This is a genomic window from Pseudomonas sp. EpS/L25, assembly GCF_001512295.1.
Taxonomy (GTDB): domain Bacteria; phylum Pseudomonadota; class Gammaproteobacteria; order Pseudomonadales; family Pseudomonadaceae; genus Chryseomonas.
The window spans coordinates 1,487,739-1,543,079 of the sequence record NZ_LNUP01000002.1 but is presented as its reverse complement, the minus strand read 5'-3'; the positions used below and the strand labels follow the sequence as shown (position 1 = coordinate 1,543,079).

Below are 55,341 nucleotides of genomic sequence, written 5' to 3'. Positions count from 1 at the left end.
CAGGGTGATGCGCAGCCAGAGGTCCTCGCGCTCGCCCAGCGGCATGCCCAGGGCGAGATCCGAGCGGCCCAGGGTCAGGACGCTCAGCAACTGCGGAGTCTCGTCGAAGTAGCCGATGCCGGCGCGCAACCAGTGTTGTCCGTCGAGGTGGACCATGAGACCGGCGTGGTCGCCCTGGTTCTTGCAGCGCGCCACCACGCGCACCTGGGCGGTGAAGCCGCTGGTGACCCGCGCGCCGAAGAAATGCCCGCTGTGTCGCTCGGCGCCGTCGTGGGTATGGCGCCAGAAGTCACTGTGCCGATCGGTGATGACCCTTAGCCGGTCGGCTTCGGCCAGCCAGGTCTCCGGCTCGTTGGTCCAGTGGCAGATGTCGAACATGGGGCTCTCCTTCCGTGCTGGCGCTTGGAGTGTCGCGGGCCCTGCAAGTTCGTCTAGTACCCGGCTTTGAGAATGGCCGCCGCTATCTGCCCGAGGCCGATTTCCTGTTCCACCGCGCCGAGCTTCATGGCTTCCTTGGGCATGCCGTAGACCACGCAGCTGTCCTCGTCCTGGCCGAGGGTACGACCGCCGGCCTCGCGCAGCTCCTTGAGTCCCCGGGCGCCGTCGTCGCCCATCCCGGTCATGATGATGCCCAGGGCGTTGCTGCCGGCAGCCCGGGCCACCGAGCGGAACAGCACGTCCACCGAAGGCCGGTGCCGACTCACCGGCGGGCCGTCGATGACGTCCACCAGATACTGGGCACCGCTGCGCTTGAGCAGCATGTGGCGACCACCCGGGGCGATGAGTACCCGTCCGGGCAGCACCCGATCGCCATGGCGGGCTTCCCGCACCTCCAGCTCGCAGAGACGGTCCAGACGCTCGGCGAAGGCAGCGGTGAAGCGTTCGGGCATGTGCTGGACCACCACGATGCCAGGGCAGACCCGCGGCAGGGTGGTGAGCACCGCTTCCAGCGCCTGGGTACCGCCGGTGGAGGTACCCAGGGCGACGATGCGTTCGGTGGTACGCGCCATGGCCACGGCGCCGGCGGCCGGCAGGATGGCGTCGGCACTGAGCTTGGGCGGCGGCGCCACCGGTGCGGCGCGTGGTGCGAGTCGCTTGAGGTTGGCCCGCGCGGCGGCCTTAACCGCGCTGACCAGGTCGTCCGAGGCATCCTTGAGGAACTGCTTGAGGTTGGCCTGGGGCTTGGTGACGATGCTCACCGCGCCGGCCGCCATGGCCTGCAGGGTAGTGGCGGCGCCCTTTTCGGTGAGGGTCGAGCAGATCACCACCGGCGTGGGGCGCTCGGCCATGATCTTCTTGAGGAAGGTGATGCCGTCCATGCGCGGCATCTCCACGTCCAGCACCAGGACGTCGGGCCACTGCTTGCGCATCTTGTCCTGGGCGAACACCGGATCGGCGGCGACACCTATGACCTCGATGGCAGGGTCCTCGGCGAGACTCTGGGCGAGCACCTGACGCACCACCGCGGAGTCGTCGACGATGAGGACCTTGATCTTGTTCATGGAGTGATTCTCGTGAGCGGCGGAGTGTAGGTCACCTCCACCTGTTGTATGAGTACCCGGCCATCGACGAGGCTGAGGGACAGTTTGCGATGGCCGTCGCCCCTGACGTGCGTACGGACGGAGCGCAGGCCCAGGCGGGCGAGCTGGGCCAGCGCGGCGTCGACGTTGAGGTCACCGATGTTCTTGACCCGCCCGCGCAGGATCTGCGGAAACATGTTGCCACCGCCGTACAGGTGCACCTGATACCCCTGCAGATCACCGCCATGACGGGCGATGGCGGCCAGTATCAGGTCCAGCGACTCGTCGACGTAGTGACCGTCGGGCGCCACGCCCGGTACGGGACGCTGGCGAGAGGGTAGCAGCGAATGAGTCATGCCACCCAGGCGACGCCCCGGATGCCAGAACACGAAGGACACGCAGGAGCCCAGGATGGTACGCACCAGCCTGTCGCCCTGGCCGAAATACCATTCGCCAGGGCGGAGGAACAGCTCCGGCGGGCTCGACATCGCCTCAGACCGGTCGCTGGTAGATGGAAGGACTGACCATTTTCAAGGCATCGGTTACACCATTCAGACTTTCCGAATGGCTGATGAAGAAGTATCCCCCGGGTCGCAGCGTCCGTACCAGCCGCTCCACCACCTGGCGCTTGGTGGGGATGTCGAAATAGATCATGACGTTGCGCAGGAAGATGATGTCGAAGGTGCCCAGCTCGGGTAGCGAGTTGTTGAGGTTGATCTGCCGGAAGGAAATTCGCGAGGCAAGGCGCGGGTCCACGAGGAAGGTTCCTTCGTTTTCCCCAACGCCCTTGAAGCAATGGCGACGGAGCAGCGCCGGTGGAATGCCTTCGGCTTCCGTCAGCGGATACTGCCCCTTGCGTGCCGTGGCCAGCACCCGGGTGCTGAGGTCGGACGCGAGAATTTCCCAGGGCCGCTCGCCCAGTCCTTCGGCCAGGGTCATGGCCAGCGTATAGGGCTCCTCGCCCGAGGAACAGGCACCGCTCCAGAGCCGCAGCGGTTGCCGGCGGTCCCAGTTCGGCAGCACCTTCTCACGCAGGAAGTCGAAGTGCTTGGGTTCGCGAAAGAAGTAGGTCTCGTTGGTTGTCAGCAGGTCCACGGCCATCTGGCATTCCGCCTGGTCGCGCTGGATCAGCTGGAAGTAGGCGTCGTAGCTCGGCGTGCCTCGCTGGCGCACCCGCTTGGCGAGACGACCGCTCACCAGCGGGCGCTTGGCATCGGACATGCTGATGCCGGCGACCTTGAAGATGAAGCTGCGGAATTGCCGGAATTCGCTGTCACTGAGGGCGGGAAGGTCCATCTCGTCCTCGCTCAGGCGGCGGACATGTCGGCGAGCCGGGCGAGGTCGTCTTCACCCAGGACACGATCCATGTCGAGCAGGATGATGAAGCCCGCATCCTGCTTGGCCATACCCAGGATGAAGTCGGTACGGATCGTGGCGCCGAAGCGGGGCGCCGGCTCAACGACCTCGGCGGCCAGTTCGAGCACCTCGCACACGGCGTCGACCACGATACCGAACACCTGGGAGCGCTCGCCGACCTGGATCTCCAGGACCACGATGCAGCTGCGACGGGAGGTCTCGGTCAATCGCTGGTGGAAGCGCATGCCAAGGTCCACCACCGGGACGGCGGCGCCGCGCAGGTTGATGACGCCGCGCATCGCCGGCGGCAGCATGGGCACCGCCGTGACGGCGCCGTACTCGATGATCTCCCGGACGCAACCGGTGGGTACGCCATAGAGATCGCCAGCCAGCTGGAAGGTCAGGAATTGCCGGGACAGCTCAAGAGTGGTCATCAGGCATGCTCCTCGAAACGAACGAAGCCGTCCGGTGCGGTCGCACCGCGCGACGCCTTGCGCGGGCGCGACGAGGTATGCTCGACCGCCGCCAGCGCGGCTTTCTTGAGGGTACGACGAGGTCCCGCCGAGCTGGTCGTGGCGGCGTCGCTCAGGGTGAAGTATTCCATCAGCTGCTGCAGCTGCTCGGCCTGGCCGCTCATCTCCTCGGAGGTAGCCGCCAGCTCTTCGGAAGCCGAGGCGTTCTGCTGGGTGATCTGGCTCAGCTGCATCATGGCGCTGTTGATCTGCTCCACCCCGGCGGTCTGCTCTTCGGAGGCCGCGGTGATTTCCTGGACCAGGTCAGAGGTCTTGTTGATGGAGGGGACCATCTCGTCGAGCAGGGACCCGGCGCGCTCGGCCAGCGCCACGCTGCTCTTGGCCACCGTGCCGATCTCCTGGGCCGCCACCTGGCTGCGCTCGGCCAGCTTGCGCACCTCGGCAGCCACCACCGCGAAGCCCTTGCCGTGCTCGCCGGCGCGGGCCGCCTCGATGGCCGCGTTCAGCGCCAGCAGGTTGGTCTGGTAGGCGATGTCGTCGACGATGCCGATCTTGTCGGCGATGGTCTTCATGGCCACCAGGGTGTCCCGCACCGACTGACCACCCTCGACCGCCTCGCGGGCGGCCTTGCCGGCCATGCCGTCGGTGACCTTGGCGTTCTCGGTGTTCTGGGCGATGGAGGCCGACATCTGCTCGATGCTGGCGCTGGTTTCCTCGACCGACGCCGCCTGCTCGGTGCTGGCCTGGCTCATGCTCTGGGCGGTGGCGGAGACTTCCTCGGAAGCGCTGGCCAGGCCGTCGGCCGAGCTGCGTACGTCGCTGATGATCTGCGCCAGGGTCGTGGTCATGGTGCGGACCGAGGCCAGCATGCTGGTGGTGTCGCCTTCGCGGGTAATCACTTCGACGGTCAGGTCGCCCTTGGCGACGCGCTGCACCACCTCGGCGGCGTAGGCCGGCTCGCCACCCAGCTGGCGAATCAGGCTGCGGGTGATCAGGTAGCCGAGCAGGATGGAAACGAGCACGGCGACGGCGCCAATGACGATCATCATGTTGCGGGCGGACAGGTAGGCGGCGGTGGCGGCATCGCCCGCCTCGTCCATGCGCTGGGCCTGGAGGTCGTTCAGCGCATTGAGTGCAGTCACCAACTCGTTGTTGTTGGGCGCGAACACGTTCAGCAGGTAGTCCCGCGCGGCACCGCGATCGACGTCCAGCAGGCGGAAGAGCTCGGCATATTTACCCTGTAAACGCTCGCGTGCATCGGTGGCCGCGGCCAACTTCTGCTTGCCTTCATCGCTGGCGATCTTCTTCTGCAGATCGGCCAGGATGTCGGCGTTGGCTGCGCGCAGCTTGGCGATGTCGCCCATCGTCTTGACCTTGAACGGCTCGTCTTCCACCAGCAGCAGGTTACGTACGAGACGGCCAGCATCCAGGGTATTGCGCACCAGGGTGTTGGCCTGGACCGTCATGGGGAAGCGAAATTCGGCCATGTTGTCGGCCGAATCCTTCATCGTGATCATGTTCAGGAGCGCGACCCCCATGACCAGCAGCAGCATGAAGATGGCTACGCCGAAACCGACTGCCAGCTTGGTAGAGACGCGAAGATTGTTGAGCATAGGTTAAGCGCCTCCGGCGCCGGGTCCAACTGAATCGAGAGGCACCACGGCGGGCGCCCATTGTTATTTTAGGGGATGAGACCAGGGGTCAAGCCCTGGGCAACAGTCGCCAACTCCGTGACATCCAGTACCCGTTGTACATCGAGCACGATCAGGAAGCCCTCGCCCAGCTTGACCATGCCGGCGATGAAGTGGGGTTCCAGACGGCTGCCGAAGGCCGGCGCCGGACGGATCTGCGTCGGCTCGATTTCCAAGACCTCGCTCACCGCGTCCACCACCACACCCAGCACCTGGGTGTCTTCGGCATCGACCACCTCGAGGATGACGATGCAGGTCCGGGGACCGACACGGGTCGGCGTCCCGCCGAAGCGTGCCTCCAGGTCGATGACGGGCACCACGGCGCCACGCAGGTTGATCACGCCGCGGATGCACGGCGGCATCAGCGGCACCTGGGTCAGTTGGCCGAATTCGAGGATCTCGCGTACCACCAGGGTGTCCACGGCGTAGGTTTCACCGGCCACCACGAAGGTCAGGTGCTGGTGCCCCAGGGTATCCTGGGCGATGTCTTCAAGGGTCAAGGCGGTCATGCTCTATTACTCCGGGAAGCGGACGTAACCGTCCGGCGTAGCGCCAGCGGCAACCTTGGGACGCCGCACCGGCTGGGCGGCCCGGGCCGGACGTACCTGTTCGATGGCGCGCTCGAGGTCCTGGACGGCACGGCCCTCTCCGGTATGGAAGAAGCCCATCAGGCGTTGCAGTTGTTCGGCCTGGCCGCTCATTTCCTCGGCGGTGGCTGCCAGTTCCTCGGAGGCCGAGGCGTTCTGCTGGGTGATCTGGCTCAGTTGCATCATGGCGCTGTTGATCTGCTCTACTCCGCTACTCTGTTCTTCGGACGCGGAGGCGATTTCTTGCACCAGATCAGAGGTCTTGCTGATGGACGGTACGATTTCGTCGAGCAGTGACCCGGCGCGCTCGGCCAGCGCCACGCTGCTCTTGGCCACGGTGCCGATCTCCTGGGCCGCCACCTGGCTGCGCTCGGCCAGTTTGCGCACCTCGGCGGCCACCACCGCGAAGCCCTTGCCATGCTCGCCGGCACGCGCGGCTTCGATGGCCGCGTTCAGCGCCAGCAGGTTGGTCTGGTAGGCGATGTCGTCGACGATGCCGATCTTGTCGGCGATGGTCTTCATGGCCACCAGGGTATCGCTCACTGCCTGGCCACCCTCGCCCGCCTCGCGCGCGGCCTTGCCGGCCATGCCATCGGTCACCTTGGCGTTCTCGGTGTTCTGGGCGATGGACGCCGACATCTGCTCGACACTGGCGCTGGTCTCTTCGACCGACGCCGCCTGCTCGGTGCTGGCCTGGCTCATGCTCTGGGCGGTGGCGGAAATCTCTTCCGAGGCACTGGCCAGGGCATCCGCCGACAGGCGCACATCGCCGATGATCTGGCTCAGCTTGCCGACGGTGCCATTGACGGAGTTCTTCAGCTCCAGCAGTTGGCCCTGGTAGTCGCCGTTCACGGTGCGGCTCAGGTCGCCCTGGGCCAGGCCGGACATGACGCCCATGGCCTCGTTGACCGGTGCCACGATAGCGTCGAGGGTGCCGTTGATGCCGGCGACGATGCGGCGGAAATCGCCCTGGTGGGCGCTGGCATCGGCGCGGGTGTCCAGGCGACCGGCCATGGCGGCCTGGCTCAGCTGGTTGGCGTCCTCGACCAGGCGCTGGATGTTGCTGCGCACCTGTTCGAGGTTGTCGTTGATCACCGCCTTCTGGCCGGGGAAACGCTCCAGGGTGACCGACAGATCGCCCTCGCCAAAGCTCTTCACGCAGGCCATGGCCTTGCGCGAGTCGTCCAGGTGGCCGGCGACCATGGCGTTGACGCCTTCGGCCATGCTGCGGAAGGTGCCCTGGAAGCGCTCCGCCGGAATACGGACATCGGTGTCACCGCGGTCATGGGCGTTGGCCACCGTGGTCATTTCCGCCACCAGCCCGCGCAGGGTATCGACCATGTTCTGCATGGCCGCCATCAGGCTGGTCCTGTCGCCGGCGCGCAGCTTGAGGTCATCCGGTAGATCGCCCGCGGACACGCGAGCGGCGACCGCTGCCACCGTGGCCGGCTCGCCGCCCAGTTGGCGCAGCAGGTTGCGGGTAATGAAGAAGCCCAGCAGACCAATTGCCAGCAGGGTGGCCGCGGCAATGATCATCGCCAGCCAGGTCGCCTGGCTCTTGGTCTTCACCGCCAGTTGCACCCCTTGCTGGGCGAGGCCCTGGTTGTAGGCGACATGGGCGTCGATGGCGCTGTTGACGGCATTGAGCACCTGCATCTGGCTACGTATCAGCGCCTGGGCCTCGTCGTTGCGATTCTGCCGCGACAGGGCCACCACCTGCTGGCCGAGCGTAAAGAGGGCGTTGACGGCGGTGCGGTCGGTCGCCAGCAAGGCGCGATCGCGATCGTCCGAAAGCAAGGTTTCGTACTTGGTCAGGCTCTGCTCCAGGCGCTGCTTGGCGTCGGCGATGTCCTGCTCGACCTCGGTCATCCGCTGCTCATCGGTCGAGAGCACGTGGCGGTAGATGCCAGCGACATAGTCGGAGCGGCTGTCATTGATCTCGCCAAGTGCCTTCAGGCTGGGCACCGTGTTGTCGTTGCCATAGTTGGCCGCGTCGAAGACCTGCTCGATCTCGTATTGTCCGACCCCCGCCAGCAGCAGGACGCCCAACAGCGCGGAAAGGACCAACAACAGCATTTTCTTGATTACAGTCATGTGGCGATCTCGAGGAGGCCGCGCGGGCGCAGCCGGAGGTCAAAAATTCAGGAGCTGAACGCGGTGTAGCCGTCCGGGATATGGGTTTGGGCGCCATTGCGCCGCATCTGGCCCGCCGACAAGGTCGGTTTGGACCGGGCAGCCCCGAGGGCACGATCCAGGTCCTGTCCCACACGGCTCTCGCCGGCATGGAAGAAGCCCATCAGCCGTTGCAGTTGTTCGGCCTGGCCGCTCATTTCCTCGGCGGTGGCCGCCAGTTCCTCGGAGGCCGAGGCGTTCTGCTGGGTGATCTGATTCAGTTGCAGCATGGCCTGGTTGATCTGGCTGGCGCCGCTGCTCTGCTCTTCGCTGGCCGCGGCAATTTCCTGCACCAGCTCCGAGGTCTTGCCGATGGAGGGCACGATCTGGTCCAGCAGGGTGCCGGCGCGCTCGGCCAGGGCCACACTGCCCTTGGCCACGGTGCCGATCTCCTGGGCCGCCACCTGGCTGCGTTCGGCCAGTTTGCGCACCTCGGCGGCCACCACCGCGAAGCCCTTGCCGTGCTCGCCGGCACGCGCCGCTTCGATGGCCGCGTTCAGCGCCAGCAGGTTGGTCTGGTAGGCGATGTCGTCGACGATGCCGATCTTGTCGGCGATGGTCTTCATGGCCACCAGGGTATCGCCCACTGCCTGGCCACCCTCGCCCGCCTCGCGCGCGGCCTTGCCGGCCATGCCATCGGTCACCTTGGCGTTCTCGGTGTTCTGGGCGATGGAGGCCGACATCTGCTCGATGCTGGAGGAGGTCTCCTCCACCGACGCCGCCTGCTCGGTGGTGGCCTGGCTCATGCTCTGGGCCGTGGCGGAGATTTGCTCGGCGGCACTGGCCAGGGCATCGGCCGACAGCCGCACGTCACCGATGATCTGGTTCAGCTTGCCGACGGTGCCATTGACGGAGTTCTTCAGCTCCAGCAGTTGACCCTGGTAGTCGCCGTCCACGGTACGGCTCAGGTCACCCTGGGCCAGGCCGGACATGACACCCATGGCCTCGTTGACCGGTGCCACGATGGCGTCCAGGGTGCCATTGATACCGATGACGATCCGGCGGAAGTCGCCCTGGTGGGCGCTGGCATCGGCGCGGGTGTCCAGGCGGCCGGCAATGGCCGCTTCGCTCAGGTGCTGAGCATCGTCGATCAGCCGTTGGATGTTGATCCGCACCTGCTCGATGTTGTCGTTGATGAAGGCCTTCTTGCCGGGGAAGCGCTCCAGCGGCGCCGAAAGATCACCCTCGCCGAAGCTCTTCACGCAGGCCATGGCCTTGGCCGAATCGCTCAGGTGGCCGGCGACCATGGCGTTGACGCCTTCGGCCATGCTGCGGAAGGTGCCCTGGAAGCGCTCCACCGGAATGCGGGCATCGGTCTCGCCGCGGTCGTGGGCCTCGGAGAGCAGAGTCATCTCCACCACCAGGGTCTGGATGTTGCCCCGTACCTGCTCGAGGTTGTCGTTGATCACCGCCTTCTGGCCGGGGAAACGCTCCAGGGTGACCGACAGATCGCCCTCGCCGAAGCTCTTCACGCAGGCCATGGCCTTGGCCGAATCGCTCAGGTGGCCGGCGACCATGGCGTTGACGCCCTCGGCCATGTTGCGGAAGGTGCCCTGGAAGTTCTCCACCTGGATGCGCGCATCGGTTTCGCCACGATCATGCTCGGTGGACATCCGCGACATCTCTGCCACCAGCCCGCGCAGGGTCACCACCATGCGCTGCATGGCGGCCATCAGGCTGGAATCGTCACCTTGCCGCAGCTTCAGGTCGTCGGGCAGATCGCCCGCCGCCACCCGGGTGGCGACCGCGGCAACGGCGGTCGGTTCGCCACCCAGTTGACGCAGCAGGTTGCGGGTGATGAAGAAACCCAGCAGACCGATACCCAGGAGCGTCGCCAGGGCGATGCCGATGGACAGCAGCGTGGCCTGATCGCGGGTTTTTTCGGCCAGTTGCGCCTGCTCGTTGCCAATCTTCTGGTTGTAGAGACGGTGGGCATCCAGCGCGTTGCCGACCTGATCGACGACGTCGCGCCGCTCGCCAAGAATACGCTTGACCTCCTCGTCCTGGCTGGCTCGAGACAGCGGCAGGATGGTGGCGGCCAGCTTGTTGAGCTCGTCGATGGCCCGCTGATCGTCCTGCAGAAGCGCGCGATCCGTATCATCTGCGATCCACGACGCCTCGTAGGTCTTGAGGCTTTCCGCGGTCAGGTGCTGGGCTTCTGCCAGCTCCTTTTCTGCGGCTGCGGTGGCCGCTTCGCCATCGGCGGCCAGGTGACGATACATGCCGGTGATGATGTCCGCCGAATGAGCGTCGATGGCATCGATGGAGAGGATCGAGGGTACCGCGCTTTCGTTGCCGAAGTTGGCCCGCTCATAGACCGTGCCCAGTTGCAGATAACCCAGTCCGGCCAGCAGGACGATACCCAGCAAGGCCGAAACCACCAGCAACGCCATTTTCTTACTTACGGTCATGGTAGAGGTCCTTTCAGGAAAGTGCGGCCGCTGCGGCGGCGCGGGAGGTACCCTGGGAGACCTGGCCGATCAGCCCGGGAACGCTCAGGATCAGGGCCACGGCACCGCTGCCGAGGATGGTGAAGCCACCGAGGCTCCGGTTGTGGCCGAACAGCGGCCCCAGGGGTTTGATGACGGTCTGGAATTCGCCGAGCAACTGGTCCACCACCAGGCCGGCGCGGCGACCGGCGTAGTTCACCACCACCACATTCTGGCGCCGCGGCGGTGCCTGCTCGACGGCGAACAGCTGGCGCAGGCGCAATACCGGGAGGACCTCGCCACGCAGGTCGAGGTAATCGTTGCCGCGGCCCTGGGCACCCGTGGCGTCGGTGAGTTCGATGCACTCCTCCACCGCATCCAGGGGCACCACGTAGGTGGCATTGCCGACACCGATGAGGAAGCCATCGATGATCGCCAGGGTCAGCGGCAGGCGGATGGTGACGGTGGTCCCCCGACCTTCCTCGCTGGTGAGATCGACGCTGCCGCGCAGGGCGGTGATGTTGCGCTTGACCACGTCCATGCCAACGCCACGGCCGGACAGGTTGCTGATCTGCTCGGCGGTGGAGAAGCCGGGCTCGAAGATGAGGTTGAAGATATCGCGGTCCGCCAGCACCTGGCCCTCGGCGATCAGGCCACGCTCGGTGGCCTTGCGCAGGATGCGCTCGCGGGACAGACCGCCACCGTCGTCGGTGACTTCGATGACGATGCTGCTCGACTCGTGATAGGCGTTCAGGCCCACGGTGCCCTGGGCCGGTTTGCCGCGCGCCAGGCGCAACTCGGCGGATTCGATGCCGTGGTCCATGGCGTTGCGGATCAGGTGGGTCAGCGGATCGCCGATCTTCTCCACCACGGTCTTGTCCAGTTCGGTGTCGCCGCCGCTGATACGCAGGGCGATGTCCTTACCGATCTCCTTGGAGACGTCGCGCACCACTCGCTGGAAGCGGTTGAAGGTGGTGCCGATCTGGACCATGCGCAGGGTCAGGGCGGTGTCTCGTACCTCCTCGACCAGCCGCGACAGCACGCCGGTGGATTCCACCAGTTCGGCCAGGCCGCTCTGCTGGGCGATGAGCTGGGTGCCGGCACCAGCGATGATGAGCTCGCCGATCAGATCGATGAGCTGGTCGAGCTTGGTCGCATCGATGCGGATCAGTTGGCCATCGCCCGCGGGCGCATTGCGCTGTTCCTTGACCTTGCGCTGCTTGTCCAGCGCTGCGTCCACCACCGGGGGGTTGACCAGATTGGCCTCCACCAGCACCTCGCCGATGGGCTGCCGGGGCAGCGCCGGATCGGCCTGGCGGCGCAGCACCTCGTCCAGCTCGTGGGCGGTCAGGGTGCCGCAACGCACCAGGATCTCGCCCAGGCGCAGGTCTTCCTCGGGCAGCTCTTCGATCAGCTTGCAATAATCGCTGCTGCGGCTGTGCGGCGGCAGGATGCGAATGTCACTGTCTTCGCGGACGAACTCGAAGGCGCCTTCGATGGTTTCCTTGTCGGCGTCGCTGTCGAAGGCCACTTCGAAGCCCAGGTAGCAGGTCTCCGGGTCCATCTCGGCGGCGGCCGGGATGGCGTCGGTCAGGGTGACGATGTTGACGATGCGCCCGAAGCTGTTGAGGTAGCGGACGAAGGCCAGGGGGTCCATGCCGTTACGCAGCATGTCCGGCCCGAAGCGCAGCGACAGGTGCCAGTGGCCGGCGGCGACACCGTCGGTGGCGAGGATGGGCGCGCGGGTCGCAACGGCCGGGCCGCTGGCCTTAGCGCTCGGGGTGAGGTAGTGCTCCAGCCGCTGCACCAGGGCCGCGCCCGCAGCCTGGAAGTCGGCTTCGGGAGCGCTGCCGGAGTCCACCAGGGCGATCAGGCCGTTGAGGTGATCGCAGACTTCCAGGAACAGGGCGGACAGGGTTTCGTCGAAGGCCAGCTCGCCACCGCGGATGCGGTCGAGCACGCTCTCGGCGACATGGGTGAAGGCGACGACATGGTCCAGGCCGAACAGCCCCGCCGAGCCCTTGATGGTGTGGGCCGCGCGGAAGATGGCATTGATCAGCTCCATGTCTTCCGGCGCCTGCTCGATCTGCAGCAGGGCCGCCTCCATCTGCACCAGCAGTTCCTCGCTCTCGGCGATGAAGGTCTTGAGAATCTCGTCCATGTTCATGCGGCCACCTCCTGGGTCGGGATGGGCATGAAGAATTCGGTGAGACCCGCCAACTCCAGCAATTCGGTGATCGCCGGGCTGGGGTCGACCAGTTCCAGAGCGCCGCCCAGGCTGCGTGCTTCGCGCTGGGCCAGCAGGAGCAGCTGCAAGCCAGCCGAATCGAACTCGTCGACCTCGGCCAGCTCAAGTGCCAGGGTAACGCCGGCCGCCAGGGGCTCCATCAGCAGCGGCTTGCTGTCCGCCGCGGTGTAGATGGTCAGGGGCCCGGAGAGGGGTAAGCGAGTGCGAACGACGTCGTTCATGGGCAGCCTCCGCGGGCTATCAGGGCATGATCAGTTTGGAGACCGCCGCCAGCATCTGTGCTGGCTGGAACGGCTTGACCATCCAAGCCTTGGCCCCGGCGGCCTGGCCGGCGGCCTTCTTGGTGGCGTCGGATTCGGTGGTCAGCATGATCACCGGGGTGAACTTGTAGGCCGGCAGCTTCTTGGCCGCGGTGACGAAGGTGATGCCATCCATGTTGGGCATGTTCACGTCGCTGATGATCAGGTGGATCTTGCGGCCATCCAGCTTGGTGAGGGCGTCGCGGCCGTCACAGCCTTCGATGACGTCATAACCGGCGCCCTTGAGGGTCATGGCGACCACCTGGCGGATGGAGATGGAGTCGTCGACGATCAGAATGGTTTTGTTGCTCATGGCAGAACGTCCTGTCAGAAGAAGGTGATATCGGATTCGGCGGGGGCGGCAGCACGTTTGCCGTGGTGTACGGCGACCTGCTCGGCCATGGTGTAGGTGCGGGCCAGCTCGGCGAGCCAGGCCTTGGTATCCAAGGGGGGCAGCGCCTGACCGCTGGCCGCCAGGGCGCGTCGCTCGGCGACCAAGCGCTCGAGGCGAGCCTGGTCGTCACGCACGTGACCGAGCATCTGGCTGACCCGATCCTGGAACTGCAGGGCGACCAGTACCTCGGCGATGGCGCCGCCGACGGCCGAGGCGTTTTCCGCCAGGGCATCGCTGCGCTCGACCACCTCGCGGGTGGTGCCCCCAAAAGCCCCGATGACCTGCTCGATAGTCTCGCCGGACTGGTTCAGGGTGCCGGTATCGCGTTCAGCGTGGCGCTGCGACAGCTCCAGGGTGCGCGCGATGGCGCCGTTGACGGTTTCCACGGTCTCGCCGATCTTCTGGCCGGTATCGCCGGACAGGGTGGAGAGCTTGCGCACCTCGTCGGCGACCACGGCGAAGCCGCGACCGGCCTCACCGGCGCGCGCCGCTTCGATGGCGGCGTTGAGCGCCAACAGGTTGGTCTGGCGCGCCACGTCGCCGACGTCCTTGGCCATGCTCTTGAGCTGCTCGGTGAGCGAGGCCAGGCCGTTGACCTCGTTGAGCAGTGCGCCTTTGCTGGAGAGCGCTTCGCGCAAGGACTGCAGGATGCCGTCCAGCTGGTTCTGACTGGCGGCCATCAGGTTCACCAGGCGATCGCCGCCGCCCTGGTCGTTGCCCGCCACGTTCTCGATGCGGCCGGCCAGCTCGGCGAAGCGGCTGGTCAGGCTGACGATTTCCTGTTCGGTGTGAGCGCGCGCGGCCTCGATCTGTTCGGACCACACGGGAAGGACGGCGACACACAGATTCTCCAGGGCCTCGTCGCGCGCCAGGCTGAGTTCCTGGCCTGCGGCCTGGGCAGCCTCCAGCTCAGCCTGCAGGGTGGCGGCGCGCCGGTGTTGCCAGACGGCCGCTCCTGCCGCGAGGGCGACCTGGACGCCGCCGAGGGTAAGGGTCGTGGTAGAGAGACCGGCGACGCCGAAAAGCGAGCACACCGACGTTGCACCCAGAATGACTGGCGTCAGTAGGAAGGGAGGAACTATGATGTCTGATCTATGTATGGCCACTGTCAAGTACCGGTCTAGACGCGCAAAAGCGAGGTAGTGTGACCGGGTTATCACGGCTTGACGGCAAAAACTTTAGGACACCACGAAAATAAATTAGCGATATCAAAACGATATTGTTTCTAATTGATTCTAAAACTCATCGCGGCGCCTAGCGCGTGCCAACCGATGAGCCACCGCGCCCGCCTCCACCAGTACTTCCTGCACATAGGCAAGATGCCGATTGGCCGCCTCCCGTGCCGCCTCGGCGCGTCCATCGACGATGGCTGCGTAGAGCGCCCGATGCTGTTCCAGCAACCGCTCGCGGGTTTCGCCACGCTGGGCGTGCATGCCACCGATATTGGTCACCATGTGGTGCCGGAGCAGCTCGAAGAGACTGCGGATACTGTGTAGATAGACGGCATTGTGACTGGCCTCGGCGATGGCCAGGTGAAAGGCCGCATCGGCCTCCCCTTCCTCTTCCCGACTGATGGTCTCGCGTCGGCGATAGCAGTCCTCCAGGCGTTCCCAGGCCAGCTTCAGCCGCGCCAGATCCGGTTCGGTGGCGCGCTGCGCGGCGTAATAGGCGCAGGCACTTTCCAGGGTATGGCGAAACTCCAGCAGATCACGCCGGGTCTCCTCGCGACTTTCCAGCAGCGGCAGCAGCGGATCGGTGAAGGCGCTGTTCAGCGCCTGTGTGACATAGGTGCCCCCGCCCTGCCGACTGATCAGCAGTCCGCGCGCCACCAGTTTCTGGATCGCTTCCCGCAGCGACGGTCGCGATACCCCGAAGCGCTCGGCCAGGGCACGTTCGGCCGGCAGGCGCTCGCCCGGCCGCAGTGATCCTTCGGCGATCAGCGCTTCCAGGTGCTTGACGATGTCGTCCGACAGACGACGTTGCTTGACCGGTTCGAAACCCATGAAAAACCTCGGGAAATCCGCAAAGCGGTAGAGGACGCTCGCCAGCTGGAAAAGCTGGCCGACGAAAGTCGCACGGCAAGTTGTTTGACAGCGGGAAAGACCCCGCTTAACGTGCGTGAAGTCGCCCTTGTAAATTGGTCTTACCAATTTTTGTCACAGGTCGCGATGCCGTGCAACCCCGTCCTGCCGCCTCCCTACAAAAACAATCAAGGAGCACCCGATGGAAACCTGGCAACAGCTCTATCTCCCCCTTGGCAGCCTGGGCCTTTCGGCCTTCGTCGCTGCCCTGCCGATCCTGTTCTTCTTCGTCGCCCTCGCCGCTCTCAGGCTCAAGGGGCACGTAGCAGGCGCCCTGACCCTGGCGATCGCCCTGGTCATCGCCTTGTTCGTCTACCACATGCCGGTGGACAAGGCTCTGGCTGCCGCTGGCTACGGTTTCCTCTATGGCCTCTGGCCCATCGCCTGGATCATCGTCACGGCGGTGTTCCTCTACAAGCTGACGGTCAAGTGCGGCCAGTTCGACATCATCCGCAGCTCGGTGCTGTCCATCACCGATGACCAGCGCCTGCAGGTGCTGCTGATCGGCTTCTGCTTCGGCGCCTTCCTGGAAGGAGCGGCAGGCTTCGGCGCACCGGTGGCCATCACCGCCGCGTTGCTGGTGGGGCTGGGCCACAATCCGTTGAAGGCGGCCGGGCTCTGCCTGATCGCCAACACCGCGCCGGTGGCCTTCGGTGCCCTGGGCATCCCGACCATCGTCGCCGGCCAGGTGACCGGCATCGACGCGTTCAAGATCGGCGCCATGACCGGTCGCCAGCTGCCGTTGCTCTCGCTGCTGGTGCCGCTGTGGCTGATGTTCATGATGGACGGCATGCGTGGCCTGCGGGAAACCTGGAAGCCGGCGCTGATCTGCGGCGGCACCTTCGCCGTATTCCAGTACCTGACTTCCAACTTCATCGGCCCGGAACTGCCCGACATCACCTCGTCGCTGGCCGCCATGATCGCCCTCACCAGCTACCTCAAGCTGCGCCAGCCGCAGCAGGCCACCGCGGGCGCCACTGCCGTGGTCAGTGGCGGCGGTGCCGCCATGCTGGGTGGCGGGACCGGCTTCGGCAGCGGCGGTCGGCTGCCGCCGGAGCATTCCCTGGGTACCGTGATCAAGGCCTGGTCGCCGTTCCTGATCCTGACCGTGGTCGTCACGATCTGGACCACCAAGGCCTTCAAGGCGCTGTTCGCCACCGGCGGTGCCCTCTATGCCCTGGTGATCAACGTACCGGTGCCCTACCTGGACAAGCTGGTGCTCAAGGTGGCGCCCATCGTGGCCACCCCGACGCCCATGCCGGCGGTCTACAAGCTCGACCTGCTGTCCGCCTCAGGCACCGCCATCCTGCTCTCGGCGCTGATTTCCATGGCCATCTTCCGCATCAAGCCGTCGACCGGCTGGGCGGTGTTCAAGGAAACCCTGGTAGAGCTGCGCAAGCCGATCCTCTCCATCGGACTGGTGCTGGCCTTCGCCTTCGTCGTCAACTATTCGGGCATGTCCACCACCCTGGCCCTGCTGCTGGCCGGTACCGGCGCGCTGTTCCCCTTCTTCTCGCCGCTGCTGGGTTGGCTGGGGGTGTTCCTGACCGGTTCGGATACCTCGTCCAACGCCCTGTTCGGCTCGCTGCAGGCCACCACCGCACACCAGATCGGCGTCTCCGACACCCTGCTGGTGGCCGCCAACAGCTCCGGTGGCGTGACCGGCAAGATGATCTCGCCGCAGTCCATCGCCGTGGCCTGCGCCGCCACCGGCATGGTGGGCAAGGAATCCGACCTGTTCCGTTTCACCGTGCGCCACAGCATCGGCTTCGCCGTGCTGGTCGGGTTGATCACCCTGGCGCAGGCCTATGTGTTCACCGGCATGCTGGTGCACTGATCGTGCGATTCCCGGCGGCGGCTCCGGTCGCCGCCGGTTTTCTTCTAACCGGGCCAACCCGGAGTGACGCCTGATGAACGACCTCTTCCACAACGCCGCCCCCAACGCCGCCCCCAACACCACCCGCACCGCGCCACCCCTGGCGCCGCCGCGGATCTATCCGCAGCAGAAGCCGACCCAGGTCTATCTGTTCGGCACCTGCGTGGTGGACCTCTTCTATCCCGAAGCCGGCATGGACAGCATCCGCCTGCTGGAACGCGAAGGCATCCGCGTGCATTTCCCCCAGGCGCAGAGTTGCTGCGGCCAGCCCGCCTACACCTCGGGCTACACCGAGGAAGCCCGCGCCGTGGCCCGTACCCAGCTGGCGCTGTTCGCCGAGCCCTGGCCGGTGGTGGTGCCGTCCGGCTCCTGTGCCGGGATGCTGCGTCATCACTATGCCGAGCTGTTCGCCGACGAACCCGAGACCCTGCGTCAGGTACGGGATCTGGCCGAGCGCACCTACGAACTGGCGGAATTCCTGCTCCACGTCTGCCAGGTGGACTATCAGGATCGCGGCGCCCCGACCAAGGTGGCGCTGCACACCTCCTGCAGCGCCCGCCGCGAGATGCAGACCCACCTGCACGGCCGCGCCCTGCTCGGCCAGCTGCAGGCCGTGGAGCGCGTCGACCATGATCACGAGAGCGAATGCTGCGGTTTCGGCGGCACCTTCTCGGTGCGGATGCCGGACATTTCCGGCGCCATGGTGGCGGACAAGACCCGCGCCCTGCAGGACAGCGGCGCGGCCCAGGTAATCACCGCCGACTGCGGTTGCCTGATGAACATCAACGGCGCCCTGGAAAAGCAGCGCGCCGCCCTACGTGGCGAACACCTGGCGAGCTTTCTCTGGCGCCGTATCGGAGGTGCCGCATGAACGAGAGGCTGAAGATCCCCCTCACCGACGTCAGCGAGGCGCCCCCCTTCAAGACGCGGGCCCGCCAGGCCCTGGGCGACGACCAGCTCAGGCGCAACTTCCGCACCGCCATGGATTCGCTGATGACCAAGCGTCTGGCCAGCATGAGCGATGCCGACGAGCGCGAGCGGCTGCGCGAGCTGGGCAATCGCATCCGCGCCCGGGCGCTGTCCAAGTTGCCCGACCTGCTGGAACGCCTGGAGGCCAACCTGACGCGCAACGGCGTCCAGGTGCACTGGGCCGAGACCACGGCCGAGGCCAATGCCATCGTCCAGGGGATCGCCGAGCGCCATGCGGCCAAACTGCTGATCAAGGGCAAGTCCATGGTCAGCGAAGAGATGGACATGAACCACGTCCTCGGCGCCCAGGGCATCGACTGCCTGGAATCCGACATGGGCGAGTACATCATCCAGCTCGCCGGCGAGAAGCCGTCGCACATCATCATGCCGGCCATCCACCTCAACCGGCAGCAGGTGGGTACCCTCTTCCACGAGCACCTCGCCGAGCCCTACACCACCGACGTCGACGAACTCATCCAGACCGGTCGGCGAGTGCTGCGGCAGAAATTCTTCGAGGCTGACATCGGCATCTCCGGGGTCAACTTCGCGGTGGCCGAGACCGGCACCCTGCTGCTGGTGGAAAACGAGGGCAACGGGCGGATGTCCACCACGGTACCGCCGGTGCACATCGCCGTGACCGGTATCGAAAAGGTGGTGGAGAACCTGCGCGACGTGGTGCCGCTGCTGTCGCTGCTGACCCGTTCGGCCCTGGGCCAGCCGATCACCACCTACGTCAACCTGATCTCCGGGCCGCGCAAGGCCGAGGAGCTGGACGGACCGCGCGAGGTGCACCTGGTGCTGCTGGACAACGGCCGCAGCCAGGCCTTCGCCGACAGCGAATTGCGCCAGACCCTCAATTGCATCCGCTGCGGCGCCTGCATGAACCACTGCCCGGTCTATACCCGCATCGGCGGCCATGCCTATGGCGAGGTCTATCCCGGCCCCATCGGCGCCATCATCACCCCGCATCTGGTCGGCCTGGAGCGGGCGCCCGACCATCCCAGCGCCTCTTCGCTGTGCGGCGCCTGCGGAGAGGTCTGCCCGGTCAAGATCCCGATTCCGGCGCTCTTGCGGCGCCTGCGCGAAGAGAACGTCAAGGCGCCCAATGCCGAGCCGTACCTGCTGCGCGGCCAGGGCAGCAAGTTCTCCGCCCGGGAGCGCTGGACCTGGCATGCCTGGCAGAATCTCTACACCTCGCCGCTGCTCTATCGCGGCTTCAGCTACCTGGCCACCCGCTTCGGCCGCTTCACCCCCGGCCAGCTCGGCCCCTGGACGGAGCACCACAGCGCGCCCAGACCGGCAGCGCGCTCGCTGCATGAACTGGCCCGCGACCACCTGGAGAAACGCCCATGAGCGCCCGCGACAACATCCTCGCCAAGCTGCGCGGCAGTCTGCAGGGCACCCAGCCGCTGGCGGACACCTTCGACGAAGTCCTGGTGACCGAACCCTGGCGCTATCCGCCTGAAGAACGCGTCGCCCGCCTGCGCACCCTGATGGAGACGGTGCATACCGAAATCCACCTGACCACCGCGGCGGAATGGCCGGCGCTGGTCGAGCGCGTCCTCGCCGAACGGGGTCTGGATCAGCTATTGATCGCTCCCGGCACGGCCCACGGTGCGCGCCTGGTGGAGCGCTGGCAGGGCGACGGCCAGCCGCGCTGGAAGGCCTATGATCGCCCCGTAGAGGAGTGGAAGGCCGAACTGTTCAACGACACCCCGGCCAGCCTCACCGGCACCCTCGGCGCCCTGGCCGCCACCGGCAGTCTGGTGCTCTGGCCGGATCGCCAGGAACCGCGCCTGATGAGCCTGGTGCCCCCGCTGCACATCGCCCTGCTGCGGGCCAGCACCGTGGTGGACAACTTCTACGAGTTGCAGCAACAGCACCGCTGGCAGGACGGCATGCCGACCAACGCCCTGCTGATCTCGGGGCCGTCCAAGACCGCCGACATCGAGCAGGTGCTGGCCTATGGCGCCCACGGGCCCAAGGATCTGGTGGTGCTGATCGTCGAGGACGAGTGAAGCATCCGGCCGGGGGAGTCGGGATAGCCTGGCATTACCCTCGCGTGGAAAACGCTGCGCGGTTTTCCACCCTACGCCGTCAGGCTAGGCGTAGGGTGGACAACGGCGCAGCCTTGTCCACGAATTCGCCGATCTTCCGCGCGCAGCCGAGCCCAACGATCTCTACCTCATTCCAGCTGCCCAACCCGCTGCGGATCCGGCCAGAACAGCGCCGCCTGCCCCACGCGCATACCGTCGACATCGACCAGATTCCACACCATCCCCGCATGGATCTGGAATGCCTCCCCCGCCTTGTCCACCCGCCAGCCTTCGTAGCCCGAGGCATAGCCCTGGCGCCCCACCGCTTCCATCAGGCGCTGTCGCTCGTCCCTGTCCTTGGGTGAGGCGCTGAACCTTGAAGGCATGCCAATGAATTCGTCGCGGGGATAGCCGAAACAGCTCAGCGCCTGCCTGTTGGCGTAGCAGAACAGCGGATCGCTTTCGGTACCGTGCGCCAGCAGGGCATAGGGTGCCCACTCATGCAGCCAGACAGGAAGTTCAGGCTCAGGCAGTCCGGCGGGACGCGGCAGCGGCTCGCCGAGCCAGCGGCGGTAGGAGGCTTCCAGCAGTGGAAGCAGGCTGAGATCGGTGGCGGACAAAGCGGCAGCTCCTTGATGGTAGGACCCATGCATTCAAGAGCAAGCCGGTGGGCTTGGGAAGCCCGGGGCCACCGCAGCAGGACGCTGCGGCAGCCAGGGCGGCGCGGTTTACTTCACCGCGGAGAGGTCGATGCGCACCACGCTTTCCGGCGCGGTATTCATGTATTCCTTGTCGAAGGGCGTCTTCACCGTCGCATACAGTGTCTGGCCATCCGGGCTGACCAGCAGGCTGTTGGGATTGGGCTTGAGGTCGTAGGCCTTTTTCTCGGCGTAGGTGGTGGCGTCGAGGATCAACAGCCGACCGGTCTCGCGCTGGGTGATGTACAGCTCATTGCGTTTGGTATTGAGCTTGATGGCCAGGGCATCGCCCACTGGCAGCCGCTTGATCACCTTGCCGCTGCGGATATCGAAGACCAGCACGGTCTTGGCTTCGGAATTGTCGGTGACGAACAGCTGGTGATTGGCGCGATCCTCGGCCAGGTTCAGCAGCAGGTACTTGCCGCCATCGCCCGGGGTCCAGCGCTGCTCGATCTTGCGGGTGCGCGGATTGATCACCAGCACCTCGCCGCTGCCATTGGCCGCATAGAGGCGCCCGGTGTCCTCGGAGTACAGCAGGCCGGTCACCCACTTGCCGGCATTGGGGATGCGCGCCTTGAGGGTCAGGGTCTTGGCGTCCACCACCCAGATCACCCCCGGATCGCCGACGCCGCCGACGTACAGCAGGCCGTCGTGCAGGATGACCTGGCGCGGATTGACCGGATGGCCGTCCCGGCCCATCTCGTTGAATTTCAGGCGCTTCTCCACCTTGCCGGTACGCAGGTCGATGCGCGTCAGGCCGCCATCCAGGGAGTTGGTGACGAACAGGGTTTCGCCAGCGGCATCGGTGGTCAGGGCGAAGTTCTTCAGGTCGGTATGGATCTGCCCGGTGATGGCCAGGGTAGCCGGATCGAGCTGGTAGATCACCCCACCGGTGACGCCCTTGGTCAACTGGGCGGTCGCGGCATAGACCGCTTGCTTGGCCGGGCTGTAGGCCAGTTCGTAGAGGCCATAGCCCAGCTCGACGCGCTTGAGCTCGGCGGGTGCCTGGGGCATGGCCGGCGCGGCAGCGACCGGGACCGGAGCCGGAGGTGGCGGCGGCGCCTCTGCCTGGGTGGAGCAGGCAGCCACTGCCAGCGACAGCAGCGCCAGAGCGCCCAGCGTCGAAACCTTGTTCAAAGACACCACCATTTGCTTCTCCTAGGGACAGGTGCGAAGGGTCGAGGCGACCCTGAAATGATAAACGTTCGCACTATGCCCAAGGAAAACAGGTCGTTCAAGGGCGTGAGCACCCGCTCTGCCAGCTAGTGGTGTTCCCTTCTCCCCTCCCCGCCGCTCTGGTCCAGGGCTTTGAGCCGCCCCTGCCGATCCAGCCGAAACCGCGAAAAATCCTCGGCCAGGTGCAGCTCGCCCGAGTAGTGGGCCGCGGCTTCCTCGCCCAGCTCCTGAATGGACGGCGAACGCGCCGGATCGGCCTGATAGCGCGGACTGAAATGGGTGAGCAGCAGCGCCGGCAGTTGTTGGGCCTGGGCGAAACGGGCGATGCCGGCGGCGCTGCTGTGACCCCAGCTCTCGCCGGTCTTGTCGATATGCGCCTGGGCGTAGGTGGCCTCGTGGACCAGTAGCTGGGCGCCGCGACAGGCTTCGACGAGCAGCTCGGGACGATCGTTGTCGCCCGCCACCACCAGTCGTCGCTCGGCGTAAGCAGCCTGCAGGAAGTCGGCGCTGCGCAGCAGGCGTCCCTCATGCAGTACGTCCTCTCCGGCCTGCAGACGCCCCCACAGCGGCCCGCGGGGCACCCCTGCCGTGGCCAGGGCCGCTGGGTCCAGGCGCTGCGGTCGACGGGTTTCGCGAAAGCGGAAGGCGTGGCTGGGCACACGATGGGAAAGCGCAAAGGCGTCGATGTCCCAGGCGCCCAGAGCCAGGCCGGTAAAGTCCTCCAGGGCATGGAATCGTACCTCGAACGGTAGATGCAGGGCGGTCAGCGCCTGGGTAGCGCCGAGCCAGGCCTGTACCGCCCGGGGGGCAACCAGCGCCAGCGGCTGGCTGCGTCCGGTCATGGCGGCACTGGCCAGCAGCCCCGGCAGGCCATAGCAGTGATCGCCATGGATGTGGGTGATGCAGATGGCGCGCAGATCCGCTGCCGACAGCGGCGTACGCAGGAGTTGATGCTGGGTGGCCTCGCCGCAGTCGATCAGGAACCAGCCCTTGCCCTGGTCCTCGATCAAGGCAACGGCCGAGACGTTGCGCCGCCGGGTCGGCACGCCGGCGGAGGTGCCGAGAAAGAGGATGTCCATGGGCGCTCCGCAAAACCGGCAGTCTAGCGCGACCGGCCAGGTGTCGCCCTACCAACAGCGCCAGTACAGCCGTGCTGTCCCCAGGACAGCACGCGCGTGGAAAAGCCTGTCAGATCAGGCCCTGGAGGGCTGGCAACACTCTTGCAATGGCTCTGGCGTCGTCCTTTCCGTCCGCCGAGGATCATCATGAATCTGCCCGCTCGTCATCTGCCCCCTACCCGCACCGAGGCGCCCGACTACGAACCCCTGGTCGCCCGCTTCCGACCGATCTTCGTCCGTATCGCCGAGGGCGCCCTGGAGCGCGAACGCACTCGCACCCTGCCCTACGCCCCCGTCGCCTGGCTGAAGGAAGCCGGCTTCGGCGCCGTGCGAGTGCCGGTGGAGTTCGGCGGCAGCGGCGCCAGCCTGCCGCAGCTGGTGCGCCTGCTGATCGAACTGGCGGCCGCCGACAGCAACCTGCCCCAGGCCCTGCGCGGCCATTTCGCCTTCGTCGAGGATCGCCTCAACGCCCACGCCAGCACCTCCCAGCAGGCCTGGTTCGAGCGCTTCGTCGCCGGCGAGCTGGTGGGTAATGCCTGGACCGAAATCGGCACGGTCAAGCTCGGCGAAGTCATCACCCGCGTCAGCCAGAAAGACGGTCAGTGGCGCCTCAACGGCACCAAGTACTACAGCACCGGCAGCCTGTTCGCCGACTGGATCGACGTCTATGCGCAGCGTGATGACACCGGCGGCGACGTCATTGCCGCCATCCGCACCGACCAGCCGGGCGTGCGCCAGTCCGACGACTGGGACGGCTTCGGCCAGCGCACCACCGCCAGCGGCACTTCGGTGTTCGAGGACGTGCAGGTGGAGCCGGAAAACCTCATCGACTTCGCCACCCGCTTCAAATACCAGACCGCCTTCTACCAACTGGTGCTGCTCGCCGTGATCACCGGCAGCGGCCAGGCCGCCGTGCGCGACTTCGCCGAGGAGGTGAAGGCACGCAAGCGCGTCTACAGCCATGGCAATGCCGACGCCGCCAGCGCCGATCCCCAGGTACAGCAGGTGGTAGGCAAGGCTTCGGCCTTCGTCTATGCCGCCGAGGCGGCGACCCTGAGCGCGGCCGCGACGGCCCAGGCCGCCTATGAGGCGCGCCATGCCGGCGACGCTGCCGCCGAGCATCAGGCCAATGTAGCGGCCGAGCTGGAATCCGCCCAGGCACAGGCGGCCGTGGCAGATCTGGTACTGCGCGCCACCAGTGACCTGTTCAACGCCCTGGGCGCCTCGGCGACCAGCGTGAGCAAGGGACTGGACCGGCACTGGCGCAATGCCCGCACCGCCGCCTCGCACAATCCGCTGATCTACAAGGAGCGCATCATCGGCGCCTGGGAAATCGAGGGAACCGAGCCGCCCTACGTCTGGCAGATCGGCGGCGGCGGCAAGCAGGGCTGACGCCCAGCCGTCGTCCAAGGCAAACCGGCAACCCGCGGGTTGCCGTTGCCGCGGCCAGCCCCGTGCGGGATCAGCTCGACAGCTGCCGAGCGAACCGTCCCACCGCCCCGACCACCCGCTGGGCGCCATCCTGGATTTCCACGATCACCTGCCCGGCCTGGCCGGCTAGTTCCAGCCCCTGCTCGGCCTGGCGGCGTCCGTTCTCGATCACCGTCACTGCCTCGCTGGCCAGTTGCTGGTTCTGCTGCACCACCCCGACGATCTCCTCGGTGGCCTTGCTGGTGCGCGAGGCCAATTGTCGAACCTCGTCGGCCACCACGGCGAAGCCGCGGCCCTGTTCGCCGGCCCGCGCGGCCTCGATGGCGGCATTGAGCGCCAGCAGGTTGGTCTGCTCGGCGATACCGCTGATGGTCTTGATGATGGTGCCGATCACCTGGGACTGGTTGTCCAGCGCCTCGATGCCCTTCACCGCCTCCTGCATCTGGCTGGCCAGGACGCGCATCACGTCCACCGTCTGCTGTGCCACCACGGCGCCCTTGCGGGCGGTGTCGTCGGTCTGCTGGGACGTCTCGAAGGCCAGGCTGGCCGCCTCGGACACCGCCTGCTCCTGCTCGACCTGCTCGGTGATCACGGTGGCGAACTTGACGATCTTGTACAGCCGGTCGTGGGCATCGATCACCGGGTTGTAGGACGCCTCCAGCCAGACATCCCGGCCGTGGGCGTCCAGCCGCTTGAAGCGGTCGACCACGAACTCGCCACGGCGCAGCCGTGCCCAGAACTGGAGGTAGGCCTCGGAATTGGCCTCCGCCGGATCGCAGAACAGTCGATGGTGCTTGCCCTTGATCTGCACCAGCGAGTAGCCCATGGCCTGCAGGAAGCGGTCGTTGGCATCGAGCACCTCGCCCTCGAGGTTGAACTCGATGACCGCCGTGGAGCGGCGCAGCGCCTTGAGCAGGCTTTCATGCTCGCGGGACGTCTCGATGGTACGGGTCAGGTTGTTGCAGAACAGCCGGAAGCGATTCACCTGGCCCTGGCTGTCGTGGAAGGGATGCAGGATGCCGCGGAGCCAGGCCTCGCGCCCGTCGCCGCGCGTGAGGCGCAGAGCGCCACTGAAATGCTCGCCGCGACTCAGGCTCTGCTGCAGGCGACGGCTGTGCTCTTCGTTCTTGATGTGCGCCGGGATCAGGTCCGTCAGGGGCCGTCCCAACAGGTCGGCGGCCCGTACGCCCATTTCCCTTTCGAAATTGGCGTTCACCGAGGTGATGCAGCCGCGGCCATCCAGTTCGACACCGATCATCTCGGCATTCAGCTCCTCCTTCAGCCGCAAGAAGGAGTTCGACTGCTCGCGCAGGCGCTGCAGTTCCTGCTTTAGTTTCTTATAGAACATCGCGCGCACCTGCTCGGTGGATTGAGTAGCCGTTGTATCGCCTCACCTGGCCGATCCTTTAGTTGACTGAATGCAGTAAGGACCGAGCGGGCGCTTTACACGATGGGTGGCCAGCAGTGGGCAGACTATTACGTAATAACCAAAAAATATTTCATATCCAGGTTTGAGCGGCTTTAAGTTCTAACGCCTGCAGACCTGCCAACCTACAAGAATCGCCATGACCTATCCTGCGCTGGAAATCCTCACGCCGCTGCTATCCACCTTCGCCGCCACCGCCGTCGAGCGGGATCGCCGGGGCGGCACGCCCAAGGTCGAGCGGGACGCCTTGCGCCAGAGCGGCCTGCTGGCCCTGAGCATCCCATCCGAGCTAGGCGGGCTGGGCGCTCCCTGGAACGAAACCCTGGAAGCCGTGCGCCAGCTCGCCCGGGTCGATAGCTCCCTGGCCCATGTCTTCGGCTTCCACCATCTGCTGCTGGCGACTGCCCAACTGTTCGGCCAGCCGGAGCAGTGGCGGCCCTGGCTCGAACGTACCGCCCGAGAGGCGCTGTTCTGGGGTAACGCCCTCAACCCGCTGGACCGCCGCACCCTCGCCCGCCGCCAGGGCGACGCCTGGCAGGTGGACGGGCAGAAGAGCTTCTGCAGTGGCGCCCTGGATTCCGACCTGCTGCTGCTCTCGGCCCTGGAGCACGACGACCAGGGCCGGTTGCTGATCGCCGTGGTACCGACCGGGCGCGCGGGCATCCACCTGTTCGATGATTGGGACAACAACGGCCAGCGCCAGACCGACAGCGGCAGTGCCCGTTTCGACGCCGTACGCATCGAAGACCAGGAATGGCTGCGGGAGCCCGGTCCGCTCAGCACTCCCTTCGCCTGCCTGCGACCGCTGCTGGCCCAACTGATCTTCGCCAACATCTTCCTGGGCCTCGGCGAAGGCGCCTTCGCCGAGGCCCAGCGCTATACCCGCAACCAGGCTCGCCCCTGGTTCAAGTCCGCCGCCGCCAGCGCCAGCGAAGACCCCTATGTCCTGCGCCACTACGGCGAATTCTGGGTCGCCCTGGAGAGCACCCGCCTGCTGGTGGAGCGCGCCAATCTCGGCTTCGAACAGGCCTGGCGCCAGGGTACGGCGCTCACCGCGGAAACCCGGGGCGACCTGGCCATCGCCATTGCCACCGCGAAGGTCGCCGCCAGCCGCCATGGGCTGGATCTTGCCAGCCGGCTGTTCGAGGTCGGCGGCGCCCGCGCCACCGCTGGGGCGCTACGACTGGATCGCTACTGGCGCAACCTGCGCACCCAGACCCTGCACGACCCGCTCGACTACAAATTGCATGAACTGGGCGACTGGGCGCTGAACGAACGCCTGCCCACTCCCAGTTTCTACTCCTGAAGAGGACTCGCCCATGACCCTGCTGACCCTGACGCGCACCCCCGAGGTGCCTCGCTACCGGGCCACCGCTCAGGTCTTCACCGATCCGCGCTCCCGGGAGCTGCTCGCCCACCTGGAAAAGATCGCGCCCAGCGAAGCCAGCGTCCTGGTGATCGGCGAGACGGGCACCGGCAAGGAGCTGATCGCCCGCCACATCCATGCCCTGAGCCACCGCCACGCCGGCCCCTTCGTCGCCGTCAACTGCGGCGCCTTCGCCGAGAGCCTGGTGGAGTCCGAACTCTTCGGCCATGAGAAAGGCGCCTTCACCGGCGCCCTGGGCGCCCGTGCCGGCTGGTTCGAGGAGGCCAATGGGGGCACCCTGTTCCTCGACGAGATCGGCGACCTGCCGCTGTCGGTGCAGGTCAAGCTGCTGCGGGTGCTGCAGGAGCGCGAGGTGGTACGCCTCGGCTCCCGGCGCAGCATCCCGCTGGATGTCCGCATCATCGCCGCTACCAACGTCCCGCTGGAGCGGGCCGTGGCCGAGGGCACCTTCCGCGAGGACCTCTGGTATCGCCTCAACGTGGTCAGCCTGCCGCTGCTGCCGCTACGCCAGCGCCAGGGCGACATCCTGCCGCTGGCCCGGCACTTCCTCCATGTCTATGCCCAGGCCCCGGTAGCCTTGAGCCCGGCGGCGGAGCGGCGCCTGCTGGATCACCCCTGGCCCGGCAACATCCGCGAGCTGGAGAACACCCTGCAGCACGCCCTGCTGCTCAAGCCCCAGGGCGAGCTGCAGGCCGAGGACCTACACTTCGTCCAGCGCCCTACGCGTACGCCGAGCCAGCCCCAGCCGACCGCCCAGGCGCCCACCGAGGCCCTGCTCACCGAGGCCTTCGCGCAACTCTTCGAAGAGCAGCCCGAGGCCCTGCACGAACGCGTCGAGGATGCCCTGGTCCGCGCCGCCTATCGCTTCTGCCACCGCAACCAGGTCCATACGGCGCGGCTGCTGGGGTTGAGTCGCAACGTCACCCGCGCCCATCTGATCCGCATCGGCGAACTGGTGGTCAATCATCGACGCCCGCTGGCGCCCCGGCCGGAGCGTGAGGTGCAATTCTCCATCTGACCACCGCGGCAACGCCACCGGGGTACCCGCCCGGCGAGGGTATCCCTACACTGGCGTTTTAAGCCTGAGAGGTCCGCCATGACCGTCCGTACGCTGCTGCATCGTCATCCCGCCCGCCGCGATGACATCGGCGATCTCCACACCCGCCGTCCCCTGCCGGGGCCCGGCCTGCCCCATCTGGATCCCTTCCTCTTTCTCAACCACCACGGCCCCCAGGTCTATCCGCCGCACAACGCCGGCCTGCCCTTCGGCCCCCACCCGCACCGCGGCTTCGAAACGGTGACCTTCATCCTCGCCGGCTCCCTCGCTCACCGCGACAGCGGTGGCCACGAGAGCGTCATCGACGCGGGCGGCATCCAGTGGATGACGGCCGGCAGTGGCCTGGTGCACGCCGAGCTGTCGCCGGCCAGCTTCAAGCGCGACGGCGGCGAGCTGGAGATCCTGCAACTGTGGATCAACCTACCGGCGCGGCTCAAGTTCACCCGACCGGCCTATCACGGCGTATCGGCCGAAGCCATGCCGCTGATCGAGGCGGACGACGGCCGGGTGCACATCCGCTTGGCCTCCGGTACCTACCAGGGGATTCAGGGCGCCGTGGAGACGCCAACCCCCATCACCTTGATGACCGTGGAAATCGAGCCCGGCGGCACCGTGGTGCTACCCGCGCCGGCGGGTGAGGCGGTGTTCTGCTATGGCGTCCGCGGCGCGGTGCAGATCGCCGGCCACGATGAAGCCCCCTGGCAGCTGTTCGAGTTCGCCGCCGACGGTGATCGCGTGGAGCTGGCCAGCCGTGAAGGCGCCCTGCTGCTCTATGGCCACGCCGCCCCCTTCGCCGAGCCCATCGTCGCCCATGGCCCCTTCGTCATGAACAGCGCCGAGGAAATTCGTCAGGCGATTCGCGACTACCAGGCCGGCCTCTTCGGCGCCGTGCCGGAGTGAGCAGACAAGGCCACGCCGCGCCCGCTGCCGGACAGGCTAGACTCCGCCTTTTGGCTGGAGCGCGACGATGAGCGACGAGGTACGGATCGAGGATCTGGTTGAAGGCGACGGCAGGGCCGTGGTCAAGGGCGCCCTGATCACCACCCACTACGAAGGCTGGCTGGACGACGGCACCCTGTTCGATTCGTCCCGCGCCAAGGGGCGCCCGTTCCAATGCGTCATCGGCACCGGACGGGTGATCAAGGGTTGGGATCTGGGCCTGATGGGAATGCGGGTAGGCGGCAAGCGCCGGCTGGAAGTGCCAGCGCCCCTGGCCTATGGCGAACGCCAGGTCGGTGCGCTGATCAAGCCCAATGCCAATCTCACCTTCGAGATCGAATTGCTGGAAGTGCTGACCCGGGACGATTGAAGGCGGGCCACGGCCGAAGGGACGGCGGAAAGCGCCTCAGCCGGGGGCCTTGACGTTATTGCGCACCAGCTCCAACTGGGCTTCGAGCACGCTGAGCCGGGCGTATTTCTTGGTATAGATGACGAACTGTTCCTGGAAGCTCTGGCGGCTCCGGGCCAGCTCCTGACGGTGGTCGCGAATCTGTTCTTCCAGATTCTGCAGCCGCTGCTGGGTGGATTGCGTCATGGCACCTGCTCCTTGTGCGAGAAATATCGGATTCGACTCTACTCGCGGGTTTATAAGTCAAGCTATAGCCGTTCGTCGTCCGTACGGAGCCTGTTCCAGAGCCTCTGCTGCTGGCGTTCCGCCACCCGCTGACGCAGCCTTCGCTGCGCGGGATGAAGGAACGGCGACGACACCAGAGGTCTCGTCGCCGTCCATTTTCAGAGCGTCATTCTCAACGCGGTCCTATCGCAGTACAGCTGTTGCTCGCATCCACGTACTTCTTCAGCGTCGGCCATTGCGGCCGCTCGGCGCCGTTCACTGGCTCCACCGCCAGCGCATGGTTGCCCCAGCCCGGGCCAGCGGCCCAGTAGGTCAGCGGCATGCAGTTCTGCTGCAGATAGGCCAGCAGATTGTCAGTGGCTGCCAGCCAACGGCTGTCACCCGCCGGTACGCCGAACTCCGCGATCATGCCGCGCTTGCCATTGCGCTTGAGCCACTCGACGAAGGGCTTGACGCGATTGACCCCCACCTGCGGATCGAAGCCGGTCATGTCCTGCGCCGCGTAGTTGCCGCTGCCGTCCTGGTCCAGGTAGACGTTGGCCGCATAGATCAGGTTGTTGGCCGGGTCCTTCAGATTCAGCAAGGCGTTGCTGACGCCCGGCCAGTTGGCCGCGCTACCCCAGGCGTTGCCCTGGACGATCACCGGATGGATGCGATCCATGGTGCGGACGCCGTCGATCCCGGACTGCGCCGTTACCGGCCAGCCGCTGTCGGCGCCATTGGGCTTGCCCATGATGTCGTAGCCGTAGAGCGCGGCATGGTTGCCCCACTGGAAGGCCAGGCGATACATCAGATCCCAGTAATTGAAGTTGGTGACGGTCCCGGTACCGATCAGGGTGCCCTTGTAGCGACCACCATTGTCCAGCGCCAGGATCACCTTCATGTTGTACTTCTTGGCCAGCTCCAGCACCTGGGTGATCTGCTGGCTGTAACCCTGCTCCAGGCTGCCGAAGAAGCGCGTCTGCAGCCGTTCCCAGATCACCGGGAAGCGGATCAGCCGTACGCCCTTGGCGCTCCACTGCTGGAAATTCGCCTCGCCGGGCATGATGTAGCTGACGTTGACCACACCGGGCAGCACCTGGGGCGCGAAGGCGGCCCCCGAGAAGTTCAGGCCCACCAGGCTCAGCTTGCTGGCATTCGTCGCCGGCGTACTGGAACCCGTGGGCGTCGAGGACGATCCGCTGGGCGTCGGTACCGTGGTGGTCGGCGTGGTGCTGCCGGTGCTGGGGGCGGGTGTGGTCACGACCGGCAAGGTCACGGCCGGCGTCGCACTGCCCGCACTGCTGCCCGAGCCGGAACCCGAGGAGCTACCCGAGCTGCCGGTCGATCCCGTCGTACCGCTACTGCTGCCGGTACCCGGCACGCTGACGGCCGAGCCAGAGGTGGTAGCCCCGGTGCGCAGCGTCTTCGGATAGCCGAAGAGATTGCCATCCAGCTGCGGGCTCTCGATGAACACGCTCATGTTGCTGCCCACGACCTGGGCGTAGGTCACCTTGTAGCTCTTGCCATCCGCCGGGGTGATGAGGGCGCCGACCTTGAAGGCGTCCACGTTCACCGCCGATGCCGGAATGGAGAAGCCGGCAGCCTTGCGATAGACGCCGTGCAGCCAGTCTTCGTTGGTGAAGTCGTTGATCGAGGTGGTCACCCCGGTGGTGGTCGCGCCCCCCGCGCTGCCCGTCCCGGCTGCAGCCCCCGCGCCTGCCGTGCCGCCACTGGTGGAGCCGGAGCCGCCGGTGCCGCTGCCCGCACCACTGTTGTTGCTGGAACCGCCAGCCGTACCCGTCCCGCTGGCCGGCGTGGTCGCCGCGCCACTGCCCAGGGGGCCGATGGCGGTGCAGCTGCTGTCATCGATGTATTTGCGCAGGGTCGGCCACTGCGGGCGGTCGACGCCATTGATCGGCTCCACCGACAGGAAATAGTTGCCCCAGCCCGGGCCTGCGGCCCAATAGGTGGCCGGAATGCAGTTCTGCTTGAGGTAGGCCAGCATGCGATCCATCAGCGGCAGCCAACGGGGATCGTTATCCGGCACGCCGAACTCGCCGATCATGCCCTTCTTGTTGTTCTTCTTCAGCCACTCGACGAAGGGCCGCACGCGCTCCACGCCATAATCCTGGCTGAGCTTGCCCACGTCGATCCCGGTGTAGTTGCCGCCGGCGCTTTCGTCGAAATAGGAATGCGCCTGGAAGACCAGGTTGTCCGAAGGATCCTTGAGCGCCAGCAGGGCGTCGTTCCACAGCGGCCAGCGGGTTGCCTCCGACCAGCCATTGCCCTCGATCATGATGATCCGGGTCTTGTCCACCGCGCGCACGCCATTGATGCCGTACTGGGCCGCGATCGGCCACTGCGCCATGGAATCGTGGGGCTCGTTCATGATGTCGTAGGCGTACAGCGACGGCTGATTGCTCCAGCGCTGGGCGATACGGGTCATGATCTCCTGATAGCGGGTGTAGGGGACGGCAGCACTGCCGATCACCGAACCGCGATAGAAGGTGTAGTTGTGCAGGTCGAGGATGATGCGCATGCCGTACTTCTGCGCATTGGCGAAGGTCTCGTCCACCAGGGCGGCATAGGTCGGGTCCAGCGGACCGCCCAGCACCGGCTGCAGCCGCTCCCAGATCACCGGGAAACGGATCAACTTGATGCCCTTGGCGCTCCACTGCTTGAAGTAGGCCTCCACGGGGAAGATGTAGTGGGTACCGTTGACCCCTGGCAGCACCTGGCCGGCGAAGCCGGCGCCGGAAAGATTGAGCCCCACCAGGTTGACCTGTTCGGCCTTGGCGGTGGGCATGATCGCCAGAGCGGCGACGAAGGGCAGCGCACGCGCTGTCCAGCGGGGGAATTTCAGGAAAGATGGTTTCATCATCACCAGCTGCGCTAGATCGACCCGTGAACGCACTCCCTGAACAACGGCCGATATGAAGTGAGAGAAGGACCTCGCTGACACTCTTCAGCGAGACGACGCCTCCAGGCATGTCCACTCATTCAAGCGATATGCCAACTTCCTCTCCCGACTGCTGCGGCCATTATTTAGCCATTACTAAAATCAAATATAAGCAGTTGATTTTAAACAAATTAATAGAAAACCCGTTCGTCGGCACGATGAGCGAAGTAACACAGTAGCCACAATCGAAATGGAACTTTCGGTCGAATCGCCAATTTTTTTCCGGCAATTCAGCGTTAGCGGCCAAAAAGTTCCCTAAGGTGCCAAAAAAAGTAAGTCATCAAATAACGATAACCAGGTCACATATATCCTTACAGGGAACCGACGTCCCGGCCAGCCGGTCATGGCTACATCCCCCGCTCAGGAACCCACCATGGCCGCCCTTACCCTCGCCACCTACAACGTCAACGGTATCCGGGCGCGACTTCCCATCCTCCTCCAGTGGCTGGAGCGGGAGCAGCCGGATATCGTCTGCCTGCAGGAACTCAAGGCCAAGAGCCCCGACTTTCCCGAAGCGGAGCTGGCGGCGGCCGGCTACGGCGCGCTCTGGGAGGGCCAGCCGTCCTGGAACGGCGTCGCCATCCTCGCGCGTGGCGACCAGCCACTGGAGATCCGTCGCGGCCTGCCCGGCCTGGCGGACGATCCCCAGCGGCGCTATCTGGAAGCGGCGGTGAAGGGCATCGTGGTCGGCTGCCTCTATCTCCCCAACGGCAATCCCTGGCCGGGCCCCAAGTTCGAGTACAAGCTGGCCTGGTTCGCGCGCCTGCTCGAGCATGCCCAGGGGCTACTGGACAGCGGCCATCCGGTGGTCATGGCCGGCGACTACAACGTCGTCCCCACCGACCGCGATATCTACGATCCGAAGTCCTGGCGCAAGGACGCCCTGCTGCAGCCGGAGAGCCGCGCCTGTTTCCAGCGCCTGCTCGACCAGGGCTGGCTGGATGCCCTACGCGCCCGGCATCCCGACGAGGCGATCTACACCTACTGGGATTACTTCCGTCAGCGCTGGCAACGCAATGCCGGGCTGCGCATCGACCACCTTCTGCTCAGTCCGTCGCTCGCGCCCGGCCTGCTGGATGCCGGTGTGCATCGCTGGGTGAGGGATCTGGAGAAGACCAGCGACCATGCGCCGACCTGGATCAGCGTCGCAGCGCCGGCCTGACGAGTGTCAGGCGTCGCGGAGCAGGTCGTTGGCGTTGAGCAGGGCGTAGAGGATTTCCGGACGCTGCGTCAGGCCACGGCGAATGGCGGCCGGGATTGACTGATGCAGCTTGCGACACAACCCCGGACGTGGCTGCAGCTTGATCGACAGGCCCCGGGCGCTGCGCACCTCTCCGGGCCCCGGCGCGATCTCCAGGCAAATGCCCAGTTGCTCCTGCAACCGCTGTTGCAGCCGCCGCAGATCGGCCAGGCTGCCGACCGCCTCGAGTCGCTGGAGCAGGCGCTGCTCCTCCTGGCGATTGAGCAGCAAGGGCCGCGCATCGCGAGTCGGGTCGGCCAATACGCCATCCCGATCACAACTACAGACACCGGGCGGGCAGGGAGCACGCAGAGAGATCATCGCAACCTCCGCCGCGCTAGGCGCGGTACGCCCAATGGACCAGGCCGAAGCCCAAGGCCGTCATCGCCAGCGAACCGCTCAGATGGGCCCCGACGGTGGCCAGCGCCCAACCGGGCTTGCCCTCCTGTAGCAGGGTGATGACTTCCGCGGAGAAACTGGAGAAGGTCGTCAGGCCGCCACAGAACCCCGTGGTGATGAGAGTACGCCACACCGGTTCCATGTCTGGCACCTTGGCGAACCAGGCCAGGGCCAGGCCGATGACCAGGCAGCCAATGAGATTGACCGCCAGGGTACCCAGGGGCAGCGAAGGAAAGAGACCATTCAACTTCAAGGCGAACAACCAGCGCAGCACGCACCCCAGGGCGCCACCGATGATCACCGCCAGCAGGGAAAAAGCCAAAGCAGCGCCTCTTAGCCTAAGGATCGATCGGCAGGAACGGGAGCACGAAGCTCCGGCGTTCCTGGTCAGGCCAAGATTCTATACCGCCGCCTGCCGGATGGCCCTCATTTCAAATAGCCAAATACGATAAGCGAATAAAAAATACTTATTTTTAGCTATAAATCAGCACCGCTATCATGGGACTTTGCGTTGCAGTGATACCGGCATGCCTACCACCTCTTCCGACCTGTTGATCGTTCCCGCGGAGCAGCAGAGCAACCTGACCATCCGCGCCAAGGCGCTGGCCTTCGCCGATCCCCGCTCACGGCACCTGCTCACGCAGCTCGATGAGCTGGCCCCCCAGGTGCAGCCCGTGGTGCTGGCCGGCGAATGGGGGACGGGCCGCGAATTGCTGGCCCGCCGACTGCACGAGCGTAGCGGCCGTACCGGCCTGTTCAGCAGCCTGAACTGCGCCTCCCTGAGCCGGCGCCATGGTGCCGCCGAGTTGTTCGGCTATGTTCCGCGCGCCTATGCCGGCACCTCGGGCAGTCGCGTGGGCTGGTTCGGCACCGCCAATGGTGGCAGCCTCTATCTGGATGAAATCGCCGACCTGCCCAGGGAGCTGCAGCAGGAACTGGCGAGGGTTCTGCAGGAAGGCAGCATCCTGCGCCTGGGCAGCAGTCAACGCACCGAGGTCGATGTGCGCCTGATCGCCGGCTCCAGCGTGGAGTTGGCACAAGCGGTCGAGGCCGGGCATTTCGAGGTCCGGCTGTGGGAGTTCATCGGTCCGGGGCTTGTCTCCATCCCGCCGCTGCGTGAGCGACCGGCCGACCTGCTGCCCCTCGCCCGACATTTTCTCGCTCAGCACGCTGAACGTCTTGGCTGCGCGCCCCCTGCCCTGACGTCCGACGACGAAGCCGCCCTGATCGACTATCCCTGGCCGGGAAACATCCGCGAACTTGAACAGGTTCTCCATACCGCTCTGCTGACCACCTCGACGGCAGGGCTGCAGCTTGGCAAGCTGCTCACGCGCCTGCACCGGCGCTGAACTACACCGACGAACGGCAGTCCTAGCCGCATATCCAGTCCACCGGGTGAACCATGACCGCCACGTCCGCCAAATCGATGCCCACTCCGCCATAGACAGCGGCCGTCAGTCTTCTCCAGGAAGACGATTGGAACCGAGCAGTTGTCGCCGATGGCGGCAGGTTTCGTTTCGCATGGGAAAAGCCCAGGGCTTTTCGAGCATCGATTTCAGGACGAACGCCTTCCGCTGAAGGCGTCCAGGCAAGCTTTCATGAATATTGTGATCACCGGCCGTTCCGGCCAGGTTTCGCGCGCCCTGCAGCGCGAATTCGGCAACACCCATTCGCTGACCGTCATCGGTCAGGCAGAACTCGATCTGAGCCAGACCCATCGGCTGCGTGCCACCTTCGATCGACTGACTCCGGACCTCATCATCAACGCAGCGGCCTATACCGCTGTCGATCAGGCCGAAAAGGATGTCGACCGTGCCGCCGCCATCAACGCCCATGCGCCGCAGATCCTGGCCGAGTGGGCTTGCGAACGGGATATCCCCTTCGTGCACTACTCGACCGACTACGTCTTCGACGGTAGCCGTGGCCGCCCCTATAGCGAGAACTGCGCACCCGCGCCCCTGAGCGTCTACGGTCGCTCCAAGTTGGCCGGGGAGCAGGCCGTGCTGGCGGCCGGGGGGCGAGCCCTGGTGCTGCGGACCTCCTGGGTCTACTCCCATGACGGTCCCTGCTTCTTCAACACCATGCGGCAGTTGCTCGCCGAACGCGATGAGCTGCACGTAGTGGACGATCAACTGGGCGCGCCTACCTGGGCCCCCACCATCGCCCGGGCGACGCGCCACCTGGTCGAGCGCCTGCTCGAACGACGGGACAGCAGCGGGCTCTACCACCTGACCAACGCCGGCCAGACCTCCTGGCACGGATTCGCCCATGCCATCGCCGAACGCCTGGCGGAGCGCGGCGAGCTGCGGGCCCGCCTCTATCCCACCTCCACCGACAACTATCCTACTCCCGCGACCCGGCCTCGCGACTCGCGCCTGGATTGCAGCAAGGTCCAGGCGCTGCTGCCCTTCGCCCTGCCCGACTGGCGCGAGGATTTCGAGCGTTGCTGGGCATGCGTCGCGGACGAGGCTTCCGGGCGTTGACCACCAGCGGCGGCCGGCCCGCGTCCGGCGAGCTAACCGGTGATGCCAGGCGCAGGCGCTTCCGCTAGCCCCCCCTGGCAGGCCTCGGCCGGGACATCTTCGTGGGGTGCCGGATGCGTCGGCAGATTCGGCAGCGCCTTGACCCGTTCCAGATCGACGCTGGCATCCTGGGCCACCCGAATCCCTTGGCCTGCCCGGTTTCGGCGAAAACGTTCGAGGGATTACCATCCAGCACCAGGCATCCTGCCAGCAGCAACGGAAACCGATCCTCCAGCCAGCGCTTGACGTCGTCCAGGGGATCGAGGGCAGTTCGTCATGCACCTCGCCCATCATGCTCTGCCCGCACATCTCCCATTCCGGATAGTCGTCGCGGTCGAGGGCATCCTGGAGGTCGCGAGTGGCGTGGCCCACGCCGTACTGCTGGATCTCTCCCGCCTGTTCGCTGGCGATTGCTGCCGCCCTGCCTGGGCTCGGCGGAAAGGGCACAGGACCGCCACGCCTTGGTTGTCGACCAGCGCTTGGGTGCTCACGCTCGCCACCTGCGGGTGCCTATGGTTCGCCAGGAAGCCAGCATCCAAGTCACCAGGTGCAGGGTTTCCGGTGATGCTGAACGAAATCTATCTGGCGATTGGTGATGGGGCGCGGAGGAAGAACACCTTCGATGTAGTCGCCCACCAGCCGTCGCTCAATTAAACGATGTCCCCGCTTCCAGCGACCATCCGTGGCGCTAGCGAGTACCTCTCGTCCGTCCGCCGGAAAAAGGCGCTGACCGCGCTATCGATCCCCTCCAGACTCCCCATAAGCAGTCGATAAGACACTTGGCGATAATCTCGAACAAGAAGCCATCCGGAGGCCCCAATGCCCGAAGAAGACTACGACAGCGAACCGCTCCCCGCCGCTCGGCGTGTACCGGCCGCCGACCTGAATGAAATGGCCGTCGCCGTCGCGGCGGCAATCTCGATGTGGGCGCTCGCCACTCTGATCACCTTGGGCGCCGGCCATCACGGCAGTGGCCCCACGGATAGAGTGAACCTCCTGACACTGGTAGCTGGCCTGCTGGGTTTCGCCATTCGACGCTGGCAACTGAAGCCGCGGCAGCGCCGGCCGAGCAGGCGCAGACTGCCGTCCTAGAGCGAATAATCCGCCTACCAGTTCTCATACCGAACGGAACTGGCTATCATCCAGCCCTTGAAATCATGGCAAGGATGCTCATGTCTTATCTGGTCTTGACGCGCCGCACTGGTGAAATCATCAACCTCTCCCTAAAACCAGGAGCCGATGAAGAACAGGTGCTGGATCAGTTGTTCAATGGCGGCATCAACGTACGCATCCTGAAAGTTCAGGGCGATCGCGTACAGGTCGGCATCCAGGCACCGGCCGACATCAGCATCATGCGCCAGGAGCTGCTGCCCTTCTGACCTGGTATTCAGACCGGCCTGGGGTTATGGGCATACTCGAAGCGCCCTTCCAGCCCTCGCCATTCCACGCCCTGCCAGAGTTCGGGTGCCAGCGTGCCGTCCGCTCGCAGGTCCGCCCGATAATGGGCGAAGAACGGCTGGCCGTCGCGCAGCACGATGACGTTGTGGCGCTCCTCGATCTGGGCAATGAGATCCAGGACGGCCTCCGACGCCCGACCACCGCTCAGGCAATAGCAGCTACCGTACTGATGCAGCATGCTCTGGAAGCGGTAGCGATAGAGCGTGCAGCGATCGGTCTCGAGGTGCACGCTTTGCCCCCTGGCATCCTGCAGCGCATGGTGGACGCAATGCTCGCAGTCCTCGAATTCCTGGCGAGACTCGACCCACTCGCCGAGGAACTGCTTCTTCCACCGCCAGACCAACAGCCCACGATCTTCAGGCCGTGAATACACGCTGACCTTGTAGAACATCGCTCGACTCCTCTTTTATTGTTATTCGCCGAAGCCACCCCTGGAAGCTAGGCGTGCAGGCCCGCCAGCGGGTCGTAGCCTGTGCTCGGATGCACGTTTCCAGCATCGCTCCATTTCAGCGGGCCGTCCAGCTATCGCGCAATCCTGCGCCCGCCATCCGGCGGCGCCGGTCTCGTGCGCGGACGCAGCATGTCTCGCTGCGTAGAACGGCGCGCATCGCCAAGAGCTCGCTCAGCGCCACTGCGACTGATCGCGCCCGACAGCAGTCCGGAGCGGCCGGGCAGACAGCGGTGGAGCCATGACCGAGCCGAATTCCGGCCAATAAAAACCCCGAGGTGCCTGGCACGCTCGGGGTTTTCGGATATGGCGGAGAGATAGGGATTTGAACCCTAGGAGCCATTGCTGACTCAACGGATTTCGAATCCGTCCCGTTCGACCACTCCGGCATCTCTCCAACGCGGCGCATCATACCAGCCATGATTGCAAAAGCGAACATGCAATTGCAAAAAAAGCTCTGGTATCAGCGGCTTGCGTTCAGAACCTGCTCACGATCTCGCGAGCTAGAGCCAAACAAGGCCTGGGCGGCCCCACGAAAACACCTGAGGAAGCGGAGTTTACGAGGGGTAAATGAGCATTCCGAATGGCTTTTCAACGCCGTTTGGCCGACGCGCAGCGGATCGTGAACAGATTCTTAGAGCGGGACGCCCAGGCGCTGGGCGACCTCTTCATAGGCTTCGATCACGCCGCCCAGGCCCTGCCGGAAGCGATCCTTGTCCATCTTCTTGCGGGTAGCCTTGTCCCACAGGCGACTGCCGTCCGGGCTGAATTCGTCGCCCAGGACGACCTTGCCGTGGAACAGACCGAATTCCAGTTTGAAATCCACCAGCAGCAGGCCGGCGTCATCGAACAGCTGCTTGAGGATGTCGTTGATGCGAAAGGTCAGCGCCTTCATCTCGGCCAGTTGGTCGAGGGTGGCCCAGCCGAAGGCCTGGACGTGGCTTTCATTGACCATGGGGTCGTGCAGGGCATCGTTCTTCAGGAAGAGTTCGAAGGTCGGCGGAGTGAGTTCCAGGCCCTCCTCCACGCCCAGGCGACGCACCAGGCTGCCAGCGGCGAAGTTACGAACCACACATTCCACCGGGATCATGTCGAGCTTCTTGACCAGGCATTCGTTGTCGCCCAGCAGCTGCTCGAACTGGGTCGGAATGCCCGCGGCTTCGAGCTTCTGCATGACGAAGGCGTTGAACTTGTTGTTCACCATGCCCTTGCGCTCGAGCTGTTCGATGCGCTCGCCATCGAAGGCAGAGGTGTCGTTGCGGAACAACAGGACCAGGCGATCGGGATCGTCGGTGGTGAATACCGACTTGGCCTTGCCACGGTAGAGTTCTGCGCGTTTTTCCATCTTGGACTCCGGTTCGAATGGCTTGCAGGCTGTGGACGAACGCAGGTGAAACGAGCGGTTCGGGACGAGTACAGCCGGGAAGCGCAGTTTACATAGGATCGTGGATCTTTTGGCCGTGCAGCGAGGCGCAGCCGCCAAAGAAAACTCGACTGGCGCCTCAGGCGATGGCCTGCCACTCCAGCCCCTGCTGCTGGTCGGCGATCCGCAGCCAATCCGCGTCGCAACCCAGTACCCTGCTGAAGCAGGCGCGAGCCAGCCAGGGATTGTTGTTCTTCTCGCTCAGGTGAGCGAGCACCAGATGCTGCAGGCCCGGACAGGCCAGGTCCAGCACCAGATCGGCCGACTGCCGGTTGTTGAGATGCCCGCGCACCCCACCAACCCTTGCCTTGAGATGATAGGGATAGGGTCCGTTGGCCAGCATGGCACTGTCATGATTGGCCTCGATCACCAGGGCATCGAGCCCGCGGTAATGCTCGAGCACGCCCGGCGTGGCTTCACCGAGATCGGTGAGCACGCCCAGGCGCTTGCGACCATCGTCGAAGACGAACTGCGTCGGCTCCAGGGCGTCATGGGAAACCTGCACCACAGTCACCTCCAGCGCATCCAGCACCAGGCGCTCGCCATCCGCCAGCAGGCCCTGGGCCGCCACCGGCTTGCGCAGGCCACGCCCGGTGCCGGCGCTGTAGTAAACCGGTACCCCGTGTTTGCGCGCCAGCAGCTCGACGCCCTGGACGTGATCGGAATGTTCGTGGGTGACCAGGACGGCATCCAGCTGGGCAGGTACCACGCCCAGCCGGGCCAGGCGACGCTCGGCTTCCCGCAGGGAGAAGCCGCAGTCGATCAGGACGTAGCTGTTATGGCTGTGCACCAGGGTCGAGTTGCCCCGACTGCCGCTGCCCAGGATTGCGAAGCGCATACTGCATGCTCGTCTGAAGCTTTTTCAGCACGCCTTCGGCGATATCCTGGGGTGCTGCGGTGTTGATGGTCTTGTCCAGGGTGACCTGAACGGTGTTGCCGACCGAGGTCAGGCGTACCTGGAAGCGCCGTGCCCGGGCATCTTCCTCTTCCTTGGTCTCACCTTTGCCGAACAGACGGCCAAAGAAGCCCGGCTTGCGCTCTTCCGGCTTCTGCGCACCCTCGGCGAGGTTGACGTAGTACACGCCCAGGCTACGATCCATGTCGTCGACACGAATATCGGCGCCTTCGATGGCGCGGCCGACGCTGGACCAGGCGCGGTTCAGGTCGCTTTCCAGCACCAGCATGGGCACACCGCTACCGTCCACCTCGTAGGTGACGCGCTCGGGGGTGTCGTAGCCGCCCGCGGCCAGCAGGGATACCGAACCGCCCCCTTCGGCGCTGCGATCCAGACCGGCCAGCACCTGGTTCAGCAGGGCATCGTCGAGCGCCGAGCTGTTCTGGCTGCTGGACCAGGACGGATCGCTGGAGCTGCCCTGGCTGCGGGTCTGGGTCTGGACGAAGATTTCGCTGCTGCCGGACTGCACGCCCGGCTCGATGCGCAGCCGCGCTCGCAGCTCCTTGCCGGGCTCCAGGCGACCATTGGTGCTCAGGGCACGGGCCAGCGGCGTGGTCAGCTCGGTGGGCGACTGCCAGGCAGTGACCAGTTCGCCAGTCTGCGGACGCTCCTCGGCGATGCGGAAGCCGTTGTCGGTGAAGTACTGACGGGCCGTCGGCCAGAGGGTGGCCGGGACCTTCTGCGCGGCCAGCCAGCGGGCATTGCCGCTGCGCTGGACGCTGAATTGCTCGCTGCCACTGCCCTGGACGCTCAGCGCCTGGGGCCGCGGCACCTCGAAGCCGTAGGAACGGTTCTGGGTGTCGGCCACGTTGGCCGGAACCGGCAGCAGCGGATCCAGCGGCTTGGCCTGCAGATCGGTCGGCACCTGCATCGGACCGGTCTCGCGGGATTCGAGGTAGTCGTTGCCGCGATCACGGAAATAGCCGTGTTCGCCCCACAACCAGCTGCAACCACTGGCGCTGGCCACGGCCAGGCTCAGCGTCGTCAATCCGAGAATACGTTTCATCGCCTGCTTCCTAATCACGCCAGCACTCCCGCCTGACGCAGGGCCTGACGTACCACTTCATGGCAGCGCGAGCTGAGCCAGGTCAGGGGCAGACGGATACCGGCGTCGATCATGCCCATTTCATGCAGGGCCCACTTCACCGGGATCGGATTCGATTCGATGAACAGATTCTTGTGCAGCGGCATCAGCTTTTCGTTGAGCGCGCGTGCGGTGTCGGCATCGCCCCGCATGGCGGCGGCGCAGAGGTCGCTCATCGCCCTGGGGGCGACGTTGGCGGTCACCGAGATGTTGCCCTTGCCGCCCAGCAGCATGAGCTCGGCCGCGGTAGCGTCGTCACCGGAGTAGACCAGGAAATCCTTGCTCACCCGGGAGAGGATGTCGCGGGCACGGGCCAGGTCGCCGGTGGCTTCCTTGATGCCGATGATGTTCGGCACCTTGGCCAGGCGCTCGACGGTCTCGGCCAGCATGTCGCAGGCGGTACGGCCCGGCACGTTGTAGAGGATCTGCGGGATGGCGACGGTTTCGGCGATCATGCGGAAGTGCTGATAGAGCCCTTCCTGGGTCGGCTTGTTGTAATAGGGCACGACCAGCAGACAGGCATCGGCCCCGGCGTCCTTGGCGGCGCGCGTCAGGTCGATGGCCTCGCGGGTGGAATTGCCACCGGTGCCGGCGATGACCGGGATACGGCCCTTGACCTGTTCGACCACATGACGGATCACGGCGACGTGCTCGTCGACATCGACCGTCGCCGACTCACCCGAGGTGCCCACCGCGACGATGGCGTCGGTGCCTTCGGCGAGATGGAAGTCCACCAGCTTGGTCAGGCTATCCCAATCGATACGCCCCTGGGCGTCCATGGGGGTGACCAGCGCCACCATACTCCCCGCAATCATGCAACCGCTCCTGCCGGAAAAAGAGAGCGGTAATGGTACTGACGCCTCTGCGCCAGCACAAGCAACGCTCCCCGACGGGCATTCCCCCCGCGAGCGCTTTTCGCTACCCTTTCGCCTTTGCCAGGTTCTGTACGAAAAGTTGGTGAGCGAAGGTCAGGCGAAGCCTTTGTCAACGAAGCATCTCCGAGCGTAGCCACTTTTCGTACAGAACCCAGTCGTATCTCCCCTGCCAGGAACCCCAATGTCCGCTACCCCCCCGATCCGCGAACAATTTCTCGTCATCAGTGCCATGGGCGCCAATCCCATGGAACTGACCAACGTGCTCTTTCGCAGCTGCATGGACAATCGCTGCGCCGTGGTCAGCAGCCGTCTGAGCCGGCATGGGGAATACAGCGCCCTGATCCTTCAGGTGTCGGGCAACTGGGACGGCCTGGCCCGCCTGGAAAACAGCCTGGCCGGGATCGGCAAGCGCCATGGCTTCACCGTCGGCGTTACCCGCAGCGCCTCCCTGGAAAGCCGACCTCAGGCCCTGCCGTACGTCGTCTACGTCAGCGCCGCCTATCGCCCGGACATCCTCAACGAACTCTGCCAGTTCTTCGCCGACCACAAGATCGAGGTGGAGAATCTGGTGTGCGACTCCTACCAGGCGCCTCAGACCGGCGGCACCATGCTCAACGCCACCATCACCGTGACCCTGCCCGCTGGCACCCAGATCAGTTGGCTGCGCGACCAGTTCCTGGACTTCGCCGATGCCCTGAACCTCGACGCCCTGATCGAGCCCTGGCGGCCGCAGAACAACTGAACCACTGGAGGACCTGTCCATGAGCGTGACCCTCGACCAGCCGCTTCCCACCTTCCAGGCCCAGGCCACCAGTGGCCTCGAGGTCTCGCCAGACAGCCTGCGCGGTCGCCAGGCGGTGTTGTACTTCTATCCCAAGGACAACACCCCGGGTTGCACCACCCAGGGCCAGGGCTTTCGCGACCTGCACGAGCAGTTCGCCGCGGCGAATACCCAGATTCTGGGGGTTTCCCGCGACAGCCTGCGCACCCATGAGAACTTTCGCGCCAAGCAGGGCTTTCCCTTCGAGCTGATCAGCGACAAGGACGAGACGCTATGCAATCTCTTCGCGGTGCTGCAGCCGAAGAAGCTCTATGGCAAGGAGTACATCGGCGTCGATCGCAGCACCTTCCTGGTGGATCGTGACGGCGTGGTGCGCAAGATCTGGCGCAACGTGAAGGTGCCTGGCCACGTCGCCGAGGTACTGGCCGCCGCCCAGGCACTGAACGAGGCCTGATCAGGCCTTGCGCAGCCAGTAGCGGAAGGTTTCTCCCGCTACCTCTTCGCCCACCAGGGCATGACCCGACAGCTTGGCGAAGGTGCGGAAATCCCGTTGCGAGCCGGCATCGGTAGCGATCACCGCGAGTACATCACCCGGCGCCAGACGATTGAGCTCCAGCTTGGCCTTGAGCAGCGGCATGGGGCAGCTCAGACCGCTGGCGTCCAGCTGGGCGGTCACGGCGCCGGTGTAGGGTTGGCTCATCTCGGCCATGGGTTTCTCCGGTACGGGGTACGACAACGCCCGCGCTTGCTAGGCACTCGGACGGCGGGCCGCTAAAGTAGCCCTTTTGCGACCATGAGTCATGCCATGAAAGTCCTGCGCCCCGCCCTGCTGTCCCTGGCGCTGCTTACCGCGCCGTTCCTGGCGCACGGCGCGAACGAGCTACCCTCGCTGGGCGACGCCAGTTCTTCGATCGTTTCGCCCGAGCAGGAGTTTCAGATGGGCCGCGCCTGGCTGAGCATGTTGCGCGCCCAGGTACCGACCATCAACGATCCGCAACTCAAGCAATTCGTCGAACAGACCGTCTACAAGCTGGCCGAGACCAGCGACCTGCAGGACCACCGCCTGGTCTTCATCCTGATCAAGGACCCCGAGATCAACGCCTTCGCCGCTCCCGGTGGGGTGATCGGGGTGAATGGTGGGCTGTTCCTCAAATCGGAAACCGAAGCCGAGTACGCGGCGGTCATGGCCCACGAGCTGGGTCACCTGATCCAGCGCCACTTCGCCCGCGGGGTGGAAAACCAGCAACGCATGCAGCTGCCGCTGATGGCGGCCCTGCTCGCCGGGATCGTGGCGGCCGCAGCAGGCGGGGGCGATGCGGGAATCGCCGCCATCGCCTCGACCCAGGCGGCGGCGATCCAGAGCCAGTTGCGCTTCTCCCGGCTCAACGAGCAGGAGGCCGACCGCGTCGGCATCGTCAATCTGGAGCGCGCCGGCTACGATCCGCGCGCCATGCCGGAGATGTTCGGTCGGCTCGCCCGTCAGTATCGCTATGACCGTACCCCGCCGGAGTTCCTGCTGACTCACCCGGTCACAGACAGCCGGATCGCGGATACCCAGGCGCGCGCCGAGCGTTTTCCCAGGGGCGGCGTCGAGGACAGCAAGCGCTTCCAACTGATGAAGGTGCGCGCTCAGATGTATTTCGAGGAAACCGCCGGTCTGCTGGTGAAGCGCTATCGCGCCCAGCTGCAGGACAATCCGGACAACGACGCCGTGCGCTATGGCCTGGCCATGGGCCTGACCCGCCAGGGGCAGCTCAACGAGGCCCGCGATACCCTGGCGCCGCTGCTGCGCAAGGCGCCGGACGACATCAGCTACAACCTTGCCCAGGTCGACCTGGACATCACCGCCAACCGCCTGTCTGAGGCGCAGAAGCGGGTCCAGCGGCTGGCGGAACTCTATCCGGGCGATCTGGCGGTCACCCTGGCTCAGGTGGACATGCTCAATCGTACCCAGAAAGCCAAGGATGCCAGCCAGTTGCTGGATAAGCTGCTCAAGCAGCGGCCGATCGATCCGGACATCTGGAACCTGGCCGCCGACATTCGTGGCCAGGCCGGTGATCTCATCGGGGTGCACCAGGCCCGCGCCGAATACTTCGCTCTCACCGGCGACTACAACCAGGCCATCCAGCAGCTGGGCTTCGCCAAGCAGCGTGCGGCCAGTAACTACCAGCTCGCGGCGCGGATCGACGCTCGCCAGCAGGAGATGATCGCCCAGCGCAAGCTGAGCGAAGAGATCCTGCGCTGAGTCCCAGGTTCTGTACGAAAAGTCGCCGAGCGAAGGTCGGCGAGGCCTAGTGTGGTGTTTCACACGTTCGCGCAAGAATTGGTTTCGGCGTTCCGACTGGGCCAGGCGCCGCGACGAGTCATAGCAGGGCTATGGCGAGGAGTGGCAACGCCGCCAGGGCAGTCCGCCGCTGCGGCCGAAAAAGCGCCGCCAACATTGTGTAGATAACCTCTGAAACACCACACTAGGCATTGCCCTTGACCCGTAGTTGCAGCGCCTGGGTGAAGTCGAGCATGCGCTTGAGCGGCTTGACCGCCCTGGGAATCAGCGCCGGATCGACCAGCACCTCGCCGGAGCCGTCGAGCAGGCAGTTGAGGGTGCGCTCGAGGGTGTTCATCGCCATCCAGGGGCAATGGGCACAACTGCGGCAGGCGGCGCCGTTACCGGCGGTCGGTGCCTCGATGAAGACCTTGTCCGGACAGGCCTGCTGCATCTTGTAGAAGATGCCGCGGTCGGTGGCGACGATGAACTGGCGATTGGGCAGCGTCTGGGCGGCCTTGATCATCTGGCTGGTGGAACCGACGTGGTCGGCCAGCTCGATCACCGCCTCGGGCGACTCCGGATGCACCAGGATGGCCGCCTCCGGATAGAGGCGCTTGAGATCTTCCAGCTGGCTGGCCTTGAATTCCTCGTGGACGATGCAGGAACCTTCCCAGAGCAGCATGTCGGCGCCGGTCTCCCGCTGGATGTAACGACCCAGGTGGCGATCGGGGGCCCAGAGGATGGTCTCGTCGTTGTCCATCAGGTGCTCGACGATATCCAGCGCGCAGCCGGAGGTGACCACCCAGTCGGCCCGGGCCTTCACGGCCGCGGAGGTGTTGGCGTAGACCACCACGGTGCGCTCGGGATGCTGGTCGCAGAAGGCGGAGAATTCGTCCACCGGACAGCCCAGATCCAGGGAGCACGTGGCTTCCAGGGTCGGCATCAGCACCCGCTTTTCCGGGTTGAGGATCTTGGCCGTCTCGCCCATGAACCTGACCCCGGCCACCACCACGGTGGACGCCGGATGACGATTGCCGAAGCGAGCCATCTCCAGGGAGTCGGCGACGCAGCCACCGGTTTCCTCGGCCAGGGCCTGGATCAGCGGATCGGTGTAGTAGTGGGCCAGCAGTACCGCGTTCTGCGCCTTGAGCTCGCGGGCGATGGCGGTCTTGTAGGCCGCGATCTCGTCCGGCCCGAGCGCCTTGGGCTGCTTGGCGGCCAGATGGGCCTGGACCAGGAGACGTTCGGAAATCTGCGCCATGGCGGGTACCTGAAAACGAGGGTCGTCAAGGGCGCGCATCATAGCAGCATCCGAGCCGACACCCTACGGTCGCTCGGGGCGACGATCGTCGAGCAGTGGCCAACGGCCACTCATGTCTGGCAACACTTGCCTTTTCACTTCTCGCGCGTCCATCGGTCCTAGACAGCAATGCCGGGCGAGTCGGTCGTCCGGCACCTGCCTGGAGACCTGCATCTTGCCGTCCCGCTCGACCTCGGCCTGCCGATCCGCCGACAAGGATCTTGCCGCCCTGCTCGATGAGCTGCGTACCCTGTACGCCAGTCTGGAGCAGGCCACCGCCGATCCGCGCCTGGACCGAGAGGCGCTCAATCCCGCCTATCTCGCCAGCGCCCACAACCTGCTCGCCTACCTGGCGCTGCGCCAGCGCGACCTGCAACCCTTGCAGTTGCAGCTCTCCGCGCTGGGGCTGTCGTCCCTGGGCCGCTCCGAAGCCGAAGTCCTGCCGGCGGTGGCCACCCTGATCGCTACCCTGGAGCGACTGCTGGGCCACACCCCTGAAACCGCGCCGCCGACCAGAGCCGCCAGCCCCCTGGCCCGCCATGCTCGCACCCTGTTCGGTACGGCGACGCGCGAGCGCGAGGTGCGCATCATGGTCACCCTGCCCCGCGAGGCGGCGGATAACTATTCCCTGGTGCGCGACCTGCTGGCGGCACGGATGGATTGCGTGCGCATCAATTGCGCCCATGACGAACCGGCCATCTGGTCGCGGATGATCGAACATACACGCCGGGCCGGTGCAGAGCTGGGGCGACCCTGCCAGGTATTCATGGATCTGCCGGGCCCCAAGCTGCGCACCGGCCCCATCGCGCCGGGGGCGGCGGTGCTCAAGGTGAAGCCCGAGCGGGATGGCCAGGGCCGCGTGCGTCATCCGGCGCGGATCTGGCTGAGCGGACGGCGCCAACCACGGCCGGCGCCCTCCCCCGCGGCGGCAGCGCTGCAGGTCGGCGACCGCTGGCTGAAGGGGCTGGAGGTTGGCGACGAGATCCACCTGGTGGATACGCGCAAGGCGACGCGACACCTGAAGGTGGTCGAGGTGGGGGCCAAGGGCTGCTGGGCGGAACTGCGCAAGACCGCCTACCTGGCACCCGGCCTGCGCCTGACCGTCGTCCGGAACGGCCGCAAGAAGCACAGCCGCCTTGGTGATTTCGCCCCGCAGCCGGGCGCCCTGCGCCTGGCGGAAGACGACCTGCTGATCCTCACCGCCGACCAGACACCCGGAAGACCCGCCAGCTACGACAGCGGCGGACGGCTGCTGACGCCGGCCACCCTGGATTGCACCCTGCCCCAGGTGTTCGAGGATGTCCGTGGTGGCGAGGCCGTCTGGTTCGACGACGGCAAGATCGGTGGCCTGGTGGAACGTGCCAGCACCGAAGCGCTGCTCGTCCGTATCACCCATGCCCCCGGAGGCGCCAAGCTCAAGGGCGACAAGGGCGTCAACTTCCCCCAGAGCAGCCTGAGCCTGCCGGCTCTGGGCGACCAGGATCTGCAAGCCCTGGCCTTCGCCGCGCGCCATGCCGATGCGGTGGAGCTGTCCTTCGTCAATACGGCAGAAGACGTCGGCGCCTTGCTGGCCGAGCTGGAGCGCCTGCAAGCGGACCAGTTGGGCGTGGTGCTGAAGATCGAGACGCGGCGCGGTTTCGACAATCTGCCGGCCCTGCTGCTCGCCGGCATGCGCCGGGGTGGCTTCGGCGTGATGATCGCCCGCGGCGACCTGGCGGTGGAAGGCGGCTTCGAACGCCTGGCGGCGCTGCAGGAAGACATCCTCTGCCTGTGCGAAGCCGCCCATGTCCCGGTGATCTGGGCGACCCAGGTGCTGGAGAATCTGGCCAAGAAAGGTTCGCCCTCGCGCGCCGAGATCACCGATGCCGCCACCGGGGTACGTGCCGAGTGCGTGATGCTGAACAAGGGCCCGCACATCCTCAAGGCGGTCGCCACCCTGGACGAGTTGCTGGCGCGGATGCAGGGTTACAACAGCAAGAAGCGGCAGATGCTGCGCAAGCTGGAGCTGGCCTCGCCCTGGGCGGACTGATCCGCCCAGGGCCGGTCAGGCCTAGGTTCCGTACGAAAAGTCGCCGAGCGCAGGTCAGGCGAGGCGCAACGACCAACGGGAGTAACGGCCAACGGCTGGCCCGAAGGGTGAGCGCCAGCGAATCAAATGGCCGAGGAAGCGGATCGGACCCGCGCTCGGGTTTACGAGTGGTAAATGAGCATTCCGACGGGGCTGGCCTTCCAGGCGTTTTCAACGAAGCCTCACCGAGCGTAGGCATTTTTCGTACAGAACCCAGTGTGGTGTTTCAGACGTTACCTACACGATCCTGGCGGCGTTTTTTGTCCGCAGCGGCGGACCGCCCTGGACGTTGTTGCCACTCCTCGCCATGGCCCTGCCATGACTCGTCGCGGCGCCTAGCCCATGCACAAAAACCACTCGCCAATTCTTGCGCGAACTTCTGAAACACCACGCTAGAGGACCTGCAGACGGTTGGCCTCCAGCCTCACCCGGGCACCATAGGGCCAGGCCTGGTTTTCCGGGCCATGCCCGCTGGGCAGACCGCGATAGAGAGCGATGCCCCGCGGGGCCAACCATTCGGCGAAGATCTCGTCCAGCGACTGCTCGACGTTGCGCTGCGGGCAATCGGTGAAGGTGCCCAGGCAGACCGCGCCGATGCGGTGCTCGGTCAGGCTGCCCAATACCTGGCACAGGCTGCGCTCCAGGCGATAGTAAGGCTCGCCGACGTCTTCGAGCATGAGGATGGCGCCGTCATGGGGACGCAGGGCGGCAGCGGTGCCGACCACACTGGCGAGGGTGGTCAGGTTGCCGCCGATCAGTTCGCCCGCGGGAACGTGGCCCGGCCCGGCCAGTCGCTCCAGGTTCCAGGCCGGGCGCGCGCCGGCGCACAGTTCCAGTACCGATTCCAGCGAGCGGGCCCGCGCCGCCTGGGCGACTGGGTCTTCCGCGATACGCCCCCAGTCCAGTGCACCAGGGCCATGAATGGCGGTGAGGCCACGGCGATGGAAGGCCTCCAGCAGCGCGGTCAGGTCCGAATAGCCAATCAGCGGGCGACCCTTGCTGCTGGACAGCCGCGACCAGTCCAGCCAGGGCAACAACTGGGCGGAGCCGTAGCCGCCGCGCAGGCACCAGACGGCGTCCACGTCGGCCTGACTGAAGGCCCAGTGCAGGTCCGCCGCCCGCGCCTCAGCGGTCCCGGCCAGGTAGCGATGCCGCTCGAGCGCATGCTCGCCGAGCAGCGGCTCGATGCCGGCGGCCTGCAACCGCGCCATCGCGGCCTCGACCAGTTCCTGCTTCACCGCGCCAGCCGGGCTGACCAGCGCCACCCGCCGCAGCGGGCTCATTCCAGCACCTCCACCGGCATGCCGGCTTCGATGACGCCGCGTCCCAGCGGGATGACGTTCATGCCGAAGAGCATGCGGTTGTCGACGAAGCGGTATTCACGCAGCGCCGTCAGTGGCTGACGATCAGTATCCTTCTCGCCGGTCAGCGGATCCTGGGTGACGACGATACAGCGCGAACAGGGACAGGCCACGGCGAAATCGACGCTGCCGATGCGCAGGCGCTTCCAGCCATCCTCGGCATAGGCAGCGGCGCCTTCCACCACCAGGTTGGGTCGAAAGCGCAGCATCTCCAAGGGTTTACCCACTCGCGCCACCAGGTCGGCCAGGGAGGCTTCGTTGGTCAGCAAAAGCGGAAAACCATCGGCGAAATGCACCTGCTGGCCAGGCTCGGCGAAGTCGGTATTGATCTGGCGGGCAAAAGGCTCGGCAATGTGCACCAGGCGGCAGCGCCGACCGAGGAAGTCGCTCAGCCAGGCGTCCGCCTCGGCAGCGACGGGCGCCTGCAGGGTGTCGCGCCAGATGGTCACGCCCAGGCGCTCGCCCTCGGCGTCGGGTACCGCCACCTCGAGCGGCTCACGGCCAGGCGCGCTCAAACGCAAGCGGTCGGTGCCCAGCCAGCGTGCTTCGATGCGATTCATCCGGGCCAGTTGGCGCAAGGTCAGGAAGCGACCGGTGTCGGCATCCACCACCATCCAGCGCCGGTCACCGACCAGGCCCAGGGCATCCACCTCGGCACGCACCAGGGTTTCCACGGCCGTCGACTTGACGGGATAACGGTAGAGGGCACTGAGGTGCGACATGGGCGCGGCTTCCTGGCGGCTGACGAGGGCCGCCAGTGTAAGGGAGGTGCCGGACCGGCGAAACCGCGGGGATCAGCTCTCTTCGGCCAGCGCGAGGCGCCGGCGGACTTCCTCGACCAACAGATCGGGCTGGAACTTGGACAGGAAGGCGTTGCAACCCACCTTCTTGACCATGGCTTCGTTGAAGCTGCCCGACAAGGACGTGTGCAGCACCACATAGAGGTCGGCGAGGCGTGGGTCCTGGCGGATCTCGGTGGTCAACCGATAGCCGTCCATTTCCGGCATCTCGGCATCGGTCAGCACCATCAAGAGCTTGTCGGTCAGCACCACGCCTTCGTCGGCCCAGGCCTTGAGCTTGCGCAGGGCTTGCAGGCCATCGGTGGCGACATGGAATTTCAGGTCCAGCTGCACCAGGGTGTCGCGCAGTTGGCCAATGGCGGTGCTGGAGTCGTCCACCAGCAGTACCTCGCGGCCACGCGCCTTGGCCAGCAGCGGGTCGGCCAGGCGCTCCCGGGAGACCTTGACGTTGTAGGGAACGATTTCGGCCAGCACCTTCTCGACATCGATGACCTCCACCAGCTTGTCTTCGATGCGGGTGATGGCGGTCAGGTAGTGCTGGCGCCCGGCGCCGCCCGGCGGCGGCTGGATGCTGTCCCAGTTGAGGTTGACGATGCGGTCGACGCCGCCCACCAGGAAGGCCTGCACCGAGCGGTTGTACTCGGTGACGATGATGGTGCTGTTTTCATCGGGGGTGATGGGTCGCATGCCGATCGCAGCCGCCAGGTCGATCACCGGCAGGGTCTGGCCGCGCAGATGGACGACCCCGCAGACCACCGGATGGCGCTTGGGCATCAGCGTCAGGCGCGGCAGCTTGAGCACCTCCTGCACCTTGAACACGTTGATGGCGAACATCTGCCGGCTGGACAGCTGGAACATGAGAATTTCCAGGCGGTTCTCGCCAACCAACTGGGTACGTTGATCGACGGTATCGAGAATGCTGGCCATGGAAACTCCACTCCAAAGATAGGTCAGGTGGAAGGCTATCGGCGGCGCTCGCCGGGTCTTTAGCCCCGAAAACGACGAAGCCGCCGGAAAAGGCGGCTTCGTCGACTCGCGATCCATCAGGCGCGCGGCAGGGTCACACCACGCTGGCCCTGATACTTGCCGCCGCGGTCCTTGTAGGAGACCTCGCAGGCCTCGTCGGACTGCAGGAACAGCATCTGCGCCACGCCCTCGTTGGCGTAGATCTTGGCCGGCAGGGTCGTGGTGTTGGAGAACTCCAGGGTCACGTGGCCTTCCCACTCGGGCTCCAGCGGGGTGACGTTGACGATGATGCCGCAGCGGGCATAGGTGCTCTTGCCCAGGCAGATGGTCAGGACGTCGCGCGGGATGCGGAAGTATTCCACGGTGCGCGCCAGGGCGAAGGAGTTCGGCGGAATGATGCAGACGTCGCTGACCACGTCGACGAAGCTCTTGTCATCGAAGTTCTTCGGGTCCACCACCGCGGAATGGATGTTGGTGAAGACCTTGAATTCGTTGGCGCAGCGCACGTCGTAGCCGTAGCTGGACACCCCGTAGGAGATCACCCGGCTGTCGTCCGCGCCGCGCATCTGGCGCTCGACGAAGGGCTCGATCATGCCGTGCTCCTGGGCCATGCGGCGAATCCACTTGTCCGATTTGATGCTCATGGCAGGTCTAGCTCCGGGGCGAAAAATTGACCGCGCATTGTATTGGATGATGGCGCGGTCTCAAAGGCGAATGGACGAAATCAGTCGTCGCTGACGGTGATGGTGGGCAGGCCACCACCGGCCTGGCCGCCCTGGGCGATGCGCGCGCCGACCTTGCGCGCCAGTTCCTGGTAGATCAGCGCGATCTGGCTGTCGGGATCGGCGATAGCGGTGGGACGACCGGCGTCGGCCTGCTCGCGGATGGCCATGGCCAGCGGCAGCGAGGCCAAGAGATCCACGCCGTACTGCTCGGCCAGCCGGCTGCCGCCGCCTTCGCCGAACAGGTGCTCGGCATGGCCGCAGTGGGAGCAGATGTGCACCGCCATGTTCTCCACCACCCCGAGTACCGGGATGTTGACCTTCTGGAACATCTCCACGCCCTTCCTGGCGTCCAGCAGGGCCAGGTCCTGGGGCGTGGTGACGATCACCGCACCGGCCACCGGGACCTTCTGCGCCAGGGTCAGCTGGATGTCGCCGGTGCCCGGGGGCATGTCGATCACCAGGTAGTCGAGGTCATTCCAGGCGGTTTGTGTAATCAGCTGGATCAGCGCGCCGGAAACCATCGGCCCGCGCCAGGCCACCGGGGTCTTGTCGTTGGTCAGGAAGGCCATGGACATGACCTCGACGCCATGGGCCTGCAGCGGGATGAACCACTTTTCGTCACGCACCTCGGGACGGGTACCCTCGGCGAAGCCGAACATGATGCCCTGGCTCGGACCGTAGATATCCGCGTCCAGCACGCCCACCCGCGCGCCTTCGCGGGCCAGTGCCAGAGCCAGGTTGGCGGCGGTGGTGGACTTGCCCACGCCGCCCTTGCCCGAGGCCACGGCGATGATGTTCTTGACGTTGCCCATGGCCTCCAGCTGCGGCTGGGCCGCGTGCGGGGCGATGGTGCAGTCGATCTGGATCTCGGCGGTCTCGACCCCGGGCACGTTCTCCAGCGCGGTCTTGAGCACCTGGGCCAGACCACCCTTGAACAGGCCGGCGGCATAGCCCAGCTCGAAGCGGGCGCGCACCCGGCCGCCATCCAGCGCGAGGTCGCGCAAGGCGCCGGCGCTGAGCAGGTCCTGTTCGAGATAGGGGTCGTGGTATTGGCGCAGCGCGGCCTCGATGGCCTCGCGGGTCGGAGCGGTCATGCAGACTCCCGGAAACAACGGATAGGAAAAAGCAGCTGCGGCCTATGCTACCCACTGTACTTGGTAAAGCCTATCCACGCGGCGCTACACTCCGAGCTTATTTCCCTCTCGCGGAGCCCCGTGTGAACACCCCTTCCCTGCACATCAGTTCCACCTTCGACAGCGGCGCCGTGGAGGTGCTGTCCCTGGCCGACCCTGCCGACATCCGCTTGCGCATCCGCCCCGACAATGCCTCGCCCTTCACCCAGTGGTTCCATTTCCGCCTGGAAGGCGCCCGTGGTCTGCCCTGCGGCCTGACCTTCGACAATGCCGGTGAGTGCGCCTACCCCGAGGGCTGGCGCGATTACGGCGTGGTGGCCAGCTACGACGGCCAAGACTGGTTCCGCATCCCCAGCCGTTACGACGGCAAGACCCTGAGCTGGACGGTCACCCCGGAGCACGACAGCCTGTTTTTCGCCTATTTCGAGCCCTATCCGGAAAGTCGTCACCTGGCGTTCATGGGCGAGGCGCAACGACATCCCGCCGTCCGTCTGGAAACCGTCGGCCGCTCGCTGCTGGGACGCTCGCTGGACCTGCTGCGCATCGGCACGCCGAGCGCCGAGAAAAAGCATCTCTGGATCATCGCCCGTCAGCATCCT

Annotated in this window: 52 protein-coding genes, 1 tRNA gene and 5 pseudogenes (2 of these 58 running past the window's edge); 19 read left to right on the top strand and 39 right to left on the bottom strand. The window is 65.7% G+C overall.

Annotation, left to right across the window (positions count from 1 at the left end):
- The 16 genes and pseudogenes from AR540_RS08160 to AR540_RS08095 all read right to left on the bottom strand — a co-directional run.
- Positions 1-378, bottom strand: partial view of a DUF1349 domain-containing protein gene (locus AR540_RS08160; protein ID WP_059227707.1) — the 5' portion only. It extends 198 nt beyond the left edge of the window; 378 of the gene's 576 nt are visible here — the first part of the coding sequence; it begins with the start codon at positions 376-378; its stop codon lies off the left edge, out of view.
- Between the two features lie 53 nt (positions 379-431).
- Positions 432-1,502: a protein-glutamate methylesterase/protein-glutamine glutaminase gene (locus AR540_RS08155; protein WP_059227705.1), complete on the bottom strand. Its 1,071-nt coding sequence runs from the start codon at positions 1,500-1,502 to the stop codon at positions 432-434.
- Positions 1,499-2,008, bottom strand: coding sequence for a chemotaxis protein CheD (locus AR540_RS08150; protein ID WP_059227703.1), 510 nt, complete (start codon positions 2,006-2,008; stop codon positions 1,499-1,501). Before AR540_RS08150 ends, AR540_RS08155 begins: the two co-directional genes overlap by 4 nt.
- 4 nt (positions 2,009-2,012) lie before the next feature.
- Entirely contained in the window at positions 2,013-2,816 is an 804-nt protein-coding gene (locus AR540_RS08145) for a CheR family methyltransferase (protein ID WP_059227702.1), read from the bottom strand.
- Between the two features lie 11 nt (positions 2,817-2,827).
- Positions 2,828-3,310 carry a chemotaxis protein CheW gene (locus AR540_RS08140; RefSeq protein WP_059227699.1) on the bottom strand — a complete coding sequence of 161 codons (483 nt, stop codon included), beginning with the start codon at positions 3,308-3,310 and terminating at the stop codon, positions 2,828-2,830.
- Positions 3,310-4,962 carry a methyl-accepting chemotaxis protein gene (locus AR540_RS08135; RefSeq protein WP_059227696.1) on the bottom strand — a complete coding sequence of 551 codons (1,653 nt, stop codon included), beginning with the start codon at positions 4,960-4,962 and terminating at the stop codon, positions 3,310-3,312. Before AR540_RS08135 ends, AR540_RS08140 begins: the two co-directional genes overlap by 1 nt.
- 68 nt (positions 4,963-5,030) lie before the next feature.
- Complete coding sequence (locus tag AR540_RS08130; protein ID WP_059227694.1) at positions 5,031-5,549, bottom strand: chemotaxis protein CheW; 519 nt, start codon at positions 5,547-5,549, stop codon at positions 5,031-5,033.
- Between the two features lie 6 nt (positions 5,550-5,555).
- Positions 5,556-6,155 (bottom strand): annotated as a pseudogene (locus AR540_RS26425) (methyl-accepting chemotaxis protein); the annotation flags it as partial.
- A gap of 276 nt (positions 6,156-6,431) precedes the next feature.
- Positions 6,432-7,721, bottom strand: a pseudogene (locus tag AR540_RS26420) (MCP four helix bundle domain-containing protein); the annotation flags it as partial.
- A 47-nt stretch (positions 7,722-7,768) separates the two neighbouring features.
- Positions 7,769-8,629 (bottom strand): annotated as a pseudogene (locus AR540_RS26415) (methyl-accepting chemotaxis protein); the annotation flags it as partial.
- Positions 8,630-8,686: 57 nt separating this feature from the next.
- A pseudogene (locus tag AR540_RS26410) lies at positions 8,687-10,210 on the bottom strand (MCP four helix bundle domain-containing protein); the annotation flags it as partial.
- Positions 10,211-10,223: 13 nt separating this feature from the next.
- Positions 10,224-12,395 carry a chemotaxis protein CheA gene (locus AR540_RS08115; protein WP_059227688.1) on the bottom strand — a complete coding sequence of 724 codons (2,172 nt, stop codon included), beginning with the start codon at positions 12,393-12,395 and terminating at the stop codon, positions 10,224-10,226.
- Positions 12,392-12,697: an STAS domain-containing protein gene (locus AR540_RS08110; protein ID WP_059227687.1), complete on the bottom strand. Its 306-nt coding sequence runs from the start codon at positions 12,695-12,697 to the stop codon at positions 12,392-12,394. Before AR540_RS08110 ends, AR540_RS08115 begins: the two co-directional genes overlap by 4 nt.
- 19 nt (positions 12,698-12,716) lie before the next feature.
- Complete coding sequence (locus AR540_RS08105; RefSeq protein WP_059227685.1) at positions 12,717-13,088, bottom strand: response regulator; 372 nt, start codon at positions 13,086-13,088, stop codon at positions 12,717-12,719.
- Positions 13,089-13,102: 14 nt separating this feature from the next.
- Complete coding sequence (locus tag AR540_RS26005; protein ID WP_236712028.1) at positions 13,103-13,849, bottom strand: methyl-accepting chemotaxis protein; 747 nt, start codon at positions 13,847-13,849, stop codon at positions 13,103-13,105.
- Between the two features lie 555 nt (positions 13,850-14,404).
- Positions 14,405-15,172: a GntR family transcriptional regulator gene (locus AR540_RS08095; protein ID WP_059227682.1), complete on the bottom strand. Its 768-nt coding sequence runs from the start codon at positions 15,170-15,172 to the stop codon at positions 14,405-14,407.
- A gap of 220 nt (positions 15,173-15,392) precedes the next feature.
- Between AR540_RS08095 and AR540_RS08090 the strand changes: the two genes are divergently transcribed.
- The 4 genes from AR540_RS08090 (at position 15,393) to AR540_RS08075 (ending at position 20,113) form a co-directional block, all read left to right on the top strand.
- Positions 15,393-17,087 carry a lactate permease LctP family transporter gene (locus tag AR540_RS08090; RefSeq protein WP_059227679.1) on the top strand — a complete coding sequence of 565 codons (1,695 nt, stop codon included), beginning with the start codon at positions 15,393-15,395 and terminating at the stop codon, positions 17,085-17,087.
- A 73-nt stretch (positions 17,088-17,160) separates the two neighbouring features.
- Positions 17,161-17,997, top strand: coding sequence for a (Fe-S)-binding protein (locus AR540_RS08085; protein WP_059227678.1), 837 nt, complete (start codon positions 17,161-17,163; stop codon positions 17,995-17,997).
- Complete coding sequence (locus AR540_RS08080) at positions 17,994-19,448, top strand: LutB/LldF family L-lactate oxidation iron-sulfur protein (protein WP_059227676.1); 1,455 nt, start codon at positions 17,994-17,996, stop codon at positions 19,446-19,448. Before AR540_RS08085 ends, AR540_RS08080 begins: the two co-directional genes overlap by 4 nt.
- Entirely contained in the window at positions 19,445-20,113 is a 669-nt protein-coding gene (locus tag AR540_RS08075; protein WP_059227674.1) for a LutC/YkgG family protein, read from the top strand. Before AR540_RS08080 ends, AR540_RS08075 begins: the two co-directional genes overlap by 4 nt.
- Positions 20,114-20,280: 167 nt before the next feature.
- Here the strand turns inward: AR540_RS08075 and AR540_RS08070 are convergent, their stop codons facing one another.
- The 3 genes from AR540_RS08070 to AR540_RS08060 all read right to left on the bottom strand — a co-directional run bounded on the left by AR540_RS08070 (position 20,281) and on the right by AR540_RS08060 (position 23,084).
- The gene (locus AR540_RS08070; RefSeq protein ID WP_059227671.1) at positions 20,281-20,751 is read right to left on the bottom strand and encodes an MEKHLA domain-containing protein; all 471 of its coding nucleotides are present in this window, start codon (positions 20,749-20,751) and stop codon (positions 20,281-20,283) included.
- Between the two features lie 108 nt (positions 20,752-20,859).
- Positions 20,860-21,978: a YncE family protein gene (locus AR540_RS08065; protein ID WP_059227669.1), complete on the bottom strand. Its 1,119-nt coding sequence runs from the start codon at positions 21,976-21,978 to the stop codon at positions 20,860-20,862.
- A gap of 113 nt (positions 21,979-22,091) precedes the next feature.
- Positions 22,092-23,084 carry an MBL fold metallo-hydrolase gene (locus AR540_RS08060; protein WP_059227668.1) on the bottom strand — a complete coding sequence of 331 codons (993 nt, stop codon included), beginning with the start codon at positions 23,082-23,084 and terminating at the stop codon, positions 22,092-22,094.
- Between the two features lie 186 nt (positions 23,085-23,270).
- Between AR540_RS08060 and AR540_RS08055 the strand changes: the two genes are divergently transcribed.
- Complete coding sequence (locus AR540_RS08055; protein WP_059227666.1) at positions 23,271-24,515, top strand: acyl-CoA dehydrogenase family protein; 1,245 nt, start codon at positions 23,271-23,273, stop codon at positions 24,513-24,515.
- Positions 24,516-24,585: 70 nt separating this feature from the next.
- Here the strand turns inward: AR540_RS08055 and AR540_RS26405 are convergent, their stop codons facing one another.
- Both AR540_RS26405 and AR540_RS26400 read right to left on the bottom strand, forming a co-directional pair.
- Positions 24,586-24,996, bottom strand: a complete 411-nt coding sequence (locus AR540_RS26405; protein WP_442963773.1) for a methyl-accepting chemotaxis protein — start codon at positions 24,994-24,996, stop codon at positions 24,586-24,588.
- Between the two features lie 129 nt (positions 24,997-25,125).
- Positions 25,126-25,902: pseudogene (locus AR540_RS26400) on the bottom strand (PAS domain-containing protein); the annotation flags it as partial.
- Between the two features lie 217 nt (positions 25,903-26,119).
- Between AR540_RS26400 and AR540_RS08045 the strand changes: the two are divergent.
- The 4 genes from AR540_RS08045 to AR540_RS08030 all read left to right on the top strand — a co-directional run bounded on the left by AR540_RS08045 (position 26,120) and on the right by AR540_RS08030 (position 29,733).
- On the top strand, positions 26,120-27,286 hold the full coding sequence (locus AR540_RS08045; protein ID WP_059227662.1) for an acyl-CoA dehydrogenase family protein: 1,167 nt from the start codon (positions 26,120-26,122) through the stop codon (positions 27,284-27,286).
- A gap of 13 nt (positions 27,287-27,299) precedes the next feature.
- The gene (locus tag AR540_RS08040; RefSeq protein ID WP_059227660.1) at positions 27,300-28,385 is read left to right on the top strand and encodes a sigma-54 interaction domain-containing protein; all 1,086 of its coding nucleotides are present in this window, start codon (positions 27,300-27,302) and stop codon (positions 28,383-28,385) included.
- 78 nt (positions 28,386-28,463) lie between these two features.
- Positions 28,464-29,324: a pirin family protein gene (locus AR540_RS08035; RefSeq protein WP_059227659.1), complete on the top strand. Its 861-nt coding sequence runs from the start codon at positions 28,464-28,466 to the stop codon at positions 29,322-29,324.
- A 67-nt stretch (positions 29,325-29,391) separates the two neighbouring features.
- Entirely contained in the window at positions 29,392-29,733 is a 342-nt protein-coding gene (locus AR540_RS08030) for an FKBP-type peptidyl-prolyl cis-trans isomerase (RefSeq protein ID WP_059227657.1), read from the top strand.
- Positions 29,734-29,769: 36 nt separating this feature from the next.
- Here the strand turns inward: AR540_RS08030 and AR540_RS08025 are convergent, their stop codons facing one another.
- On the bottom strand, positions 29,770-29,958 hold the full coding sequence (locus tag AR540_RS08025) for a hypothetical protein (protein ID WP_059227655.1): 189 nt from the start codon (positions 29,956-29,958) through the stop codon (positions 29,770-29,772).
- A 211-nt stretch (positions 29,959-30,169) separates the two neighbouring features.
- A complete protein-coding gene (locus AR540_RS08020; RefSeq protein ID WP_059227653.1) occupies positions 30,170-32,860 on the bottom strand; it encodes a glycoside hydrolase family 5 protein in 2,691 nt (896 codons plus the stop codon).
- Between the two features lie 451 nt (positions 32,861-33,311).
- Here AR540_RS08020 and xth point away from each other — a divergent pair, with 451 nt between their 5' ends.
- Positions 33,312-34,100 carry an exodeoxyribonuclease III gene (gene xth, locus AR540_RS08015; RefSeq protein WP_059227651.1) on the top strand — a complete coding sequence of 263 codons (789 nt, stop codon included), beginning with the start codon at positions 33,312-33,314 and terminating at the stop codon, positions 34,098-34,100.
- A 6-nt stretch (positions 34,101-34,106) separates the two neighbouring features.
- Here the strand turns inward: xth and AR540_RS08010 are convergent, their stop codons facing one another.
- Positions 34,107-34,499 (bottom strand): hypothetical protein, encoded by a 393-nt coding sequence (locus AR540_RS08010; protein ID WP_059227649.1) that lies wholly within the window; start codon positions 34,497-34,499, stop codon positions 34,107-34,109.
- A gap of 16 nt (positions 34,500-34,515) precedes the next feature.
- On the bottom strand, positions 34,516-34,899 hold the full coding sequence (gene crcB, locus AR540_RS08005; protein WP_059227647.1) for a fluoride efflux transporter CrcB: 384 nt from the start codon (positions 34,897-34,899) through the stop codon (positions 34,516-34,518).
- A 205-nt stretch (positions 34,900-35,104) separates the two neighbouring features.
- Between crcB and AR540_RS08000 the strand changes: the two genes are divergently transcribed.
- The gene (locus AR540_RS08000) at positions 35,105-35,926 is read left to right on the top strand and encodes a sigma-54-dependent transcriptional regulator (protein ID WP_059227645.1); all 822 of its coding nucleotides are present in this window, start codon (positions 35,105-35,107) and stop codon (positions 35,924-35,926) included.
- Positions 35,927-36,175: 249 nt separating this feature from the next.
- Positions 36,176-37,060, top strand: coding sequence for a dTDP-4-dehydrorhamnose reductase (gene rfbD, locus AR540_RS07995; protein WP_059227643.1), 885 nt, complete (start codon positions 36,176-36,178; stop codon positions 37,058-37,060).
- Positions 37,061-37,092: 32 nt separating this feature from the next.
- On the opposite strand, the gene AR540_RS26000 is transcribed toward rfbD, so the two are convergent.
- Positions 37,093-37,236 (bottom strand): hypothetical protein, encoded by a 144-nt coding sequence (locus AR540_RS26000; RefSeq protein ID WP_236712031.1) that lies wholly within the window; start codon positions 37,234-37,236, stop codon positions 37,093-37,095.
- A gap of 682 nt (positions 37,237-37,918) precedes the next feature.
- Between AR540_RS26000 and AR540_RS07985 the strand changes: the two genes are divergently transcribed.
- Positions 37,919-38,191 (top strand): hypothetical protein, encoded by a 273-nt coding sequence (locus AR540_RS07985; protein WP_059227639.1) that lies wholly within the window; start codon positions 37,919-37,921, stop codon positions 38,189-38,191.
- Positions 38,192-38,271: 80 nt separating this feature from the next.
- Entirely contained in the window at positions 38,272-38,478 is a 207-nt protein-coding gene (locus AR540_RS07980; protein ID WP_065242511.1) for a carbon storage regulator, read from the top strand.
- An 8-nt stretch (positions 38,479-38,486) separates the two neighbouring features.
- Here the strand turns inward: AR540_RS07980 and AR540_RS07975 are convergent, their stop codons facing one another.
- The 6 genes from AR540_RS07975 to dapA form a co-directional block, all read right to left on the bottom strand.
- Positions 38,487-38,948 (bottom strand): hypothetical protein, encoded by a 462-nt coding sequence (locus AR540_RS07975; protein WP_059227634.1) that lies wholly within the window; start codon positions 38,946-38,948, stop codon positions 38,487-38,489.
- Positions 38,949-39,312: 364 nt separating this feature from the next.
- A tRNA-Ser gene (locus tag AR540_RS07970) sits at positions 39,313-39,402 on the bottom strand.
- 237 nt (positions 39,403-39,639) lie between these two features.
- Positions 39,640-40,350 carry a phosphoribosylaminoimidazolesuccinocarboxamide synthase gene (purC, locus tag AR540_RS07965; RefSeq protein ID WP_059227632.1) on the bottom strand — a complete coding sequence of 237 codons (711 nt, stop codon included), beginning with the start codon at positions 40,348-40,350 and terminating at the stop codon, positions 39,640-39,642.
- A 157-nt stretch (positions 40,351-40,507) separates the two neighbouring features.
- Positions 40,508-41,266 (bottom strand): MBL fold metallo-hydrolase, encoded by a 759-nt coding sequence (locus AR540_RS07960; protein WP_059227630.1) that lies wholly within the window; start codon positions 41,264-41,266, stop codon positions 40,508-40,510.
- Positions 41,205-42,389: an outer membrane protein assembly factor BamC gene (gene bamC / locus AR540_RS07955; protein ID WP_059227628.1), complete on the bottom strand. Its 1,185-nt coding sequence runs from the start codon at positions 42,387-42,389 to the stop codon at positions 41,205-41,207. Before bamC ends, AR540_RS07960 begins: the two co-directional genes overlap by 62 nt.
- Positions 42,390-42,403: 14 nt before the next feature.
- Entirely contained in the window at positions 42,404-43,282 is an 879-nt protein-coding gene (gene dapA, locus AR540_RS07950; RefSeq protein ID WP_059227626.1) for a 4-hydroxy-tetrahydrodipicolinate synthase, read from the bottom strand.
- 241 nt (positions 43,283-43,523) lie between these two features.
- Here dapA and AR540_RS07945 point away from each other — a divergent pair, with 241 nt between their 5' ends.
- Together AR540_RS07945 and AR540_RS07940 are read left to right on the top strand one after the other, a co-directional pair.
- Complete coding sequence (locus tag AR540_RS07945; RefSeq protein ID WP_059227624.1) at positions 43,524-44,084, top strand: glycine cleavage system protein R; 561 nt, start codon at positions 43,524-43,526, stop codon at positions 44,082-44,084.
- Positions 44,085-44,103: 19 nt separating this feature from the next.
- The gene (locus AR540_RS07940; RefSeq protein ID WP_059227622.1) at positions 44,104-44,577 is read left to right on the top strand and encodes a peroxiredoxin; all 474 of its coding nucleotides are present in this window, start codon (positions 44,104-44,106) and stop codon (positions 44,575-44,577) included.
- Here the strand turns inward: AR540_RS07940 and AR540_RS07935 are convergent, their stop codons facing one another.
- Entirely contained in the window at positions 44,578-44,832 is a 255-nt protein-coding gene (locus AR540_RS07935) for a sulfurtransferase TusA family protein (protein WP_059227619.1), read from the bottom strand. It lies immediately after the preceding gene.
- Positions 44,833-44,928: 96 nt separating this feature from the next.
- Between AR540_RS07935 and AR540_RS07930 the strand changes: the two genes are divergently transcribed.
- Positions 44,929-46,368, top strand: a complete 1,440-nt coding sequence (locus AR540_RS07930; protein WP_059227618.1) for a M48 family metalloprotease — start codon at positions 44,929-44,931, stop codon at positions 46,366-46,368.
- 223 nt (positions 46,369-46,591) lie between these two features.
- Here the strand turns inward: AR540_RS07930 and nadA are convergent, their stop codons facing one another.
- On the bottom strand, positions 46,592-47,650 hold the full coding sequence (nadA, locus tag AR540_RS07925) for a quinolinate synthase NadA (protein WP_059227616.1): 1,059 nt from the start codon (positions 47,648-47,650) through the stop codon (positions 46,592-46,594).
- Positions 47,651-47,864: 214 nt separating this feature from the next.
- Between nadA and AR540_RS07920 the strand changes: the two genes are divergently transcribed.
- Positions 47,865-49,718, top strand: coding sequence for a pyruvate kinase (locus AR540_RS07920; RefSeq protein WP_059227614.1), 1,854 nt, complete (start codon positions 47,865-47,867; stop codon positions 49,716-49,718).
- Positions 49,719-50,149: 431 nt separating this feature from the next.
- On the opposite strand, the gene AR540_RS07915 is transcribed toward AR540_RS07920, so the two are convergent.
- The 5 genes from AR540_RS07915 to apbC form a co-directional block, all read right to left on the bottom strand.
- Positions 50,150-51,040: a S66 peptidase family protein gene (locus tag AR540_RS07915; protein WP_059227612.1), complete on the bottom strand. Its 891-nt coding sequence runs from the start codon at positions 51,038-51,040 to the stop codon at positions 50,150-50,152.
- A complete protein-coding gene (locus tag AR540_RS07910; RefSeq protein ID WP_059227610.1) occupies positions 51,037-51,840 on the bottom strand; it encodes an MOSC domain-containing protein in 804 nt (267 codons plus the stop codon). Before AR540_RS07910 ends, AR540_RS07915 begins: the two co-directional genes overlap by 4 nt.
- A 72-nt stretch (positions 51,841-51,912) precedes the next feature.
- Entirely contained in the window at positions 51,913-52,845 is a 933-nt protein-coding gene (locus tag AR540_RS07905) for a chemotaxis protein CheV (protein ID WP_059227608.1), read from the bottom strand.
- A gap of 116 nt (positions 52,846-52,961) precedes the next feature.
- Entirely contained in the window at positions 52,962-53,528 is a 567-nt protein-coding gene (gene dcd / locus AR540_RS07900) for a dCTP deaminase (protein ID WP_007162761.1), read from the bottom strand.
- 80 nt (positions 53,529-53,608) lie between these two features.
- Positions 53,609-54,703: an iron-sulfur cluster carrier protein ApbC gene (apbC, locus tag AR540_RS07895; protein ID WP_059227606.1), complete on the bottom strand. Its 1,095-nt coding sequence runs from the start codon at positions 54,701-54,703 to the stop codon at positions 53,609-53,611.
- 122 nt (positions 54,704-54,825) lie between these two features.
- Here apbC and AR540_RS07890 point away from each other — a divergent pair, with 122 nt between their 5' ends.
- Positions 54,826-55,341 carry the 5' end (the start) of a M14 family metallopeptidase gene (locus tag AR540_RS07890; RefSeq protein WP_059227605.1) on the top strand. 636 nt of this gene lie beyond the right edge of the window, so the window shows 516 of its 1,152 coding nt (coding positions 1-516); its start codon is at positions 54,826-54,828; its stop codon lies beyond the right edge, outside the window.

Coding starts and splice junctions, on each gene's coding strand:
- AR540_RS08095 (WP_059227682.1), bottom strand. CDS start 15,172: ATGGGTTTCGAACCGGTCAAGCAACGTCGTCTGTCGGACGACATCGTC.
- AR540_RS26405 (WP_442963773.1), bottom strand. CDS start 24,996: ATGCAGGAGGCGGTGAAGGGCATCGAGGCGCTGGACAACCAGTCCCAG.
- AR540_RS07910 (WP_059227610.1), bottom strand. CDS start 51,840: ATGTCGCACCTCAGTGCCCTCTACCGTTATCCCGTCAAGTCGACGGCC.
- AR540_RS08020 (WP_059227653.1), bottom strand. CDS start 32,860: ATGATGAAACCATCTTTCCTGAAATTCCCCCGCTGGACAGCGCGTGCG.
- AR540_RS08130 (WP_059227694.1), bottom strand. CDS start 5,549: ATGACCGCCTTGACCCTTGAAGACATCGCCCAGGATACCCTGGGGCAC.
- AR540_RS08065 (WP_059227669.1), bottom strand. CDS start 21,978: ATGGTGGTGTCTTTGAACAAGGTTTCGACGCTGGGCGCTCTGGCGCTG.
- AR540_RS08145 (WP_059227702.1), bottom strand. CDS start 2,816: ATGGACCTTCCCGCCCTCAGTGACAGCGAATTCCGGCAATTCCGCAGC.
- purC (WP_059227632.1), bottom strand. CDS start 40,350: ATGGAAAAACGCGCAGAACTCTACCGTGGCAAGGCCAAGTCGGTATTC.
- AR540_RS08080 (WP_059227676.1), top strand. CDS start 17,994: ATGAACGAGAGGCTGAAGATCCCCCTCACCGACGTCAGCGAGGCGCCC.
- apbC (WP_059227606.1), bottom strand. CDS start 54,703: ATGACCGCTCCGACCCGCGAGGCCATCGAGGCCGCGCTGCGCCAATAC.
- AR540_RS08055 (WP_059227666.1), top strand. CDS start 23,271: ATGAATCTGCCCGCTCGTCATCTGCCCCCTACCCGCACCGAGGCGCCC.
- AR540_RS07915 (WP_059227612.1), bottom strand. CDS start 51,040: ATGAGCCCGCTGCGGCGGGTGGCGCTGGTCAGCCCGGCTGGCGCGGTG.
- dcd (WP_007162761.1), bottom strand. CDS start 53,528: ATGAGCATCAAATCGGACAAGTGGATTCGCCGCATGGCCCAGGAGCAC.
- AR540_RS08085 (WP_059227678.1), top strand. CDS start 17,161: ATGAACGACCTCTTCCACAACGCCGCCCCCAACGCCGCCCCCAACACC.
- AR540_RS07935 (WP_059227619.1), bottom strand. CDS start 44,832: ATGGCCGAGATGAGCCAACCCTACACCGGCGCCGTGACCGCCCAGCTG.
- AR540_RS07985 (WP_059227639.1), top strand. CDS start 37,919: ATGCCCGAAGAAGACTACGACAGCGAACCGCTCCCCGCCGCTCGGCGT.
- AR540_RS07905 (WP_059227608.1), bottom strand. CDS start 52,845: ATGGCCAGCATTCTCGATACCGTCGATCAACGTACCCAGTTGGTTGGC.
- AR540_RS07940 (WP_059227622.1), top strand. CDS start 44,104: ATGAGCGTGACCCTCGACCAGCCGCTTCCCACCTTCCAGGCCCAGGCC.
- AR540_RS08060 (WP_059227668.1), bottom strand. CDS start 23,084: ATGGACATCCTCTTTCTCGGCACCTCCGCCGGCGTGCCGACCCGGCGG.
- AR540_RS08110 (WP_059227687.1), bottom strand. CDS start 12,697: ATGAACGACGTCGTTCGCACTCGCTTACCCCTCTCCGGGCCCCTGACC.
- nadA (WP_059227616.1), bottom strand. CDS start 47,650: ATGGCGCAGATTTCCGAACGTCTCCTGGTCCAGGCCCATCTGGCCGCC.
- xth (WP_059227651.1), top strand. CDS start 33,312: ATGGCCGCCCTTACCCTCGCCACCTACAACGTCAACGGTATCCGGGCG.
- AR540_RS08040 (WP_059227660.1), top strand. CDS start 27,300: ATGACCCTGCTGACCCTGACGCGCACCCCCGAGGTGCCTCGCTACCGG.
- AR540_RS07975 (WP_059227634.1), bottom strand. CDS start 38,948: ATGTTCTACAAGGTCAGCGTGTATTCACGGCCTGAAGATCGTGGGCTG.
- AR540_RS26005 (WP_236712028.1), bottom strand. CDS start 13,849: ATGGCCGCCAGTCAGAACCAGCTGGACGGCATCCTGCAGTCCTTGCGC.
- AR540_RS08075 (WP_059227674.1), top strand. CDS start 19,445: ATGAGCGCCCGCGACAACATCCTCGCCAAGCTGCGCGGCAGTCTGCAG.
- AR540_RS08035 (WP_059227659.1), top strand. CDS start 28,464: ATGACCGTCCGTACGCTGCTGCATCGTCATCCCGCCCGCCGCGATGAC.
- AR540_RS08105 (WP_059227685.1), bottom strand. CDS start 13,088: ATGAGCAACAAAACCATTCTGATCGTCGACGACTCCATCTCCATCCGC.
- AR540_RS08025 (WP_059227655.1), bottom strand. CDS start 29,958: ATGACGCAATCCACCCAGCAGCGGCTGCAGAATCTGGAAGAACAGATT.
- AR540_RS08000 (WP_059227645.1), top strand. CDS start 35,105: ATGCCTACCACCTCTTCCGACCTGTTGATCGTTCCCGCGGAGCAGCAG.
- AR540_RS08155 (WP_059227705.1), bottom strand. CDS start 1,502: ATGAACAAGATCAAGGTCCTCATCGTCGACGACTCCGCGGTGGTGCGT.
- AR540_RS08150 (WP_059227703.1), bottom strand. CDS start 2,008: ATGTCGAGCCCGCCGGAGCTGTTCCTCCGCCCTGGCGAATGGTATTTC.
- AR540_RS08010 (WP_059227649.1), bottom strand. CDS start 34,499: ATGATCTCTCTGCGTGCTCCCTGCCCGCCCGGTGTCTGTAGTTGTGAT.
- AR540_RS07930 (WP_059227618.1), top strand. CDS start 44,929: ATGAAAGTCCTGCGCCCCGCCCTGCTGTCCCTGGCGCTGCTTACCGCG.
- AR540_RS07960 (WP_059227630.1), bottom strand. CDS start 41,266: ATGCGCTTCGCAATCCTGGGCAGCGGCAGTCGGGGCAACTCGACCCTG.
- rfbD (WP_059227643.1), top strand. CDS start 36,176: ATGAATATTGTGATCACCGGCCGTTCCGGCCAGGTTTCGCGCGCCCTG.
- AR540_RS08045 (WP_059227662.1), top strand. CDS start 26,120: ATGACCTATCCTGCGCTGGAAATCCTCACGCCGCTGCTATCCACCTTC.
- AR540_RS08030 (WP_059227657.1), top strand. CDS start 29,392: ATGAGCGACGAGGTACGGATCGAGGATCTGGTTGAAGGCGACGGCAGG.
- AR540_RS07945 (WP_059227624.1), top strand. CDS start 43,524: ATGTCCGCTACCCCCCCGATCCGCGAACAATTTCTCGTCATCAGTGCC.
- AR540_RS08135 (WP_059227696.1), bottom strand. CDS start 4,962: ATGCTCAACAATCTTCGCGTCTCTACCAAGCTGGCAGTCGGTTTCGGC.
- bamC (WP_059227628.1), bottom strand. CDS start 42,389: ATGAAACGTATTCTCGGATTGACGACGCTGAGCCTGGCCGTGGCCAGC.
- AR540_RS08140 (WP_059227699.1), bottom strand. CDS start 3,310: ATGACCACTCTTGAGCTGTCCCGGCAATTCCTGACCTTCCAGCTGGCT.
- dapA (WP_059227626.1), bottom strand. CDS start 43,282: ATGATTGCGGGGAGTATGGTGGCGCTGGTCACCCCCATGGACGCCCAG.
- AR540_RS08115 (WP_059227688.1), bottom strand. CDS start 12,395: ATGAACATGGACGAGATTCTCAAGACCTTCATCGCCGAGAGCGAGGAA.
- AR540_RS08090 (WP_059227679.1), top strand. CDS start 15,393: ATGGAAACCTGGCAACAGCTCTATCTCCCCCTTGGCAGCCTGGGCCTT.
- AR540_RS07980 (WP_065242511.1), top strand. CDS start 38,272: ATGTCTTATCTGGTCTTGACGCGCCGCACTGGTGAAATCATCAACCTC.